Below are 57,671 nucleotides of genomic sequence, written 5' to 3'. Positions count from 1 at the left end.
GATGCGTGTGAGTTGGGCATCACCAGGATTATCCTCTACTAACAAAACCTCAATAGGCATAATCGCTGTTATGGTTCTCACCATTGCTTACCTGCTATATCTGGAATTGTGAAGTAGAAAGTCGAGCCTTGACCCGGTTTCGACTCAACCCAGATCCGGCCGCCGTGGCGTTCTATAATTTTCTTACAAATTGCCAGACCAATTCCAGTCCCTGGATACCTGTCTCTACCGTGCAAGCGCTGAAAAATTATAAAAATACGTTCAGCATACTGGGATTCTAAACCAATTCCATTATCGCGCACCCAAAATAAATATTCGTTTTGAGTGGCGACTGGGGACTGGCGACTGGCGACTGGGAGCGTTGAGGGAGATGAGGTAGTATTTTCTTCCCCTGCTCCCCCTGCTCCCCCTGCTCCCCCTGCTCCCCCTGCTTCCCCTACTCCCTTAGCTACCCCGATATGAATTCGTGGCTGCTGATTATGGCAAAATTTGATGGCGTTGGCGATGAGGTTTTGAAATAATTGTGTCAATTGGGTAGCATCAGCCATCACTTGAGGTAGTGTATCATAAGTGACAAATGCTCTACTATCTGCGATCGCTAGTTGAAGATTAGCGATCGCCTGCTCTAAGACAACACTACAATCAACTAGCATAAAAGGCTGTCCACGGGTGCTGACGCGAGAATAATTCAACAAATCGTTGATTAGGGTCTGCATCCGCCGGGCCCCATCTACTGCGTAGGTGATAAACTGATCGGCATTGGCATCCAATTGATGTTTATATCTTCGCTCTAGTAGTTGTAAATAACTGGTTACCATCCGCAACGGCTCTTGCAAGTCATGGGAAGCGACATAGGCAAATTGTTCCAATTCCGCATTGGAACGCGCAAGTTCCTGACTTTGCTGGGTTTGTTTTTCTAACAGTTGCGCTTGAGATAAAGCAATTCCAATTTGGTTAGCTAATTGCTGTAATAACTCCGTCTCAAAGTTATTCCACTGGCGAGGTGCGGCACACTGATGAGCCAACAATAAGCCCCAAATGCCATCCCTGACAAGAATCGGTACTACCAGATTAGCCCTGACAGCAAACTGCTGAAGAAATTCTCGATGGCATGGTTGGATGTGAGCAGCTTCAATGTCTTCAATAGCACTCACTCTGCCCTGACGATATCTTTCTAGATATTCTGCTTTAAAGCAGGGGTCAAAAATATTTTCTCCTAGAATTACTGGCCAACCTGGTAGCACTGCTTCTTGTACCACTGTTCCCGAACCATCTGGCCAGAGTTGAAAAATCAAAACTCGGTCAGCTTGGAGTAATTTTTGTACTTCTGTTACCGTAGTTTGGAGAATTTCGTCTATTTGTAAAGATTCTCGAATTTTCAGGGTGATTTCTGCAAATAGTTGCGATCGCAGATTTTGCCGCTTTAATTCTTCATCTGCCCGCTTGCGATCCGTGATATCAGTATAAGAACCCACCATCCGTACTATATCACCCAATGCGTCCCAAAGTGCCTGTCCTCGATCTAGAATCCATTTATAGCTGCCGTCTTGGCACTGGACTCGATATTCACAGACGTAAAATGGTGTTTTCTTGGCAAAGTGGTCTTGGAAGGCTTCAAGTACCCAATCTCGCTCATCGGGATGGATTCGTTTTGTCCATTCATCCCAACGGTTGGAAACTTCGTGGTCTTTATAGCCGAGCATTTCCTTCCATCGAGTTGAGAAGAACACTTCATTAGTCTTGAGGTTCCAATCCCAAATACCATCATTATTACCATGTAATGCTAATTGCCAACGTTCTTCACTTTCTCGTAGTGCTTCTGCTGTTCGCCGTCGTTCAGTAATATCTTGGAAATAAATAGATAAGCCATCTTTTGCCGGATAGGCGTGGACTTCAAGCCAGCAGTTTTGTGGCGGATAAAACTCCTCAAATTCCACGCTCGCCTGTTCTAAGATTGCCCTGTGATACTCACGATGGAATATTGTACCGATAATTTCTGGAAACACCTCCCAAATGTTTTTACCCAAAAGCTCATTCTGAGTTTTTTGTAAGAGCCGTTCTGCTTGACCATTAATGTAGGTGAATCGCCACTTTTTATCCAGGGCCAAAAAACCATCGGTGACGCTTTCGAGAAGATTGGCGATGCGGCTTCTGGCGGCTTCAGATTGGGCATGGGCTGCTTGCTCATGTGCCATTAGTTTCTCAGTAATTTGAGATACCTCAGCTACATGCAGCCTGAGTTCTAGTTGGTCGATTACCAGGCGACTCAAATCTACAAACGCCTCAACTTGTTTTTGGCTCAGTTGCCGTGGAACTTGGTCAATTACGCACAGAGTTCCTAGGATATCTCCTTTCTGAGTAATTAAGGGTACTCCGGCATAAAATCGTACGTATGGATAGCCAGTAACTACTGGATTATTTGCCAACTTTGCATCAGCTTGGGTATCAGGAACCACCACAACATGACGCTGCTCTTGGCAAAGATAAGATAATCCAACACTCCGAGGCATTTCTGATACATTTAAACCTACTTTTGCCTTAAACCATTGACGGTTTTCATCAATGAAATTTACCAACGATATGGGAGTGCCACAAATAAATGCCGCTAACTGAGCAATATTGTCGTAGGCTTCTTCAGGTTCCGTGTCAAGAATTTGATACTGGCGGAGGGCTTCTAACCTCGCCGCTTCTGTATCAATATGTCCAGCTTTCATTAGCTTTTCTTAATAAATCTTAATGTGATATCCAATCAGCAGTCTCGCTACTTGATGAATAGCTTAACCTTTTTTAATATTAGTTAATTATAATCAGCCTAATAAAAAGACCTCTAAAAGGTTTTACTACGCAAAACCTGTCCATCTCCGCATTAGAGATGGACAGGTTTGACCAAAAATTCAAATTAGGGAGGGGTTTGTCGAAGTCACCTTAGAAATCAAGTTGAGCGCAGATAAATTCGCTAACAACATCATAAATATAGGGAAGAGACATAGCAGTGCTTTTTCTCTCCCCTACTTTTAATTTATTCAACTGTTATCTCAGTCGCTAAAAATTTTGTAAGTACTTACTAGGCAAAAATTCAATCTAGTCTAGACCGCCATTAGCACCAGCTGCTCTGATAAGGGTTGCTAAATCTTCAACGGCAGAAAAAGAACCAGCAGCAATCTGTGCTGCAATAGCTCCTTCAATTGTGGTGGGAGGTGTTGTTGAAGCTGCTGCACTAGTTGGGGTTAATGTGAGACCTGTGACAACTTCTTGGTTTGTACCTATATCAGCACTACCATTAACGACAACATCTAATGCGGTAAAGTCTGTACCATCAGCTGCAACCAACTCACCACTAACGCTAAGAGAAGAACCTGATGGTCTAACTATTGTAACCGCACCGCGAGCAGAAGCTTGCCCTGCATTTGCTGGCGCAGCCAGGATATTACCAACACCAACTAAGCCTAACAGGCAGATGCTTCCTTTAACGATCGCAGAAATTTTCATAATTAACAAACTCCTTGTGTTGTTGCTCTTTGCGTTCTCAATATAACCATTAGCTTCCAGAATAATATCAGTAATAATACTTGATTTTTTCAAATAATCGGCGGTCATAAATTAAAAAAACTAATAGACTAAATTGTTAGTGTAGCTCTATAAGAAAACTGCAAAATAACGATAAAATTCAGTTCTAGTCAAACTTCTACCTGCTTAATACTTGGATGATAGTTGTGGCAATACTTACCAAAACAGGGATTTTGGAAAACCAAATTCTGAAAGCACTAAAGGTAAGGCTTTAGACTGCTTTCTACAGCATAATTCTCTGTAAACTCCGCTTAATAATTCGCCACACATTTTTAGAAATGCTCATATCATATCTTTGCTAAATCTTAAGTGCATCTTTATGGGTAATATGCTGTGAGCAACGATTTGAATCCCCAAACTTATTGCGGTTCTCATCTGGATGCAATATTTTATAGTGGCTTACAGTTGTGCAACCCGTACCATATTCCCCACAGTTGAAACCGGCTATAAAATCTAGTTATGGGTTGGGTAGAGTGATTATCTCAAAGGAACGCAATCGGATAGTGCCAAATCCCAAAAGTTTCTTGCTAATTTTGGCTTTCGTGCCTATGAGAGTTTACTTTTTAGTCTTAGGGCTGATCGAGAAGAAATTCCCCCTTTTTGAGGAGAGTTCGAGGCGATCGAGGTTTCAGATTTTGAGTGCGTAATTTCTGAGTCTTGAATAAAGTTATTTAGATACAAATATATTTTTAATTTCAGCATTAAGTTAATCGTCATTCAAATTGCATCACCGTGTCTTTGCATCTTTTTAGCGATTTGAATTATGCAACTTAAAAGCACATCAGCTTATGTTTATTCCTTACCAGTAGCGAGGTAGAGAATCAGTACAACCAAAAATAGCCTTAGCGTTATGCTTAAGCACCATTTAACTTACTATGTTTATTGTCCCCCAGTTCAATGGGCTACATCTGCCTGTCCTTAGGTCATTATGGCAAAATCTAAGAAAAGCGCTACCCCCATCAATCTCAGCGATCCACAATATTATCTTAACCGAGAGTTAAGCTGGTTAGAATTTAATGGTAGGGTGTTACATGAAGCCTGTGACGATCGCACGCCTCTTCTCGAACGCCTCAAGTTTTTGGCAATCTTTAACTCTAATTTAGATGAGTTTTTCATGGTGCGCGTTGCTGGTTTAAAGCAACAAGTAGAGGCGAAAGTCAGCCTATTAACTCCCGATGGTCGGACACCACAACAACAGTTAGACGATATTAGGTCTACCCTCACTCCCCACGTCAAGAAACAACACCAACATTTTGAGCAAATACTTCGTCCCCTACTAGCAAATCACGGTATCCATATTCTGGATTACATAGATTTGAATCAAAAACAACGAACTCATCTCAACAGCTATTTTGAGGAACAAGTCTTTCCAGTTTTGACTCCCCTAGCTGTTGATCCTAGTCATCCCTTTCCTTTTATTTCTAATCTCAGTCTGAATCTGGCTGTTGTGGTCAAAAACCCAGACACCGAAGAAGAATTCTTTGCCAGAGTTAAAGTCCCCAGCGTTCTACCACGATTTTTACCAATACCGCCTGAGTTGGGAGATCAGAATAACGAAAAACCTGCTCACTGGACTGGAGTCCCTTTAGAACAGGCGATCGCTCATAACTTAGAATCCCTATTTCCAGGGATGAACATTCAAGAATATCATCCCTTCCGCATTACCCGTGATGCCGATTTGGTTTTAGAAGAAGATGAAGCAGATGACTTATTGTTAGCGATCGAACAGGAATTGCGAAAACGGCGGCTAGGTGGGAGTCCAGTCCGGCTAGAAATTCAGTCCCAGACTCCTGAAATAGTGCGATCGCGATTATTGCATGATTTGGAATTAACAGAAAGCGATCTCTACGAAGTAGACGGTCTTTTAGGACTGCGGGATTTGATGTATTTTATGGCCTTACCACTGCCAGAACTCAAAGATCCGCCACGCCAATCTGTTGTACCATTACGCCTGCAACGACTGAGGGAACCAAGTTTAGACCCAGATACGCTGGAGACGGACGAAGGAAAAGACTTTTTTGCTGTGATTCGGGAAAAGGATTTGCTAGTACACCATCCCTATCAATCCTTTTCGGCTACAGTGGTGCGCTTTATCACCCATGCCGCCTACGACGCGAATGTGTTAGCCATCAAGATGACCCTTTACCGGACTTCTGGCGACTCGCCCATCGTCAACGCCTTAATTGCCGCTGCCGAAAATGGCAAGCAGGTATCTGTACTGGTGGAATTAAAGGCGCGATTTGATGAAGAGAATAATATTTACTGGGCAAAACGACTAGAAAGAGTTGGAGTTCATGTCGTCTATGGTTTAGTGGGGCTAAAAACCCATAGTAAAACCGTGATGGTGGTACGGCGGGAAAAAGACCGGATACGTCGCTACGTGCATATTGGGACTGGTAACTATAACCCCAAAACGGCACGGCTGTATACAGATTTGGGATTGTTTAGTTGCCGTGAAGAATTGGGTGCTGACATCACAGATTTATTTAATTTCTTGACAGGCTACTCACGACAAAAGTCTTATCGAGAGTTGCTGGTTGCGCCTGTGAATATGCGCGATCGCTTTTTGGCACTCATTCATCGCGAAATCGAAAATGTTCAAAATGGGTTTTCTGGACGGATTGTTGCCAAAATGAATTCCTTAGTCGATCCAGAAATTATCGCCACATTATATGAAGCTTCCCGCGCCGGAGTGCAAATTGACTTAATTATCAGGGGCGTTTGTTGTTTGCGTCCAGGAATCAAAGACATTAGTGAAAACATTCGCATCATCAGCATAGTCGGTCGCTTTTTAGAACACTCTCGGATTTATTATTTTCATAACAATACACAGGAGGAAATCTATATCGGCAGTGCCGACTGGATGCGCCGCAACTTAGATCGCCGAGTGGAAGTAATTACCCCAGTTAAAGACCCTGATATTGCTAAAGATTTGCAAGAAATTATGGGAATAATGCTCGCAGATAATCGCCAAGCTTGGGAATTACAAGCCGATGGCACTTACATTCAACGGCGTCCTTATGATGATTCTCCAGAAGCTAATTCACAAAAAATTCTTATGAGTATGGCATTACGCTCAACTGGTGTAGCATCAAATCTGATCGATTAAAAAATCAGTTACTTATATCTTGACAACTAGCTCAACCTAGGTTTTTTAGAAAACTTGAATTTTTTGAGCAGTTGTCTAAGTTGTTTGTAATGGGTTCACACAAGTTATTCAACCATAGGATAGAGTCAGGGCTGGCACTTGTTCCCATAAACTAGAGGGGTTATTCTGAATAATTTCGTCTTTCCCCTCAATGTTAATGTTATCCTGTGAGATTTCTACCTTGCGTGTTCTAGTAGTTGATGACCACGAACTGACTCGTTTAACCTTACAATTGGTTTTTTCTTGCCAGGAAAATATTCAAGTAGTAGGTTTAGCCAGTAATGGTGAAGAAGCTATAGAAATGGTTAAACGTTGCCATCCAGACGTAATTGTTCTAGATTTACAAATGCCAGTTATGGATGGTTGGAGTGCCTCTAGTCACATTAAAGCTATATCTCCGAATACCCAAATCCTTGCCTACTCTTCAGTGGAAGACGTAAATTTTCAGGGGACAAAGCCAATGTCTAGCTTTGATGACGTTTGCAAGAAAGATGTGTCTACAAGCGAACTTATTGCCTTAGTTAGGCAGTTAGGTCAGCGTGCAGGAGATAGTTCAGTGGCAGGATAAATGATACAGCAATATTGCTTCGCCAACTCAGGCTTAGTTAAATTCTGGGGATTTAAGACATGATAGTACTGAAAAGCGTCGGTATAGCCTGAAGTTGATGGTTAAACCGACGCAATTTTTGATAATTTCTACTCTACCGGAATGGTGCGTCTAAATTCATCAATTAATTCATCCAGTTCTTCCAAAGCCTGATTTACGTCAACTCTCAAAGTTCCCAGGTTTGGTTGCTCCAGTAAGTTTAACAAATACTCGCGTTTACTTTGAACTGTGACGATTCGTTCTTTTATAGTCTGTAAATCCATTATTCTTTTCCAATTTAACTACCTTTAAGTTTAAACTTAACTCAAAATCTAACATTGTGGGGCACTATCAGCACTTAGTAGTCCACTACACTAACTTTCTTTCCTGAGAAACTCTCTGTGTCTCCTATAATCTTACTCTTAAAGCAGTTTTCATTTATTTATTTGAACTAAATATGTTATGGAGAATATTGCTCATACATGTAAACTTAGAGCCAGGGTGAATGGAATTTGCGCCTACATAGGCAAAATCCGCCTTTCCTTCCCTACAAGAGGCTGCACGCGGACTAAGGAGGAAAATTTGAGTGTTTGAAACCCACGCAGGTAGGTAAAGCCTCGTGTAGACGCAGTTTATAACCGCTTTAACTTGGCAATTCTGGGTTAGTTGAATACTACTGAATGTGGACGATTTTCTTCCCTAATTTGTTACTTATAACCGATGATAATAAAACTGAGGTATTCAGACTTTATAATAATTTAAGCTCATGCTACGCCAAATTTCTTTGGGAACACTCGGTTTAACTATCGGTGGCATATTAACCATCATTGGCTTCGTCGCCTATGCTGATAACAATGCCACACTTAATTTAGTCGGATTTTTTTACGGGATTCCTCTATTGTTGGGAGGACTGGCGCTGAAAGCTAATGAACTCAAGCCAGTACCCTTTAGCCAAATTACGTCACCGTCAGCATTGGTACTACGCGAGCAGCAAGCAACTGAAACTCAAAATAAAATTCGCAAAGACATTACCCGATATTGCTACGGTCAAGATGCTCATTTAGATACAACACTTTCTTTTCTAGGTTTGAGTCCCACAGACCAGGAACGGCCAACAATCACAGGGTTACGAGAAATAGAAGTTAATGGCAGCTATGCCCTAATTTTAGAATTTGATTCACCGCTAATACCATTTGATGTGTGGCAAAAAAAGCAGGAAAAAATGACCAACTATTTTAGCCCTGGATTGGAGATTCAAATAACGCAGCCATCTGAAAATACAATTGAGCTAGCGCTGATCAATACTCAAAAAGAGTCACTAGTCACTAGTCACTAGTCAATAACAAAAATTATCGTTACCCAAACTCCATGCCTTTATCCACGATTTATATCCCTGACTTCTTGAAGAAGTCGGGGGATGTGGGCAGCAACTTTTGCTTAAGTTAAGTGGCATTCTCCCCTACTAACTGTTGGAGAATTTCTTATTTGGGATTCTCTTAACCACTGACGAAAAAGTTACTTTTCTAAACGAACTGCATACCACTGTAAATATTGCCCAGGGCCAACATCTAATTCACAGCTGGTGTCGAGTAAATATTGTGCTTGAGCTTCCACAGTATCAAGCTTTTGCAAGTCAGGCGGTAAATCTTGAATTATGAGTCGTTGGAGAGTTATTTTCAGCTTGTCTAATAACTCTGATAGCGTCAGAAATTGTTCTGGTTGATTTGTTTCTAGAACAACAAAATTATCCTGCTGATACATTAATGAGTCTGGCATTTTGAAGATTTAGTGAATGTAAATATATTTTGAGCTTTTTTTAAGAACTTCTGGTTGTTTATTTAGTAACAAATATGACAATTTAATGAGCTATCTATGAAGTAACTATAGTACTTATTTCTTCAAAATATTAATCTAAATTTAGAATATCTATATTTATATAATCTTAGCTCTTAAATTGCTCTTTTTCAAAATAAACAACGTACACTGTGGCCTCAGTTTGTCTACCTTGAACTAGCTGCTCTGAGCAATTTATTTAGTTGATTAGGATTGTAGCTAGATTTTTGCCAAGCTATACTAGATATACTGAATCGAATTCAATAAGAATTTTTACTTAATTTATTAACCTAGAGTAAATGGAGAACAAAGTTTTGCAGCAAGCTTAATCTTATGTAATTATACTAAAGCTTCGCAACCCTGGTCGAATAGACTAAATAAATTTCAGTCATGTGATATTAGCTTTTAGTATTAGCTATCTTCTGAGCGGACTTTGGCAATTGCTTTGCACTGTCTTACTAAGTTTCTAAACTAACTACAGAACTACATAATTAAGGTATGTATTTGCAATTCTCAAAAGAATTGTAATTTGACTTTAACAATGGGGAAATATAAAAGTAACATTTCTTCCCATAACCATAGCTGAACAAAAAGGCAAAAATTGCCTTCATGTTCCAATTATAGATTGTCTATGCAACTTAGTTATCTACCGCTTACTTGGCTCACGAACATTGAGCAGTCCATTGTCACAAAACAGTTGATTGTAAAGCTAGACACACCTTTGCCGCAAATTCTGGCATTGATGAAAAGAGCGATCGCCCCTATGCGATTGAGTTGCACAGCCTCTTTCAGGATAGTCCCGCAAGTGGAAGGCAACTCATGTCAGGCATAAGCCCATTTTCTGTTTCTAAGCAACCACCATTGATTCTAGTGGCTGATGATGACAAGACCATCCGAGTATTGTTGCGTAAAGCTATGGAACAAGAAGGTTATCGAGTGGTCGAGGTTAATGATGGCAAGCAATGTTTAGATGCTTACGAGACTATCAAACCGGATATAGTTTTGCTAGATGCTGTCATGCCTGTGATGGATGGCTTTACCTGCTGTAAGCACTTGCTCCAGATTGCCAGGAATAATTTAATATCAGCCCTTGCAAACTTTGATACTGACTCGACCCTTAACAATACAGTCATCTCCAAGATATGGGAGCGCACTCCCATATTGATGATCACATGCTTGGACGATGAGGAATCCGTAAACCGTGCTTTTGACGCAGGGGCGACTGATTACGTTACTAAACCAATTCACTGGCCTGTATTGCGCCAGCGGTTGCGTCGACTGCTACAGCAAGCGCAAGTATACAAACAATTAGAGGCGGCAAACCAAGCTTTGCATCACCTTGCCAATGTAGATGGCTTAACTGAGTTGGCTAATCGTCGCCGCTTTGACGATTATCTCAATACTCAGTGGATTAATCTCGCACAAGAGGGATCTCCTCTGTCAATGATTTTGTGTGACATCGACTTTTTTAAATTTTATAACGATAAATATGGCCATCCGGCTGGGGATGTCTGTTTACAAAAGGTGGGTGCTGTCTTAAGCCTTAAGGCACAAAAACATCAGGATTTAGTAGCGCGTTATGGTGGCGAAGAATTTGCTGTGATTATGCCATACACCCCTGCATCTGGTGCGGTTCACGTTGCTGAATCGATACAAGCGGGAGTCAAAGATTTGCAAATTGTTCATGACGGATCTGCGGTGAGTCAGCACGTCACCCTCAGTATGGGTGTGGCTACTGTTATCCCCACTTGGGAATCCTCACCTTCAGAGTTGATCGTGCTGGCAGATAAAGCACTCTATCAAGCAAAGGCCGGGGGGCGCGATCGCTTTATCTCAAGTACTTAATTGTCATTTGTCATTTGTGAAGACCAAGCCCTAATGCCCCATGCTTATTGCCTAAGAAGGATAAACTGGCAGCGTAAAGTGGAACCATGCTCCATTATTGGGGGCAGAGTCCACCCAAATTTGGCCATAATGTGCTAGAACTATCCGCTGGCATAGACAAAGACCAATGCCATAACCTTCTGTACCTTCATCCCGTTGCAGGCGGAAGTGGTTTTCAAAGATGCGATCGCGATTCTCTACAGGAATACCAGGCCCAGTATCACTAATACTAAACTGAACTTTTTGGGTAGTGCGGTGCAATCCGGCAACGCTAATCTTGCCACCTTCTGGGGTGTATTTGATGGCATTATCCAATAGATTCACTAATACTTGGCGGATGCGTTCTGGGTCAGCATATACATAAGGCAAGTCATTGGGAATATCCGTTTCTACTTCTTGGGATTTGGCAGTGTAGCGATCGCACAATTCTTCTAGTACATCTAAGCACAATTTACCTAGCTGTACTTTTTGTGGGAGAATCGGAAACTCTGTATCTTTGCCACGACCTACCTGCAAAAGGTCGGCAATCATCCGATCGATGATCTTAGTTTGATTACGGGCTTGTTTTAATAGATGCGCCGTCAAGGATGGTTTGAGGCGCTGGAATTGGCCTGTGTCTAAATTGTAATTAGATTGGAGAGTTTCTATAGCGATCGCAGCGGCAGTTAGCGGATTGCGGAGATCGTGCGCCAGCATCGCAATCACCCGATCTTTAAACTGTAGCTGCTCTTGGAGATTATCTTTTTCCTGTTTCAAGCGAAAAATTTCGTCTGAGAGTCGGATTAGTTCGGCAGAAACAGCAACTGAACGGATAGTGGATTTGGGTGATGTTGCCCTAACAGTATCGTCTATCCGTTCTTGTAAGTCTTCCTGTAATTTCAAATAGGCGTCTACAGCGGCTTGCCAGCGAGGCCACCAATTTTTCAATTGCGCTATGATATTACTCCCAGCCAAAACCTGTCGTGGTTCGGGATGGATTTTGATTAAAGCTGGCGTTGCTACCAATTTAAAGTGTTCTGCTAAGTAAGGTTGTTGTCCAACATCAATAGTTTGAAGTTCAAAACTATACTCAGCCTGCAATTCTTTTAAGTAAGCACGGATTCGCTGCACCTGTTGGCGGGACTTAGGGCGTCCATCGACAAACAGTAACAGCTGGAGTGGAGCCTCAGAATAAATAGGCTGATCCTGGGAAACTTGCATGTAATCGTGTTTCAGCACTGGTAACAACCCGGTGACGCTTTACAGAAAGTAAAATGGACTGACGGTTGTCGATGGTCGTTGTTTTTTCTTCAATTTAATATCTATTTTAGATTTTCATCCTCTTCTCCGATCTGCGTTTTTGACATCAGACGGATCTTTTTCAGTCTTTTGCCCCTTTTTGGCTAACTTTATCTCCAAGAAACACCCAAGCCCCTTGAATATAAGTCTTAATTTGCCCTGAATCAAAAATTTTCGCCAGAGTTAGCAGGTGAAAACGTTATTGCTATATCAAATCGGTTAGTGCAGCCCTATGTCAATTTGAGTACTCGCTTTGAATAAGCGATGTCTACGACGCGCTACGCCTACGCCCAACCAAACGTAGATGCTAATTGTATCTAATCTATCAGGAAGCTGTTAACTGTTCAGACCAACTTTGTAGAGGGTTTTCTCAACCGCCAGTGCATTCGATGAAGTGTCTTTTTTGCCTCTACCCAATCATTAGTCGGATTGGGACAACAGCCATAGCCGACTGTATACTGCCTCCATAATTTGCGAAGCGCACCCTGTGCCCAGCCTTGTCCTTTAAGAACCACTGCCCTATCCCAGAACAACAGGGGATGGGTTGCCTGAGATAAAGCTTTGGATAATATAGAGGCGATGCCTACGGCGGTAAACTACGCACTTTTAGAGGAAGCACTCACTGCTTTCGAGGCTGCCAAGAAAGAAACTATTGACTACAGCACAAGTAGCACTTTCCCCAGAAAATCAATTTAGAGATACTAGGGAAACTGCTGCGACACTTGGCTGTTTTGCCTATGACCTCAGTCGCCAAGAAACGAACTTACGCTAAGTTCCTGAATTGCTTAACACTGGCATTTTCCAGCTATTGCCTTACTCAGCTTACCATCGTCAGATGAATAATTTTCAAAATCGATTGGAAGGCAGTGTTAGCAAACTTTATCCATTCCCCCCTTGGGTGAGGCTAAGGGGGGCTTTAGTCCTAGTCTATCACTTCATTTGCTTGGCGTAGGCTTTGCATTAACTTAGTGCATCTGGAAGGAGATTAAAGCTTTTGATAGCTAAACAGTTCTTTGGCAAGTTCTCGAACAGTTATCCGCTCTACAACTTGGATATTTAGAGAACTATCTGAAAAATGGATTCTCAATCTAGTAGTCTGCCACATTAACTTTGATCAGTTCGTAGTCGGTGGCTTTAGCCCTCATTATTGAAGCACTTTAGTGCTTACTACGAACTCCTTTAATCTGTGATCATCCCTGTGATGGAGTACCAGCTTCAAGCATTAAAGCAATAAAACTGTTACATCACAAGTATTCCAGGTTTATTTGTGTTTTTTTTCCGAAAATGTTAGTTTTCCATAATTTTAGGGAATTCTATAAATAAGCATGGGAATTATCAAAACCTAATGGCTGTAAAACGAAGACAATACGGTAGCTTTTGCTACCGTTTACTCATTTTTGAAGATATCATCATCACCAACAGAGACATTTACGAAGAAGACGCAGTGAGTCGGTAGTGTCTTTTGGTGATATAAGAAGCAAACCAGCAGAGGTGACATTCGATTCTCCTCGGTTTCCCAGCTTTTACTTCCTAATCTCCAATCCCCAATCCCATTTAATGAACAGTCTGCGCTAGGGTAGGAATTGAAACTCAACTTGTGATTTCCTGTGCTTCCCTGTAAACGTCCAGCTGTATTTCTAATTTGGGCTGTTCTACTCACTTCCTTAACAGCCTGTGCTAACAGTCCAGTCGCCAAAAACCTTGAGCAATCTTTGGCGGCAGATCCGAAGCTGCAAAGCAATCCAGTTGTCTTTGGAGAATCTCAGGTTAACCAACCGCAAGCACAGCAAAACCAATCAACAGTTCAGTTACCAGCTGATTTTCCTAAAGATATTCCACTATATTCCAATGCCAAACTACAGGAAGTTACACCTGCTAGCGGTTCAGACAACAAAATCTCAACTCGTTGGTTGAGTTCTGATCCCAGCAACTTTATTGCTAGCTTTTATCGCACTCAGTTTCAAACAAATAACTGGCAGATTTTGCAACAGCCAACAGATGATGCGGGAGGTGCTTTTGAGGCCCGTCGTAACGATTTGCTGTTGAAGGTTTCTATTCAGCCTAAATCAGTTACTAACGCCACACCCAATCAACCTCAAACAGCCACTGAATTACTGATTGAGTCCGTACCGAATAGTACTACAACGGCACAACCTACTCCAACTACAAATCCTAACGAAACTACTAACGCGGTTCCTCAAACTGGAGATCCACAGTTCATTGGCCCGATACCACCTGCAAACTTGGCAGCACAGCCACCAAGCACGGCTAATAACCAAACAATCCCTACAGCCACAATTGAATCTCAGGTATTCAACGATCTTAACAAGGCACCGCAAGAATGGCGGCAACACATCCAAGACTTAGCTGCATTAGGTGTTTTGTCTATAGAACCAGAGGCAACTAAGAGCAACTCTACTACTAGAACTAACCAGTTTGAACCCAGTAAAATCGTCACACATCGGGAATATGCCCGTTGGCTAATTGCTGCTAACAATGCCATGCATGTCAGCAATCCAGCTAAACAAATTCGCTTGGCGTCAGAAAGTGCTCAACCAGCTTTTAGTGATGTGTCAGCAAAAGACCCTGATTTTCCAGCAATTCAGGGATTAGCGGAAGCTGGGTTAATTCCTAGTCCTTTGTCTGGAGATTCTACAGTAGTTTTATTTCGTCCTGATGCACCCTTAACGCGGGAACAGTTACTGCTGTGGAAATTACCCCTAGATACTCGCCAAGCTTTACCCTCTGCTAACTTAGATACGGTCAAACAAACCTGGGGTTTCCAAGATGCAGCGCGAATTGACCCCAAAGCTTTAAGAGCAGTGTTGGCTGATTACCAGAATAGCGAACAATCGAATATTCGGCGGGTGTTTGGTTATACGACTCTGTTTCAACCCAAAAAACCAGTAACTCGTGCTGAAGCTGCTATAGCTTTGTGGTATTTCGGCACTCAGGGTGAGGGTGTATCGGCTGCTGAGGCTTTGAAATTAAAGCGAAGTTAAAGGGATGTCTACGAAGGGTTACGCAATTCTCTTCCGGTTAGTTGATCGCTAGCTAGCATAAAAGTGGGTAATTCCATCTCTAGTATGGAAATTTTGCTATTTCTTTGTAATGCACCGATTTTTTATCAAGAAAATGTAAATTTAAGTATTTACAGCGTTTTTACTTATGTTTGATGAATTTTTGAGGCATAGTTAAGTACAATGACGTAAATTAACTCATTAAATATGCCTGGTTTTGAAGTAACTGAAGAAAAGACGAGTTGTAATATCGCCCTTTGCTTACTTTTAAACAGACTAAGAAATAACACAGATAAAGCAAATATGAAAAAACAAGCGATCGCAGTCGGATTTGTTCTATTTTCTTTCATGTTGCCGACCAAAGCCTCGGCTGCGAGTTTTGATCAGCTTTATGTATTTGGCGATAGTCTTTCTGATACAGGCAATATATACAATGCTACGAATAAAACATACCCTCAAAGCCCACCTTACTTTGAAGGACGTTTTTCCGATGGGCCGATCTGGGTAGATTATCTTGGAGATCAGCTAGGATTAAAGCCCACTTTATTGACTGATCTGAATTTTACTACTATTCCTACCCAAGGGATAAACTTCGCTTTCGGTGGTGCTAGCTCTGGTCTAGGTAATGCTGTCGTTCCCAATCCAAATTTGCCGGGAGTACTCAAACAAGTCCTTGGTTTTGCTGGAACTCTGCAAGCAAATAATCAAACTGCCGATCCAGATGCACTTTATACATTGTGGGGAGGTGCGAATGATTTCTTTTTTCTTAATCCTGAAGATTCGACTACGCCAATCAGTAATATATCTTTGGCGTTGAATACTTTGGTAGGAGTCGGTGCGAAAAATATTTTGGTATTTAACTTGCCAGATTTGGGACAGCTACCAGCAGCTAAAATTGATAATCGCAACCCTACAACCCTTAGTAAATCGAGTAGTGAGTTTAACTTAGGTTTAGCACAAACGGTAAACGCTTTGAATCAAAACCCAAATCTCAACATCATCTCTGTTGATACTTATTCTTTATTTAATCAAGCAAGCGCATTAGGTTTTACGAATGTAACCGAGTCTTGTCTATCTAGGCTAGATATATGTGATCCAGGTAACAACAAATTTCTCATCTGGGACAGCTTCCACCCAACAAGCGCTGTTCATCAGGTGATAGCAGATACTGCACTGGCGGCGATTGATGCTAAGTCTGTCCCTGAACCTACGATCAATTTGGGGATTTTAGCCCTTGGTGCTTTTGGTGCGGTAGCAGTGCTGAAGCGTCAACAAAAAAGGTCAGCACTCCTATCAGTAGGTCGGGTTGTTGATGCGCGATTGTCTCATACAACAGTTGAAAATTAAACGAACTGTATAGAATGGGTTTGGTAGTGATGCTTCAATTACCATGAAATTTGAGCATGTTGGGCGTGCTGGGTGTTTGGCATTTCCCACACAAAATACACATGCCTATGAAATTGCTCATTTAGAAGCGATCGCTAACTGTATCGATTTGTTAAAAACTTTCTGCGAAACTGAGTTTTTGTGATCTTTTTACAAGGATAAAATCATCATAGTCTTTGCTTCTCTCTCTATCCCCTACATGATATTTTAATTCAAAAAACTTGAATGAAGCATAAACTGACTACCTATATTTTAAAGCATTTTTTGAATTAAAAGTTCATTTGATGCTGCAATTTACAATTGAAAATTTTCCATTAAAGCAGATACGAATTCAAACCTCAGTTTTAGCTTAGAGAAAAGTTCAGTTAAGCTACCTGTTACTTAGCTAAATTTGTTTGCTAGCCGAAATCAAATGTGAAACATTTTGAGAAGCATATCCTTGAGACAATCCTTTATCTTCCAATAGTGACAAAACTTTTTTCAGTTGATTTTCAAGTTGCTGCTGACTACGAAAGTTAACCAATAGCATTTTTTCAATGGGTTTAACAATCCGCCTCATTTGTTCCTGATTAAGTTCTTCATCTTTTGGGTAGCCTGTAATGAAAGCATGAGTAATAAATAGTTCACAACCATTAATGATACTATTTTGAAAAACTTGGTCAATCTGTGCATAATTTTCTGCGATAAATCTATCATTACTATATTTTAAAATAACTGGTTCTAATATATAGATTACTGAAACTTCTTCTGTATTTTTAGTCATTAAAGAATGCTTTATAATTAAATTATTTCCAGTTTCAAATAACTGCTGATAAGTTAAAAATTGCTTACTATCTTGTACTAATTGATTCCATAAGGCTGTATTGCGTCTGATACCTACCCAATAGATCAGATTTATTTCTGCTTGTGAAAGTCTTTTAAATTGCTGATTTAAAAAACCAGTGGTTAATTCATCAATAACAGTTGTAACTTCACCATTATTTATAAATGGTGATATATCACCATTAAAGACATTATGAATGCTTTGTATAATTCTCTTAAGTATCCACGGATTGTTATAACGTTCACTAAATTTCTCTAGTTCAATATCTGTACCAAATAAACCTTCCGCACTTAAAAATTCTTTTACGTCTTTTTTGATGAGAGGTAACAATTTTTTAGATGAAACAAATTTTCCTTCTAATATTGCAATATTGTCAGGTTTTCTTCTACTAAGTAATAATAAACAGCTTTTGTGGGATTCTTTAGCAACTCTCTCTACTAAGAAATTATATTTTATATAATCTTCGCTATAATTTTCGATAATGTCTTCCCAAGCATCCAGCACTATTAAACATTTTTGATGTTGTAGATACTGCATGAGTTGGTAAATATCACCTTCTTCTTGTTCACCTTTAGATAAAAATTGTACCAGTTTGATCAATATTTTTTGAAATGGTGGCGATGATTCCAGAGAAAGCCAGATTAAACGCTCATATTTGTCAGCAACTCTATCTCCTAAATGGCGAGCTAAGGCACTTTTTCCAATTCCTCCCATCCCGTGAATAAGAATTAACCGACAACCTTTTTGGATAAGCAATTGCTGAAGTTCAGCTAACTCTTGGATACGTCCGTAAAAATTAATAGGAGGAGGTGCTTCGCTCAAATCCCTATTAGTATCTGCTTCATTTTCTGCTACATCTTCCCAGTTCAAGTTCAACACTTGACAAAAAATCTTAAAAGTAGAACCAGTAATACGCTCCTTTGCTTCCCGAAAGCGTTTCAAAGTAGCTTTAGATACAGCACAATGCTCTTCTGAAACATTATCCCAGTTTTTATCTGGTTGTAAAATCTTACTTGCTTCTCTAAGAAATATTTCATTCATATCTGAAGCACTTGCAATCGTCGTTCCGTGTGCCATAATTAACCTCTTCCATGCTTCCTTGACGAGTTTTTTTCCACGTTGAGAGGCTTTGAGAGAAAAGCGTTCAGGCATATATTTCAAGTTTTTGTAAAAATTTACATTGTTACATTGACAGTTTATACGTCTTTTTAGGGATTATTTCTTTCTGGTCTTTCCCAAAGAGTAAAACCATATTCATCTCTATTAGGATCACCTTGATTAAGTTGTACTAAAACGCCGACACCTTTGACTACTTTGCGATCGTGATTTTCATCAAATCTTACCTCTGTAGTAGCGCCTGGAGCAGAAAACTTAGGATCATTTAACTTAGCGTATATATTTTGACGAGTTGGATTACTATTTTCACCCAAAGCTTTCACAAATACCTGCGCTGCGTCATACGAAGTCATTGTTCTCCAACTAACTTTTTTTATTCCCCAAAGATTTATAGTTTGACTCTTGAAATTCTCTTTAACTTTATCTGCATGAGAAAAAACAGCAAGCATTATTTTGCTATTAGATATTTCAGGGCTATTTGATATTTGTCTTTTATATAGAACATCTCCTGTGAGGATTTGAAAATTTCTCTTTGCTCCTAATTGAGCAATATTAAGTATATTTTTTGAGGTTATATAACCAGGAGCTAACATTAAAGCGTTTTCTTCTGCTTCTGCATTTCTCACCGTGCTTATGCAATTGTTTTTATTAAAATTGGATGCTGATAAATCGCAGAGTTGGTAATTAACTTGAGTTGCATATTTATTTATTAATTGATTTTGAAATTCTTCGGTCAGAGATTTGCTATGAGGATCTGTAGATTCGTAAATAATCAGTACTTTCCTCAACTTAAGCTCGTCCCACATATATTCAGCTAAATTTTTAGCTGCAATTGAATCATTGGAAGCTGTGCGGAAAACATAATGATGCAAATCTTGTTGTAAGGTTATAGGAGAAAATTTTCTGATAGCGGTACTTGTGGGTGCAATCAGAACAAGTTGTTGTCCCCCAAAAATTCTTCCTGCTTCCCAAATATATCTGCTTGTATAGCGACCAATAACTCCTAAAATTTGACTATTCTTAAAATAATCAAATTCTTCTGGAATATTATTACTAGAGATATAGTTAGCTATCTTTGTTACGTTATTTATTAGGTTATTATTTTCCTTCACTAGTACTATTTGAAACAATGGTGTATTTGTATTTTGTTCTTTTAAAACTTGGGCTACACCACGTAGTATTTCTAGTGACATATCAACGTCTGACTCACTTGGAATAGCAACTGCAATTGTTGGCAGACTACCATTATGAGCTGATACAGTTTGAGCAACCTTAGAGTTGTATTGGTAAATAAATGTTTCCGGATCAACTATACAACGATTTGGGCTGGGTTCTACTACATTAGGATCTGGATTAGATTTATTTATAGATTGTGTGAAGAAATTATCAGCATTTTTGAAATCCTCTGTTTTACGGGATAAGCTAGCATTTTTAAAAGCATTGATTCCTTCTTGTTTCAAATTGTAAGCTTCTGTGCAAATTGGCTTATTAGAGTTTGCCTTGAGTTGAGTAATAAAAGATTCTTCTCCTCTACTAAAATAGTTAGCAAAAGGTGGTGGTGGCACTGTTTGTCTATAAATAAATATAAAATAGAAAGCAACTGCGATCGCTATTCCTAATAAAAACGAAAAGCCTAAGCTTATTATCAAACGCCAGCGTCTAGGAAGTTGCCTCACCCAATCAAGAAACTTGCTCAACATTCTTGGTTGAGGAGGCGGGTCTGAATCAGGTATTTGAGTAGCAAGCGAATCTGCATCAGGTTCACCAGACAGAATATTAAGAACCTCTTGAGCAGACTGAGGACGATCTATTGATCTGTGTTTGAGCATCATGTCTAAAGCTTTTGCAAAATTCTGATCACTCACTGTGACAATATCTCTCAAAGATGACTCTTCAAGAAGTTGATTAGGATTTTTATTTCCTGTTAGCAAACACAGACAAGTTGTGGCTGTGGCGTATAAATCTGATGCAGGAGATAATTTATGACCACGGAATTGCTCAGGCGGTGCAAAACGCGAATCTAGCACTATAGATGTTGTCTCAACCTCTAATCCTTGCAATATCTGTTTAACTGCACCAAAATCTATTAGATATAGCCTATTATTTGTACTAGAGCGCATGATATTAGCAGGCTTAATATCTCTATGGATATATATAACTCCGTTAGTATCGTCAGGATTATGGATATACTTAAGTATATTCAGAATTTCTTTTAGAATGTTTATAACTTCATGCTCTAAAAATTTTCTCGGCTCTGGACGACTTAATCGATAATTGAGTTCCTTATCTAAATTTTCTCCTTCGATATAATCCTGTACCAAGTAAAAAAAACTCTGCACATGGCCTGTTGTTGCCTCAACATCCTTAGTAAAAAAATCTAAAAGTCTGGGAATTCGTGCATGACAGAGATTTTCCAAAGTGATTGCTTCTTTCCTAAACATTTCTTCTCTCTGTTTGAGGTCTTTTGAAGTTAATATTTGTCCATGATTAGTTATGGGATGCAACTGTTTAATTACACGCTTTTTATATGGGAAGTGCAGATCCTGTGCTTTAAAAGTTCTACCAAATCCGCCGCTTCCTAAAAAACTTAGGGCTACAAAACGCTCCTGCAAAATCAATGGCATATTACAAATACAACAATATATTTCTTGTTTTGCATTGTTTGAATTTAAATATTCGCTTGAAATAGTATTTTCTGGGTTTGGGCAATTTGGACGAGTGCAGTAAACTTCCATTGGTTATAGCATTGATGAGTTTCAATAATTAGTTTATTAAATGCTAGATAACAAATAACAAAAACTTATTTGATTTATAAGAATCGATAGCTTAATATTGCCGACCTCTCTAATGAAGTCGGCAATATTAAATCCAAAAATTACATAGGTGAAAGCTTTGCCGTAGGCTATTACGAATTGGATTAAAGTTACGCTCACCTCTTCAGCAGTATTGCTTACGTAATAATTCTAGTACAGTCATGATTCTTGTAACATCCTGCAATTAATGTTTTTTGTAAAAAATAATAATTTTGCAACCCCGACTTTTTTAATAAAGTCAGGGTTCTGACACAATGTTCTTTATATCTTGAACGTAGTTCTAACTACTCCCACAAAAATGTCCCCATTCTGCTCGTTGTGATTTGGTGCTGTCAGCCAAATTAAACCAGGAGTAATACTGATATTGTCGTTGATTTGATACCGATAAAACCCTTCAATGTGAAATCCCGTATCGGGGTCACGACGAGGTAAGCCTGATAACTCTGCTGAAGAACCAGTCAATTTAGGCTGCATTCCAACGATAATCCCCCCCAAGTTACCCTTTTTGCCCAAATCAGGGAAGGCTAGAGTGACAGCCCAACTCCAGATATCAGCATCACCTTTGACTTCGCCAGTCAACGCTCGTGCATTGGTGTAAGTTAACCATCCACCAAGTTGAAAGCCATTACTAACTTTTACATTCGTTTCAATACCGTAGGAATTAGAAGAAACTTTTCTGCCGCCCAAGCTGGAGGCTAAACTGCCAGTATTATATCCTAAACCATTGTCGTTGTATGCATTGACGTAAGTGAAGGCAATTTTGGTATCTGTGTCTTTTTGATTTGGATAGAATACAATCTGTGCCAATGCACCATATTTACCATTAAACAAGCCGCTACCAGGGTTGTTGGTATTACCTGCTAAATAAAACATCTCTGCTTTTAAATTGCTATTCGGCTTAAAAGTCACACCTACACCCGTATCTCCACCTAAACGAAAAATTGGACTGTATCGACCGAAGCGAGAAATAGTGGCATCTGCATCGCTTTGTAGAGGATTAATCACATCCGCATCATCGAAGTAAGTATTAAAACCTGTACCTAACAGAAAACTTACTTTATCGCCTATGGAAAAACGATATTCCAGCTTACTGAGGAAAACATTATTATTTGTATCACTACCAGATTGGAAGCTTAAACGAGCTTCATTTCCGGGTGCAGTTGGGTTCACCACATTACTCGCCTGAAATCGTATCCGCAGCCGGTCTTTCCCAGTAAAGCTGGTATCAAAGTTGATACGCGCCCGACTAGAAAATGTGAGGTTGCTTTGATCCCCATTTCTACTAGGACTAGCATTTCCAAAAGCATCTGTGGCAGCAAATATCACTTGAGCATTAAGTTTTGTGGTGGTAGAAAACTGTTGTTGCTCTAGTTGTTCGGTATGTGCTTCCAAAACATCAACTCTACCCCGTAAGGTAGCAAATTCTGTTACAAATTCTTCTTGTAGCTTTTGCAAAGTCGCCAAATCTTCTTTGTTAACCATCTGTCTAATATCAGCATCAATTCTTTGGTTAACTTTGTCTAAGCAGACGTTTAATGCGGTAGCGAACTCAAAGCGAGTCATGGCGCGATTCCCTTTAAACTCGCCATCTGGATATCCAGCAATGCAGCTATAACGCTCAACTAAAGACTGCAATGCTTGAAATGCCCAGTCAGTTGGTTGCACATCAGAAAGCTGATTAACTGAAGTGACTTGTGCAGAATTAAGTTGAGCATATTGACTAATTTGCTGAAGAGAATCAGCACTTTTTTCAGTTGTCAAAACTCTTAGTGAATCTTCAGCATGAACCTTGGTAAAGGGAGCTAGCACCAAAATCAAGACAGCAGGAACTAAGCTCAGAGAAGCTCTGAAAAAACTAAGCATATTTTTCTCCTGACAATAATTATTTTTGCGATAACTGAAATTACTATTTTTTGTGATAGGCAATATCCTTAATATTGCAAAAACTTAAATTTATATACTTTTATCTTGAGGCTTTATTCATAAAGTATCAGAAGTTTCATTCATTTTTTAGCTTGAATTTCAACCATATATTCAATTCTTAAGTTCAAAATATTCAACATTTTCAGTTTGTTTGCTCAAGTTTTTAAAGGTTTAATTTATCTCTAAAATTAAGTTAAGCTCACTAAAAGAAATTATTTTTAGTGAACAGATGAGCACTGAAAAAATATCGGAACTCATAAAAATGGCAAATCTTCTAGTTCTCTCAAAAACAGGAATACCTTTGACAAATGTGCAAAAGTCTATCCTGGAGCAAGTTTTGGGAGGGAAGAAGCTTAAAGATATTCAGGTTTCTGGATATACCGACGGTACTGTGCAGCGAGCATCTTGTCCAAAACTTTGGGAGTTATTATCAGACGCTACAGGGCAGAAAGTACGTATTAATACAGTAATTTTAGTTTTAGAAAAATTACTAAAAGATTCTAAGTATAATAAAAGTAATGGTAGCGAAATTGTTATACCAATCGAACTGCCTTTAGTTCCGTCGCCTATTTCCCCCAAACAACTACGTCACAACTTACCTGCTCCTAGTTGCACTGCATTTGTTGGTCGAGAAGAGGAAATTGCAAGGCTTTTAGAGTTACTTTCACCCAGACATTCTGCACATTTGGTTAGCGTCGATGGTATTGGAGGTGTAGGTAAAACAACACTTGTCCTAGAAGCAGCCTATCGCTGTCTGCACGCCAGTTACAAGAATGAAGCTTGTTTGGGTGTGCCTACCTTCGATACTATTATTTTTACCTCAGCCAAACAGTCTTACCTCATGCCCTTTGGTTTATTGCCAAGTTTGGCTCCCAGAAGAACTTTGCACGATATTTTCCGTCAGATTGTGCGGATATTAGATGAATTAGATATTACAGGGGTGAGTTTTGAAGAGCAATTAGATTTAATTAAAGATATCCTCTCCTGTCAGCGCACATTGCTAATTGTCGATAATTTGGAGACTGTGGAAAATCAGCAGGATGTTTTGGCATTTTTGTATGAATTACCACCAACTGTGAAAGCGGTCATTACCACTCGCGAACAAATTTTGTTTGTACCCGTGCGGTTGACATCAATGCCAGAGTCAGACGGTCTTTGTTTAATTAAGCACGAAGCAAAAGAAAAGGGAGTTTCCCTCAGCAATAAAGATAGTCAAACACTTTATAAAGTCACAGGGGGTATTCCAGTAGCCATCAGCTACGCAATTGGTCAGCTAGCTAATGGCTACCCCATGAAGGAAGTATTGGGAGGGGTATCTCAGTCTACGGGAGATGTTGCCCGTTTTTGCTTTGAAACTTCCGTCAAACCACTCACAGGACAATCAGCCCATAAGTTACTTATGGCACTAGCGCTGTTTCCGATGCGAGCTTTGCAGAATGCTCTGGTACAAATTGCAATCCCAGAAGTGAATTTGAATACAACAAATGCAGACTTAGCTCGATTGCGAGGACTTTCCCTGGTCAGACAAGAGAATAATCGCTATAGTATGCTGCCACTAACCCGCGAGTATGCCCTAGCCGAACTAAAGGCTCACCCTGATTTTGAACAGCAAGCAAGGGAGAGATGGATTGCTTGGTACTCAAGCTTTTCCCAAAGGTACGCCGGACAAGATGCTAAAGGGTGGCAAGGACAGTTCGATGGCTTGGACGAGGAGTGGCAAAATTTACAAGCTGTCATTGAGTGGTGCATGGTTGAAAGTCGATACGCCGAGATGTTGAACTTCTGGCAAAATCTTGAGGCGTACACCCATATTATGGGTAGGCGAGAAAGTCGCTTGCGATACTGGGATGATCGCCTTACTTGGACAACATGGCTAATTCAAGCAGCAGAACAACGTGGGGACTGGCCAGTTACAGCAAAAGTTATGGTTGACCGTGCCTGGACTCTTACCTCGATGGGAAAGCAGAAGCAGTTAGAAGAAGCAGACGTACTATTTACTAAAGCTTGGGAACTACGTCACCATCAAAATGCTTCATTTATGTTGTGCTTGGCAAGAAATATAGCAGTTTTATACATTCAACAGCAAAGGTTTGATGAGGCGCAGGCTTGGCTGACACAAGCATTAGAGCTACTAGAACAAACACAACTAGATCAACAGCAGCGATCGCGGCAATTAGTGCAAATTCAATATTATCAAGGTGAAATTTTCTTTAAAAATGGAAAATATGAGCAAGCGCAAATAATTTTTCAAGAAACCCTAAAACTCGCACAAGCAATGGACTGGATACGTGCCATTTTTTGTACTCAAAATTGGCTAGCTGACATTGCCATCAAACAAGAAAGACTGGATGAAGCTGAACGACTTTTAACAGAAGGACTGCGGGTAGCTGAAGCTAACGAAGACAAGAGTCGCATTGGATTTTGTCAACGCTCTTTATGCTCTCTGGCAAAGGCAAAGGGCAATTTATTTGATGCTCATCATTGGGCTAGTAAAGCATTAGAAAATTTTGAGAAACTGGGGATGCTACTGGAAGCTGAGGAAACCCAAAATTTGCTGCAAATGCTAGATAAAGAAATGTCAGATACCCCACTTCTCTAATAAGTCGGGTATCTGATTATTCAGAATTATTTTAAACACAGCTAAATTATGTAAAACTCAAAAGAATTTCACAACAAGCGGCTGCGGAGCTACCCATAGTACCATGCCCAAAATTTAGCTCGAAGAGTTCCTGGGTTTGAGCAAAAGCTAATTGCCATTCTAAACGTTCAGCTTCTCCTCTAACTCCAAATTCTGGAAAATGTTTCAGAACAACAGTAAAGAGGTTTTGGCAGTCTTTTTCAAACTGATGAATATTAGCTTTATGTGCGTGTAAAACTGCATCAATTTCTTGATTAGGAACCATTCTGGCGTATGGGTATTTTTGGATTAAAAATAAGAACAAACCATACTGTCTAATTGCAAATAAGGCTTGGATTACACTCAAATTTTGACCTTGTTTAGATTTTACAAGGCTCAAAAATATTGCTTGCCATTCAATATTTTTGAGTTTTTCAAAGAAGCTTTGCTCTACAATATCTTCCCAAGAGATTATGGGTAATATCTGAATCATATTCAAATTAAAACTCCTGATATTTAATAAACCTATTTTCTAAGGATGATTCAAACTAATGATTGCCATTAGGTTGTGTAATGTTCAAGACAATTTCATTTATTACTAAGCTAATTACAAGATTGGTAGTTCTAATAACCTTGCCATAAAGCACTGGGCATAACTTGATCTCCTTATTTGTGTTAAATTGATATTTTTCTGTTGAGCTACTATTAAAGATTTACCATTAAAGCGAATATGAGTTCAAACCTCAGTTTTGGCTCAGATAAAAGTTCAGCTAAGCTACCGCCTTCCAGTAATGTCTGATACCTGAATTGCAGAGTTCTCAGTTACAGCAAAGAAAAATACATTGCAACTAGATTATTTCAATCAGTGTGTGAATTAAAATCTACTTTAAATAAACTCTTAAATGATAGAGAGCTTATTATTAAGTAGGGAAGAAAGATAAAAATAAGGAAAATGCTGTTTGTGCAAATTAAAAGCGCAGCAGTTTAGCAATCCGATTTGATTTTTGAAAAATTCTGTACACTTTCAGATCGACTTTATCCAAAATTAAGAACTTACTTCTTTTTATACGGCAAAGACCTAGCTTTTTAGCAAAACTTTTCCTATGTGACCGATTCTCGGTGAAATCAAAAAAGTAAAACGACAATCCCATAAAGGTTTCAGCGTTAGCGCAGACGCTTTTTAGTAGCTTGCCGCAGGCATCGCATTCAGAGAAAATGCATAAAATCGAGGCAAGAGGCAATTAATCTTTCTCTCTTGCCTGCCTCCACGAGTAAGTTCAAATATCAAATAAGAGTCCTATATCGACTATTTATTTTACAAGCATTTAGCAAGATGCTTGATTTATGTCAAACTTTAGTATTGAGTAATACTTTCATCAAAGCCGATGATGGGATTTGAACCCACGGCCTGCTGATTACGAATCAGCTGCTCTACCACTGAGCCACATCGGCGTACACAATCTAGAAGTATAACATGATTTAATTATGGTAGATCAAAATCCCAAAAATCGCCTTAACCCTGAACAATATGCCAGCCTCAAAGCAGAAATAGCCGCTCCTTATCGCGGCTTACGACAATTTATCTACATCGCTTTCGGTGCTTCTGGCTCACTCGGTGCATTCGTCTTTTTCTTCCAAGTACTTGCCGGACGCGATATTGAGAGTGCTTTGCCTAGTTTGGCTCTCCAAGTAGGAATCGTTGCCCTAATGATCTTCCTTTGGCGCTGGGAACAGCGTCGGCAACGACGCCCCCAGTCGGGTAAAAATCCTAATTTCTGAAGACAGAAATTTTACCTGTTAAATTTTTTGCTGCTTTCCTTTTATATATCTTTAATATTATTCAAATTTATTAATGCTTTTATGAAGATTAAAATTCTAATAGAGAAAAAATAAAAAAATTATTAGGAAATACCAAAAAGGAAAAATTTCTGAGAAACTAGAAATCGTTGAAACGGGGTCAGCTAATATAAAGACCCTGACCATAAAACCAATCACATTCAAATGGGATCAGATAAATTTTAAGACCCCAAACTTTATGTTTAAAAAACCTTAAAATTAATAAAATTCCCATTAATTGGAAGCGCCAGACTAACAAATTATTAGTCTGGCGCTTCCAATTTGCTAACTAGGCATTTACTGAACTGTTACCAAATAGGATGAAGGAATTGGTTGAGCACGTCCAGCATTAACGAGTGCCTGGTAAACAAAGGCAGCAACTTCGGCTCTAGTCGCCTGACGATTAGGATTGAGTTGCTTCGCTGTGGGATAATTGATCACTAGTTGCCGTGCAGTTGCCGCAGCTACAGGAGCGATCGCATAATTAGGAATCTGGGCAGCATCGGTGTAAAAGGAAAGGACATTCTGATTATTCGCAGTTAAGCCCAAACCATTAGCCAAAGCTACTAACGCCTGCACTCTGGGAATTTGCTGCTGTGGTTTAAAAGTGCCATCGGGATAACCAGAAACAAATTGACTCTGGTAAGCAGATTGAATTGCCGCGTAAGCCCAGAAATTGCTTGCTACATCCTTAAACTGAATGCCTGCACGTTTAACTGGTGGTGTTAGGGCTTTAGTGACAATAGTGGCAAATTGAGCGCGGGTTACAGGTTCATTGGGTTTAAAGCTGCCATCAGGAAAGCCAGCAATAATATTTTGGGAGGCTAAGGCTTCGATGTAGACTTTTGCCCAGTAATTTGCTGGTACATCTTTAAAGGCAACAGGCCCTCCAGGCGGTACATCAACACTTGCGGCAACAAAATCTACTGAGCCAAAAATCTTTTTCTGATCGATATCGTTGCCAACAGCGACAATTTTACTAGTTTTAGTGGCATTGTTCACGTCATAACGAGTGTTATTGCGGATAAGATTGCCACCAGGATTTTCATTGGTGCCAAGGTCGGGTGCAGCGTTGACAGTCGCTACTACTCCATCCCGCTTATTGTTCTGAATGACATTCTTACGCAATACAGGCTTCGCTGACTCTGAGATAAAAAGACCGTCTTGGTTTTCGATAATTTGGTTTTCTACAACTAGCGGTGTGGAAGTCCCACCGATCGCAAGACCAAAACCAGTATCCTGAAATAAGTTACTCCGAATTTCTCCTTGAGCAGTCTTAGCAATTGAAATCCCATTGCCTTTGTTTTGCACAAAGAGGTTACTTTCAATTTTGGGATTGCCTGTACCCGTGACAAAAACCCCCTCTCTGACACTGTTAGTAAAAGTACTGTTTTTGATAATCGGATTAGTTGACTCCACCCATACACCCGTACCCCGGCTATTTGGGTTGGTGACGGTAACACCTGCGATCGTGCTATCTTGTTCGGCAAGGATGGTAATATCTTGTCTGGCAAAGGTGCGACTAGTGTAGAAACCTCCACCTGTAATCAATATCGCCTGACCTTTAGTAGCTTCATCACCCCGTAGTGTAACTCCTGGTTTAAGCAAAAGTGGGAAGGTTTCGCCACTTTCTTGGTTATAGTTCCCAGGTGCTAATTGAATAACTGCACCTGCTTGGGCTTGACTGAGAGCAAAACTTATGCTTTTGTAGGGTGCAGTTGAGGTTGTACCACCGCCAGCCCTATCTGCACCAGTTGCTGGATTAACGTAAATCGCTGCGGCTGTTGCGGGGACTTGCGCTGTGCGAGTTGGGGCAATACTTTCTGGGTGAGTCGCACCAGCATTAACCTCACCTGGTAATAGTATTGACCCACTAGAAATAACAAGCATTGCCGTTAGTCCGGCTCCTACGCGCAAAGTATATCTGAGATGACTGCTAGAAAGAAGGCGAAAATTTTTCGCTAGAGAAATGTGAAAACCCCGATATTTCATTTTTTCCGTCTGTGATGTGCTGAATTACGGTATGTCGAACAAGGTTAAAGGTAGCAGCTTTGTAGCTGCTGTAAAACCCATGCAAAACTATACTGGATGATTAGCACTGATTCAGCTAAATTCCCTAGATAGATCACAGAACTTATACATTAGTTATATTGTGTTATTCAGAAAATTTTCTTAGAGGCACTATGAGGATGAGGCAATTTTTAGTATTCCCTAAAGCTAGATGCTGCAACTAATTCTGCTGGAATATGATCGCAGGAAAAGCAAACCTATTGGAAATCGGGAGAAATGCGTTTTAATTTTTTGCGGCTGCGTCGCGTCTTAGTTTTAGTGGGCAGTACCTGTCTTCTCTTTTTGTCTACTCCTGCCTTTGCTGCGGAACAAGTAGTGCTGAAGTATGGCATCTTCCGTGAATCACTTTCTGTAGAGGAACTATCCACTTTTGCCCAAACAGGTGAACTCTCACGTTCACTACGAGTTAATTTAGCTTTGGCGCGACAAGACCCCAAAGCCATTCGTCAGTATTTAACGGAGCCGGTGAAGGTAAACCCTGTATTTTTAGATAAAGTGCTAAATAGCCATATTGGTAATATTATTTTGGATCAAATTAGTCAAGTTATTTCTACACCGTCTCGGAGAGCAGATCGGCAGGCTTTACGAGCCGCTTTGGTACTTTCTGCGAGTCAAGATGGGCAAGTGTCGTTAATTGAAATTATTAAAAATTATCCCACAAATGAAGTGGAAGTTGATGGCGTAGTTTACCGCCCTAGGCATCGCTTGGAGAGTGCGTACCGTCAACTCCGCCGCTTACAAACAAGCTTACAAGATTTATTTGGTATTTAGTAAGCTAAAGTTTCTAAAGTTTCCCTTAAATAGCGTTGTACTTGCTGTTCCAGGCGAATCCCCTGTAATTGAGCATCGCGTTCTAGTTGCCAGCGCTGAAAACCGGAACTAGTGGAGATTGCACATTTGAGGCTATACCAAATTTCAGTATCAGCAGAAAATTGGCGATCGCTAGAAGCTGGAATTTGAGCCATAGTTCTTTATTCCTTTATTTTAAACTTCAATGCTAACTGGGCATTGGGCATTGGTTATCTATTCTCCTCTGCCCCCTGCCTCCCCTGTTCTTCTCTCTAGTCCTTTAAAGTGAAATACAGCAGAATTCAGAATTCAGAATTCAGGAGTAAAACACGCTTTATACCTGGGTAACAGATTTAGGTCGTGTACGTTACCAACTTGAAATCCGCTGTAATATACTTTAGGGGATACTACGAATCTGTATTTATCCTAAACAAGGATTGCAATAATCGGGGCACGATTTGATTAACCCGCACTCCTAAAATGGTGAAATCTTGCTTAATCTTTTCTAAAGATAATGGCTCGATGCCAGCGAATTCTGTCTCATTAATCACCAAAACTCGCATTACACTCACAGGTATTTGTAAAAATAGATTGCTGCCCAAAAAGGCTAATCCCGCAAGCACTAGTGCAAGGCTGCGCCATTGTGGAAGAAATTTAGCTGAATTGGCTACTAATGGGGCAATTTGGTAAAGATTCCACAGTATCCAAACCGATAATACTGCTGCCACTAATGCCAGGATACGATTTAATTTTGTATTAATTAAACAGAGAATTTTCCGCTGCCGTTCAGTCAGATTTTCTGGCTTTAGGGCTATTCCTAAAAGAGCAAATATATAAAAAGGGCGACGCAACTGCATCCATAGCAGGGGAAGAACACCAATGCCGGCAACTAAGCATAGCTCCATCCAGACCGGCAAAAATGGCTCGCCTACAGACAAAAACAATAAGCAGAGGACTAAAAAAACAGGCAAAGTCGCCAATCCAGCGACGTGAATCCACAAAATAGGTTCAGAGCGAAATGAATGCATATTATAAAAAGTTGTGAGTTAAGAGTTAGGAGTTAAGAATTAGCAGCCTTTAACTCCTAACTCCTAATTTATTACTCCTAACTTCTAACCATTTTACCCTCAACACTATCTCGTTAAGGTGAGAGTGCGGCGTTTTGTAACCATCTGATAGGATTCGATGATGTCACCTTCAACCCAATCATTGAATTTATCCATGCCGACACCGCATTCATAACCGGCGTTGACCTCACGAGCATCTTCTTTCATCCGTTTTAAGGAGTCAAGGACGCCTTCAAAGATCACCTTACCGCCGCGTCGCACCCTGACTTTACAGTTGCGAACTAGTTTGCCAGATTGAACGTAGCAACCCGCAACCGCACCACGACCGACTGGGAAGACGGCCCGGACTTCGGTTTGACCCAAGGGTTCTTCCACCAACTCTGGTTCCAAAAGACCTTCCAAGGCATCTTGGATATCTTCTAGGAGTTTGTAGATGACGTTATATTCCCGGACATCGACACCTGCTTCATCGGCGGCTTGTCTAGCGCCACTGGCAAAGGTGGTGTTAAAGCCGATAATTACAGCATTACTGGCAGCGGCTAAATCGATATCTGTCTCAGTGATTTCCCCAGCCGTAGCCAACAGCATCCGAATTTGGACTTCGTTTTGCGGGATTTGCTTGAGCGCTCCCACAATGGCTTCCACCGAACCTTGTACGTCTCCTTTCAAGATCAAGTTGAGTTCTTTCAACTCGCCTTCTTGTGCTTGAGCCGACAGGGTTGTGAGGGTAACACGTCCTTGTAACAGGCGGGAGAGGCGTTGTCTGTCCGCGCGATCGCTAGCGAGTGCTCTGGCTTCTTTTTCGTTCTGGAAGACCTCGAACTCGTCGCCTGCTGCTGGCACATCACTTAAACCTAGTACCTCGACAGCAAAGGAAGGAGAAGCAATGTCTACTCTCTTGCTTCTGTCATCCACCATCGCCCGGACTTTACCGAAAGCCGAACCAGCTACTAAGATATCTCCCACATGCAGAGTGCCATTCTGAATTAGCAGGGTAGCAACTGCTCCCTTGGCTTTATCCAGATGTGCTTCAATTACAGTTCCTTTGGCAGCACGATCTGGGTTAGCAGATAGTTCTCCAACCTCTGCTACTAAGAGAATCATCTCTAAGAGCGTATCCAGATTTTCACCTCTAATGGCGCTCACAGGAACCATGATTGTCTCACCGCCCCAGTCTTCTGCTGTTAGCCCATACTGGGTCAGTTCTTGTTTAACCCGTTCTGGCTGTGCCCCTTCTTTGTCAATTTTGTTGATGGCAACAACAATTGGCACTCCCGCAGCTTGGGCGTGACTAATGGCTTCAATGGTTTGGGGACGGACGCCATCATCAGCAGCCACTACCAACACGGCAATGTCTGTTACCCGCGCTCCTCGGGCCCGCATAGCTGTAAAGGCTTCGTGACCAGGAGTATCCAGGAAGACTATCTGCTGTGGTTTGCCCTCATGTTCCACATCCACATGGTATGCACCGATGTGTTGAGTGATACCGCCAGCTTCGCCAGCAGCCACTTTGGTTTTGCGGATTGAGTCGAGCAGGGTTGTTTTACCGTGGTCTACGTGACCCATAATTGTCACGACTGGCGGACGGCGGTGGAGATATTCTAGGTCTTCTGCACCAACCATTTCCGTAATTTTCCGAGCTTCTGCTTCTCGCTCGGCGGTTTCGACTTCTATTTCTAGTTCTTTTCCTACCAGGGTAATTGTGGGAATATCTAGATTTTGAGTGATACTCACCGCCATACCTTTCAGGAACAGGATTTTGACAATCTCTGTATCGGGAACGGCTAAAACGTCAGACAGTTCTTGCACAGTCAACGGCCCTGTGATCGTCACTTTTTCGGGGCGATCGCGCTTTGTCTCGGCTTCTTGGCGACGGTTTTGGTGATGATCGCGCCCAGAACCAGATTTGGAACCAGACCTGGAACCAGACTTTCTGGCTCTTGCAGTTGGGGCGCTAGCAAGGGTTGCACCTGGCATCTGTACAGGTCGAGTCGCTTTCGGTTTGGGAGGACGAGCGATAGAAAGGCTGACTTGGACTGTGGCTGGTGAGTCGATATCGTCATCATCGAGCAAATCTTCTTCAAACTCATCATCAAGGATGGGCTTGATCCGTTTGCCTTTGACGCCAGCTTTTGCCTTCTCTTTAACTTCGTCAATTATTTCCTCTTCTACCCACTTTTTGCCGCCTTTGGTTGGGCGAGGGGGACTTGGGCGTTTCAAGTCGAGGAGATCAGGTGTGACTGGTTCATCACCCAATCCTTGAGATTTGCCCGCTATTCCTGACATCTGTCTGGGTGGAGTAGCGATCGGCATTGCGGCTGCTACAGATTCACCTGGGCGTGCTGGTCTGGGTCGTTGCCCCTCTCCCAGTTGTGATGGTGCAGATGGTCTATTGCCCCTCGGCTCTGGTCTACTGGGTGCAGGGGTGGGACGACTTGTCCTTTGTGGCGCACCGACTGGGGACTGGTCTGTTGGCAGTTTAGCGACTCTTGGCTTAATTTGCTCGCGATCGCCTTCAACGGGTCGTAGTCGTTGGTCGCGTTTGAGGATCGGTTTATCTGCCTGAGATACCGGCTCATCTACAACCTCGGCTTCTTCCGCCGCCGGTCTGGCTGGAGGAGCAACTAGTTGTGGTTTGATCGGTTTTTCCGATTTCGGTCTGGGTGGAACTATTTTTTCCGGTTTTTGGGATGCTATTTTTTCCGGTGCCTGATTTGGATTAGGCGTTTGTTCCAAGTCTGTGATTGGAGGTTGCTCTTGAGTCTCAGATTGAGTCCGGGGTACAGGTCGAGTTGGTACCGTCGGCTTCATGGGTGAGACTGGTGTAGCGAAAGGCCGTGGAGGAGAGGGAGGATTAGCTTCAGACAAGGCAGCTTGGGTATTGTTAGCAAGTGACGCCTCTGGGGCGTTGGAGGTAGTATTTCTCAATATTTTGGGTTTGCGTATTTCCAAAATTTGCTGTTTGTGGGGTGCAGCAGGTCGCGCAGGTCTGCCGTTGGGTGGTGAATTTGGCTTATGGCTGGTTGTACCTAGTTCCTTTTTGGCTGACACATTCGTAGTTGCTAGCTTTTCTGCTGCCGCCCGGATGTTTTCTGCCTCGGATTCTGAAATCGTGCTGCTATGGCTTTTGACCGAGATGCTGAGCTGCTCGCAAATTGCTAATAGCTCTTTGTTATCCAAATTCAATTCCTTTGATAATTCATAGATTCTAACTTTGCCGTTGTTCATCCACTCTTCCCCTTTAATTTACAGTTTTAGCGGATGGTTGCCTGGTTTGCGACATCTCCATCCTTGGATTACTGTTTTTAGGTTGCCGTTCAGTTTTTGCCGGTGCCTCCAATCAGGAAAGAGAGATGTTTCGGTTTAATAATGGCATCCCCACCAGGAATGATGGTTGAAGGATACCCATAAAAATTTCTTAAATAAAAGATTTTTATAGGAACCCTTGACGCCGAACTGCGCCTGAGCGCTACCAGGTTGCCATTTTGTAGTTTCTTGTTTTGTTGATTCTGAGTCTTCCACAACACAATAGATTACATCTTGTTCTGGGAATGTTGCCTCGCCCCTCGTTATTGGAGAGCCGAATGCCTTTTACACCCATTTACTATTTTGGCACTAACCTTAACGATCAACAGAGGCTGTGATGAAAGCGCGACTTCGGCTTTCAACACAATTCCTCTGGTGATTACGTCACAAAGTAGTTCCAACTAAATTTGGTTTTGGGTATTACTGGGGGTTAGACGTTGCGACAAGCTTTGGTACAGTGTTTCTGGCACTGATGCATGTAGCGATCGCCCTAGTCGATTTTTTTTTTGAGCTGCTTGTAGGCAACTCGTTTGTGGACAAATATAGGCAGAACGCCCCATGCCCTGATCTAATTGTACCTTTCCCGATGGAAAGACGCGGACAATCCGCCAAAACTCATCTTTTGAGCCTACTTTACGGCAACTAATACAGCGCCGATAATTTGGTTTCATCGGTTTTCTGCGATCTCAGTCCAGGATAATGGAAGTAAAAAGAAGTTTATTATTACTATTTTTTACTTATACCAAGTAGCTTTTGAGAAAATAATCCTTGAGACTAAGACTAAAATCAACAGTATCAAAACTTTACAAAATTAATCAATTATTCGTCATCGTTATTGTCAAAATTATCCTCCTCTTCTAATTCGTCCTGATTTTCATCCTCGAATTCTTCCTCATATTCAAGATCGTCTTCCTCTGATTCCTCTGATTGATATTTTGTTCTAACGGCTGCAAATTTGGCATCTTCTCCTGCATAGTCATACTTAGCTTTGTCTTTGATGTCTATTTTCCAACCAGTCAGGCGGGCTGCTAAACGGACGTTTTGTCCTTCTTTGCCTATGGCCAAACTCAATTGATCTTCAGCCACGAGTACGTGAGTTTGCCGCGATTCTGGGTCCATTAGGCGGACTTCATCTACCCGTGCTGGACTTAAGGCATTAGCAATGTATGTTGCTGGGTCTGGCGACCAGCGAATTACATCTATTTTTTCACCGCGTAATTCATTGACTACCACTTGAATTCGCGATCCCCTGGCTCCAATACAAGCGCCTACTGGGTCTACATCGCGATCGAGAGTATCTACAGCTATTTTAGTCCGGGGGCCGACATAACGGGAGGGGGGGTTTGCCTCCCTAGCCACGGCAACAATCCGTACCACTTCATCTTCGATTTCTGGGACTTCGTTGGCGAAAAGATAAACGACCAAACCAGCATCAGCCCGAGATACAAGCAATTGTGGCCCTCGTTGTTGACCTTGGGAGACTTTTTTCAGATATACCTTGAAGGTAGCATTTGCCCGATAATTATCATTGGGTAGCTGTTCCCGCTTCGGTAATTCGGCTTCTACTTCTGGCTGACCAAAATTACTGGTGACTGCCAAAACTACTGATTGCCGTTCAAACCGTAGGACTCTTGCTTGGAGAACAGTTCCTTCTAAATCTTGGAACTCTTCTTGCACCATCTGGCGCTGTTGATCGCGTAATTTTTGCGCCAATACCTGCTTAGTTTGCATCGCCGCCATCCGACCAAATTCTCCTTGGTCGGGGGTAACATCCAGTACCACTGAGTCGCCTAACTGTGCTTCAGGAGCTACTTGTTGAACTTCTTCTAGGGAAATTTGGTGATCTGTGTTATTGACTTCTTCGACAATGGTCTTGGTGGAAAGAACGCGAAATCCTTCTCCTTCAATATCGAGTTCTACTTCAAAATTCTCAAAATAATCTTCGTCAAACTGTTTACGCTCTAGATTTTGGGCGCGACGATAACGTTCGTAGCCTTTGAGTAGAGCTTCTCTAATAGCTGATTGAACTGCAAGTCTGGGTAAATTGCGATCGCGACTTATACTTTCAATTAATTCTTTTAATCCAGGTAAAGTAACCATTGACATAAGCAATCTCCTTTAAAAATTAGGGACTGGGGACTGGGGACTGGGGACTCAAAACTACGCATTAGAGCCAGGGATTAGAGAATAAGTTTTACACTAATCTCTAACCTCTAGCCCCTAGCCTCTAACCTTTAGCCCTTAGTTCCTAATCTCTAGCCTTGAGCTAAGGTGCTCTAGTCTCTAAGTCCTAAGCCCTAGCCCTTTGTTTATCGGCGCTCGTCTAGCTGCACCTTAGTAATTAGGGAGCGGGGAATTTCGACTACACGACCTTTTTGGTTTAAGTAAAGTGCTGTCTCATCCCGGCGAATCAACTGGCCATTCCACTCTTGTTGTCCGTCGTAGGGGGGCGTTGTGGAGATCATGACAGGAAATCCTTTAAAGGAAATAAACTCCCTGTCTGTTACCAGTTGCCGCGAAATACCAGGACTAGACACTTCCAAGACATAGGCATCTGGAACGATTTCCGCAGCATCTAAGGAGGCTTCTAAAGCACGGCTCATCCTCTCACAATCGTTCAACCCGGTGTCTTGTTGAGGATTGCGAATGTCTACCCGCAACACTGGTGGACTTTGGTTAGTATGAAAAACCACGCCAACCACTTCTAATCCCAGTTCTTCTGCCACTGGTGTCGCCAAATCAATAATTTGTGGAACTAAAGGATGAGCCATGAGAGAATTCAATAAAAAAAGTGGGCTTCGACCCACTTCCTGCGATAGGTATATCTTCCAAGAAGTCTTGTGACGAACCAATAATGATTCGCCTAATTCGAGTTTAGCGCATTTATTGGATAGTCGGGTAGAGGGATTGGGGGTTGGGGATTGGGGACTGGGGATAATTGAGTTCCTACTCCTTAGTAGAGTTTTGCGTAAAATCATAGGAATTGAGGGTTAAAATTTAAACGCATAGGCGCTTCGCCTTCTCACAAGGTAGGAGCGCAGAGGTACACAGAAAATTAGCTACGAATTAATTGTACTTAGTTCCCCAATCCTCAATCTCTCTACCCTTCCCGTATTTTTGGCAGAGTAGTGCCTTTATCAACTACTGCTGGAACTGATATTTGTGTGCGTAGCTGCCTGGTTTGCTCGATAATTTGGTCTATGTCTTCTTGGGACAAACGCTGGACGTAGTTGAGTTTGATTTCCTCCAAGAAGTCAAAAAGTAAACTCTGAATTTCTGAAAGTACGTGTTTTTCCTTGATTTCAGATCCCAAGGCTTCGCTGAAGCTTTCTAATAGTTGACTGGTGAGTTTTGCGCCAACAGGATCTTCAACAGCACTAACTAAAGTTTTGTAAAGATTAGTTGTGATTTGGGTCGCTAGTTGTTCGCTTAACTGGGTTTGAGCTTGTCCTACGCCAGGGAGGTTCTGGAGGCTGCGGTAGACGGGGACTTGATGCAGGACGGTTTCGATGTTGTGGCGCAGAATGGCAACGATCGCAGGTTGGATATCGGGTAGCACTCGGTAGACAATCGTTTTTACCAAAAGACCTGCGATCGCTTCCACTTCATTCACATTATTAATATCTATGTAGGGACGTAAATTTTCCTTTTGCGAAAGCCAGCTCGTTAACTCACCCCGCTGAATTGAACCCTGAACCTGATTAATCACCCTCACCACTACAATTTCTGTCAGTTCTTCGGCAAAATTGGCGACAATCCCTTGATTAATTTGCTTTCGCACTGGATTCAAATTCAATAACCGCGCTTGATCGAGGCGAATTAATACAGGTATGATTCGCAACCCCCGCCAAAATGGCAGTAGTAAAAATAAATCGTACCAACGCCACAAGAGTGCTTCCAACCAGCTAAAACCAGGATGTTGGCGTCTGAGAAAGAAGGTGCGCCCCAGCAATTCTACGCCAAATAAAATCATAAAGGGTAAGTCAATAATCCAGAAATTATCAACAAATTCGCCATTTTCACCGATTTGGCGGTAGTAGTTAGAGGCAATCAAAGGGCGAATGTTCTGGTTAAAAAAATTAATTTCTTTAACCCAGCCATTTTGTGATAGGTATGGCTGACTCCAAAAAGTGGCAAAGGACTGTTTTGCAGATTCGTTACCGAGGTGATCGCGCATCCGCTTTTTGATTTTTTCCAGAGTCCCACTCTTGTTCACTCCTGCAAACGGGTTGCTGTCAATCATGTCGCTGCTAAGACGACTTATTTGTATTAGCCTGCTCTTTACCTGAGGCGACTCTAAACCTGTTTGGCTGACTTGTTCTTCTAATGCGTCTACTGTTTCTAGATAACTTTTTGTGTCTCTATGAGGTTCAATACCTTTTATTGGGTCATAAATCTCAATAATTTGGGGAAGTTTTCGCAAGTAAAAATCTCGCCAAGGTACGTAACTCAAATCAAACACAACTAAACCTAAATTTACGGTAGCAGCAATTGCCATAAATCTTTCAAACCAAACATTCCCCTGCTTAGAAGATTTTATATTTTTCATTTTTTGTTATGTATTATACATATTTTGGATATTTTAAACATAAGCTCTTTCATTTATTAATTTTCGGCTATTTCCAAGCAATTGCAGTTGACTAGATCCCAGTAGGGGCGCACATATGTGCGCCCCTACTGGGATCTACTCTTCTAAGGGTGTATTCAATTCAAATGATAACCGCTGTATCTCTGCTAAAACAAGATACTTCTTTTGGTGGATGACACAAATTAGTTTTTGTAGACATGGCTAAATTTGACAAAAATAAATCAAAAATTATTCAAAAATCGCGAAAAAAGTTATTAAACAAACTTAAAATGCAGCTGTTAATGTTTATAATCCTGCTGATTTAATCCAAAGGAGTTTTAAGTATGTGGTGTGGGTTTGGAAAATCAAGCGCAACCTTTGCTGTTACTTGCCTAGTAACTGCTAGTTTGGTAATTGCAGACACTGGTTTCGCAGCTCGTCAACGTAGCTATACGCCCGAGCAATTCCGTGCTGTGTTGCACGGGTTAGGCTATAACGTCAAGGTAACAAATGGTGCTTTGACGGATGAGGAAACTAAAAAGGCAATTCGTGAATTTCAGACAGGTTATAAGCTAAAACCAGTTGATGGGATAGCAGGGCCAAAAACCCAAGATTTTGCTGCTAATATCGTTCAAATTCTGCAAAAAAATTTGAATGCAGTGGTGAAGCCAAATCCTCCTCTCCCGCGCGATCATTTTTATGGTTCCCGCACGGAAGCAGTAGTGAAGGAGTATCAGAAGAAATATCAGTTGCAAGAAACTGGAATTGCTAATTTAGCACTCCGCCAAAAGCTGAATGAAGAAGCAAAGACACTCTTCAGTCAGCCAACGGCTAAACCAACAGCGACACCAACGGCGACACCAACCGCTAAACCGACGGCTAAACCGACGGCTAAACCGACGGCTAAACCGACGGCAACACCAACAGCTACACCAACGGCAACACCAACAGCTACACCAACGGCAACACCAACAGCTACACCAACAGCTACACCAACGGCAACACCAACAGCTACACCAACGGCTACACCCTAGTCGCCACAAAAAGCTCCTATCCCAAAGCCCCTCAAGTCATCTGATTTGGTTCTTCTAAGGGTCTGCCTTTGGGTGTAGGTAGAATTGGACGGCGGTCATTGTAAGGCATAGGAATGTACTGCACGCTGGGTCGTCCTCCTTGTGGCTGTGGGTACAGATCCATGAGATCATAAATAGAATGGGGCAGTCCGACAGTTACGGGCAGCCCCATTTCTGTTGCTTCTTCAATAGTGATGGGATAGTCGTGGGTGACGCGCCCAGTTGTCAAGGCTTCAATAATCGATTCAATATTTTCTGGCAGAACTTTTTGTTTAGGTATACTGTCTTTAAGCAGAGTTCGTACAAACCGCTGTACCTGCTGAATTGCTTTGCGTGAAAGATCAGCCATAATTAGAGTTTGGTCATCAATCTCACTGATGGGTTTATCTTCAACTACTTTCAGGATGCTAGCTGCGGGGTAATTACCCAGTTGGGGATCAACTGGCCCTAAGACAGCGTTAGCATCCATAATAATTTCATCAGAGGCGAGGGCAAGCATAGTACCGCCACTCATGGCGTAGTGAGGTACAAAGACTGTGACTTTTGCTTGGTGGCGAATTAATGCTCTGGCGATTTGTTCTGTAGCCAAAACCAAACCACCAGGAGTGTGCAAAATTAAGTCAATGGGCACATCTGGGGGTGTGAGGCGAATTGCTCGCAATATTTGTTCTGAGTCTTCGATAGTAATGTAGCGAGATATGGGAATTCCCAGGAAGCTAAGGGACTCTTGGCGGTGAATTAGCAAAATCACCCGACTTTTGCGTTCCTTCTGGAATTCTTCTAAAGTACGCAAGCGCCGATATTCTATTTGACGTTTTTGCCAAAGGGGTTGCAAAGAAGTCAAAAGCAGGAAAATCCAGAATAAATCACCAACACCAAAGCTCATAATAATAATTTACTGTTCAAAAATTACGGTTGCCGTCATTATTGTCACAAATTTGGGGCGATCGCAGTTTTATCTGTAGGTTTAAAAGTCACTAACCACACTCAGCACAGAGAGATGTCAATTCAAAATTACGAATTACGTTAGCGGTAGCGAGGACTCGAGCATCCGCAGGAGCGTCATTACGAATTATTTACCACCTCGTCGCCAAATCTTGATCGTGTCGTCATCACCACCGCTAACTAGGGTTTGGCCATCGGGACTGAAAGCGACGCATCTAACATAGCTAGAATGCCCTGTCAGTATGCTAATTTCTCTGCCACTGTGTACGTGCCACAATTTGATAGTGTTGTCCCAACTGCCACTAGCGAGAAATTGCCCATCTTGGCTAAAGGCGACTGACCAAACTGAATCAGAATGACCAATGAGAGTACGAATTTCTCTGCCTGTATTTACATGCCACAGTTTAATCGTATTGTCACCACTGCCACTGGCAATAATTTCCCCATCCTTACTGAAGGCGATACAGTTGACGAAGAAGGAATGGCCTAATAATGTGCAAACGTTTCTACCTGTGTATACTTGCCACAGTTTGATAGTGTAATCATTACTGCCACTAGCCACCAGTTGTCTATCCTGACTAGTGGTTGCAGGCGTTCTCGGAGAGTAGGCGACTGACGAAACTGAGTCGGAATGACCAGTGAGAGTTTGGATTTCAATGCCAGTGTGTACCTGCCACAGTTTGATTGTGCAGTCAGCACTGCCACTAGCTAGAAACTTGCCATCTGGACTAAAGGCAACGGAATTCACCCAATTGGCATGACCCGTAAGAGTACGAATTTCTTTGCCTGTGTTGACATCCCACAATTTGATTGTGTTATCCCAACTACCGCTAGCTAAGATTCCCCGATTCAGGTCTGCAACTCCCGCAGATTTACCGGAATCCCCTTGAGAAGAAAGGTTTGAAGAGATTGGGCTAAAGGCGACAGAATCAATCATACTGGAATGACTAGAAGACCAACGACCTAGTTGACGTACTAGCTTGCCAGTACCCACTTGCCAAAGTTTGATAGTCTTGTCATTACTGCCACTAGCAATAAATTGCCCGTCTGGGCTAATAGCGATCGCATGAACCATACTAGAATGACCTTTGAGGGTCTGTACGCATTGCCAGTTCTGCTGATCTAATACAACAAGTGGAGCTAGTTTCAGTTTAGGCATTACCACTAATGTAGATGATGTTTTTACTACATTTTCTCCAGTATCAGTCCCCAATAAATCCAACCACTCCTGCACAGACTGAGGACGATAGGTTGACTCCAAATCCATACCGCACATAATAGCCTGATTTACTCTGTTGCTGATGTTGGGATTAAAATATTGTGGTGGTTCTAAATTAATATTGTGACGTCTATCATCTGCACTTGTTGGGACAACTGCGGTAAGCAAATTATACAAAGTAGCGGCTAAGGCATAGATGTCAATGTATTCTCCTCGTGGCGCTTCTGATTCATACTGCTCAGGTGGGGCAAAACCAGGAGTGCGATACACAGTATGCCTTTGAATCATATTAGGAATAAATTCTCTAGCGATGCCAAAGTCTATCAGCACTGCTTCTGATTTATCAATGCGGATCATGATGTTGCGTGGCTTGAGATCCCGATGCAGCAATCCTTTAGAATGGATTACGGTCAAAGCGTCGCCAATTTGCCTGATGTACAGCAGCGCTTCTGGTTCTGACAGCACTCCTATGCGCCTCAAGCGCTGTCCTAAGTCTTCACCTTCGATGTACTCCATTACCATGCAGGGAAAATTTCCCTCATCAAAGATGGTTTCTATCTGTACTATATGAGGATGGTGACACACAGCCAGCCGAACGGCTTCATCACGGAAGTCTTGCCGTAACTTGTTTCGGTGGAGTATCCAGGCGGGGTGATTCAGGATTTCTTCTTTGAGGGTTTTAATCACTCGCTGTTGATTTCGTTGATTTCTGGCAAGATAAGTAATGCCAATTCCACCTTCACCTAGTTGGCTTTCGATAATGTAGCGTCCCCCGAATAAAGACTTTCCTGCATTCCACACCATTAGTAATATTTGACAATTGCTGGTATTGATTTTGGCACGGTATCAGAACAGCCAACACGAATTTTTGGGAATTCCGTTTGAATTGCTGTTGTACATTTTTGGAACTTAGTTACTTAGAGAACATTTTCATTAACCTCAATATTACTAATAGTATAAAGTTGGATATAGCCTAATACTTTTAGCTAAACTATGCCTTTACACCAAAATATGAAAGTTGATTACTCATGCTAGAGTAAACGGTGACTTTCGTCATATTTGTTCATAATAATTTGACTTGTAGGTAATCTAAAATTATGCTAAAGAATCTAAATCTGAAACAAAAGTTTACAATTCTGCTACTGGTGATTCTGACATTCGGTCTGAGCTTGAGTGGATTTGCTCTCTCTTCTCTACTCAGGGAAAATGCTAAACAAGATATTAGCTCAACTGGTCTCATGCTCATCCAAACCATGAGTTCTGTTCGTAAATACACCAGTACTCAAGTGAATCCAGAGCTAGTTGATAAATTGGCTACTGAATTTTTGCCGCAAACTGTGCCTGGATATTCAGCACGAGAGGTATTTGAGATTTTACGGAAGACAACAGACTACCGTGATTTCTTTTATAAAGAAGCAACTCTCAATCCCACAAATCTTCGGGATAAGGCTGACGGTTTTGAGACGGAAATTGTAGAAAGGTTCAGAAATAAATCAGACCTTAAAGAAGTCAGTGGATTTCGCTCAATTCCTGGTGGGGATATCTTTTATATTGCTCGTCCCTTAGCAGTTTCTGAAGGAAGCTGTCTGAAGTGTCATAGTATACCAGAAGTTGCACCTCAAAGTATGATTACTCTTTATGGTACAGCTAATGGATTTGGGTGGAAGCTTAATGAAATTGTCGGCGCTCAGATTGTATCAGTACCTGCAAATAATGTCATTAGCAAAGCCAATCAGTCTTCCTTACTAATTATCCTGATTGTATCAGCTATATTTATAGTGACTATCCTATTAGTGAACTTGTTCTTGAATAGACAAGTTGTTATGCCTCTCAAACGCATGACTCGCATAGCTGAAGAAGTTAGTACCGGACATATGGATGTTGAGTTTGAGCAGATGTCTAATGATGAAATTGGTAATTTAGCTAAAGCCTTTAAACGGATGCAATTAAGTTTAGAAATGGCAATGAAAAGAATCAAACGGACTCAGGGAGGTACAGGGGAGTAAACAATGCAAAATTAAATATTATCTCTAAATTCGTGGTGTTTAAATCTCTATGAAAATAAGCTTTTTTTGAATTCCAAAGCTGCTTGAAAGTTAGGAATTTCCCTAGCTATGAGTTCAACAAATTGGTCAGGTGAAATATATGGATTTTGATCTAGTATTTCTTCTATGATCAGATTTGCCATTGGGCCGATGTGGTAGGCTAATCCTTGCTGACAACTTTTGATAAATGCTGGTTGGAGAGAAGGTGGTTGCTGTTGTTCAATTCGCTCAGTTTGGGGACTAGCAGGTGAACTAAGTGAACTAAAAATTGTTTCTCCAGCTTGGTTGTATGACTGCGATATTGCCGACATAGCTTGAAATTCAGGATTAAATACCGTCGCAGGCAAATCATCAAGCATGATTGCAGGAGAAATTGCCACTTCTGGTTCTTCAAGCCGCTGTAAATCTGTGATAACTTCCCTGGCTGTTTGGTATCGTTTGTTAGGTCTATCTGCCAACATGCAATCAAGTACTTGAGCAAACCTATCAGTTACATAGGTATAATAACGCCAGTTCCATTCAAGTGAGTACTGATCCATTAGTAAAGATGGATCTCTACCTGTGAGTAGTACAATAGCTGTTACACCCAAAGCATAAAGGTCACTAGAGGGAGAACATAAACCCAAGCTAATTTGTTCGCGGGGAGCATATCCCACTTTGCCTACGAGAGACATTTTGCCGACAAAAGTCACTTGGTGGTTAGAACTTCTCCCTTCGTTCATGTCAGCAATTTGCTTACCGACACCGAAATCAATCAGCACTGGCAAATTTTTGCCATCGGGTAACATGATATTGTCAGGAGAAATGTCTCGATGGATAATGTTGTGCTGGTGGACATATTCCAAAACAGGTAGCAGATTCTTTAGCCACTGTATAACTTCGTCTTCAGAGAAATTTCTTCCTTGACGTTGAAGTTCTCCCAGGAGTCTAGAATATGTTTTACCGTCAACATACTCTTGTACTAGAAATAACCGACCATCTCCTTCAAAGCAAGCCAAAAACTTGGGAATTTGAGGATGTTGCAATTGATGAAGAATTTTTGCCTCTCTTTTAAATAAGTTGCGATATTGTTCTAGTCCACTCTCCCCTGTACTAATGGGTGCAAATTCTTTGAGAACACAAGGTTCATCAAACCGACGAGTGTCAAAGGCCAAGTAAGTTCGTCCCAATCCTCCCTGTCCTAGAAGTTTTTGGATAATATAGCGGTTATCGATTAGAGTTCCAGCAGCTATTTCTGGCCTTGTCATAGGGGACTGTGACATCATCATCGCACTCCTAGCGATTTTATTATTGATAAATTATCTAGTTTGCTGAAAGTCAGAAACTCTAGCAGATAAAGGCTGATAACATCCTTAAAATTGAGGTTAGCACCACTATCGAGACAAGGAAATACACTTTTCTACAATCTTTTGATGGTCTTGTGTGACCAAAGAGACAACTTTTACCTGAGTCGTTTAATCATACTACTTATACTTAGGTATTTTAGCAGCCGCAACATAACCAGTGTCTGCGGTAATATCTGCGAATGTTCAGGGCATCGCCTTTGGGATTTGCTGCTGAACTTTATCTTACGCCTAGTAACCCAATTGACCTGAGTTTAGGAACAGTAAGGATATAACGTGACATCATAGTTTTTCTGAAAAACTGAGGTTGCTATAGACTTCCTGAAGAAAATATTATATGTATTTCAAGTGCTGAATATGCGATCGCTCTCAAAAATTAATCTTTCTGAGAACCTATATCATTATGAGATAGCGACTTCGACATCGACTATCAAAGTTTTCAGTACAGGTGATTCCTCAAAAGCAGAAAATAATGCTGCGTATCAAAAAAGACTCCTGAAGCTACAATAATTCATTTAGTTCATCAGGATTCACGCCTAACTGACGCAAACGTTCTGCTAATTGTTCTACTTTTCGTTTGGCTTGAGCAGCTTCTAGTTCTGCAACGATAGCTCGTTCAGTTGCAGCAGCAGCTTCCTCTGTGGGTGCAGGAATTAATTCTCCCGCCAAAGTGAACCACCTTAACCACAACCTTTCAATATCTCGAAATGAACCTTGCCATAAGCCTAAACTTAGATCTATCTCTAACATTAGTAAGCGCCCTTCAGTCAAATTCATCGGTTCATAGTGACCCCTGACTTCTTACCTCGTTCTTTTGACTTGAATGAAATGCGCCAAGATATCGAATTATTTGAAGCCCTGTATCTCATTTTGCTGTCGTTGACGCAATCGCAAGAACTGGTGGATGATACATCTGTGACTGTTGGTAGCGAAGCTTATGCGGCGGGTTTGATGATATATAACTATGCGAAAGTCAGTGGTAAAGGCTCTGGTTTAGATTCAATGGTTGATGATTTAGGACGCAGATTTGCCCGGTGAGTAACACTCTCTGTATGCTGTAAAGCTGCACCTGAAATAAATTGTCTCGCAAGACCAAAGTCAATTAGCACGGCTTCTGGTTTACCCGCACGCATCATAATATTACTCGGCTTCAAATCCCGATGCAGCAAGCCTTTCTCATGAACCAATATCAAAGCTTCGCCAATTTTCCTAATATATTGCAGTACTTCCCCTTCCGGTAACGCCCCTTTGTTGGTGATTCGCTTCCCCAAATCTTCGCCTTCGATATACTCCATCGCCATACATGGCAAATTATCTTCATCAAAGACATTTTCTATCTGCACAATATGAGGATGGCGACACAAAGCCAGTCGCAAAGCTTCATCTCGAAAGTCATGCCGTAATTTATTTTGATGTGGTATTCAGTCAGGATGATTCAGGATTTGTTCTCTGAGGGTTTTGATAACTCGCAATTCTCCGCGTCGATTTTTTGCAAGATAGGTAATCCCAACTCCACCTTCGCCTAATTTTCTCTCGATAATGTAGCGATCGCCAAATAACTCCTGCCCTGGATTCCACGCCATTGGTCAAAACCGTAGTTTTACTGATATTTTATTTTTGCAAACCATAAATCTCAGTTTTTGGCAAAGGATATTTAAGGCAATTTTGATGCAGCCGACAATAGCAGTATATTCAATCGTAATCAACCTATGGCGATCGCAGTTGTTAAACCCTCATCTTGTCTAACAACTGGTATTCAGCTTTACTTAATGATTTGTGAGAAATAAGATCCCCGACTTGTCAAACAAGCCGGGGATCAGTAGCTTTCAATTTTTCCTAAAACATTTCATCAGACTTCTGGCTCAATGCCCGCCGCCCGCAATTGTGCTGCTAGTCGTTCAGCGCGTTGGCGTTCCTGTTCGGCGCGTTGGCGTTCCTGTTGGGCTAACTCGGAACCCCAAGGCAAAACGTTTCCTTGTTCATCCCACCAGCGTAACCACTTTCCTGTGCGATTTTCACGAGTACCTTGCCACACCCCAAGGTAAAGATTCATTTCTGCTATCCAGTAGAGTTGATTTTCATCAGGCTCTTGCAAAATATACTGTTCTGTGTTTTGTAAGCGATACATCTCAAAACTGCCGCTGTCTGGCTCAAAAATAATGTAGTTTGGTACTTTTAAGATGTGCTCGTAGAAAAACCATTTTCCTGGGGGATATGTCGCTTTGATAGAATATTCTGTTTCCTGTGTATCCGAAATAAATTCCATCACAATTACGGGAATGTCACCTTGTAATTGAGGTGTGTAACTGCGTATTACTTCTTCTCTACTAACATTAATTTTGGCAATGAAAGCCCAATCAGGAGCTTTAATGACCATTTTGTTGTTTAGAGTAGCACAAATGCCGTAATTAGTTGTTGTCAGAGCGTTAGCTGAAATTTTTCCAGCTAATTGTAGGCTTTCCGTGAGTGCAGCAGCTAATGCTGGTTGATTGATGTTATCCACTGGATCGTCTGGGAGTTTGTAATCATCGGGTAGTTTTTCCCAAGTGATTTGGTAGTCTTGGGTGAGGGCTGTCATGATGGGTTTTCCTTTGGTGCGTAAAAGGGATTGGTTACTGGATTTTCACTTGTAAAAATTATGGAATTTACTTTGACCCTTCCCAAATTTTGGAACAATTTTCTAGTTCCCAGTAATTACTCATCTTCATCAGGTTCTAAATCGTCTGCTGTCAATTCCTGATGCGGGATGGCGGCGATAATCGCATCTATGACTTTAGATACTGGTAATATCTCAATATTCAAGTCGGGAAATTTTGTCCCTTTGGGCACGATCGCTCTTTTAAATCCCAACTTAGCTGCTTCTTTTAACCGCAGTTCCATTTGAGAAACCGATCGCACTTGTCCACCTAACCCAACTTCACCAATTAATACTGTACCGGGATCGACGATGCGATCGCGGAAACTAGCTACAATTGCGATCGCAATTCCTAAATCTACTGCTGGTTCTTCCACATTCAACCCACCCGCAGAAGCAACGTAGGAATCTAACTTTGACATGGGAATTCCCACTCGTTTTTCTAAGACGGCGAGAATTTGCACTAGGCGGTTGTAGTCTACGCCAGTTCCAGCCCGCCGAGGAGAAGGGTAGCTGGTGGGACTCACCAAAGCTTGCAATTCCACAACTATCGGGCGAGTACCTTCGCAAGCAACCACAATTGCCGTACCTGGCGCTGGATCGTCACGGTTGCCTAAAAATAGCTCTGAAGGGTTGGAAACTTCCCTTAATCCCTCCGCTACCATTTCAAAGATGCCGATTTCATGAGTTGCACCAAAGCGGTTTTTGACTGTGCGTAATAACCGATGGGAGGCAAAGCGATCGCCTTCAAAATACAACACTGTATCAACTAAATGTTCTAAAACTTTTGGCCCCGCGATCGCTCCTTCTTTGGTAACGTGTCCCACAATCAGCATGGTGACATCTTCGTGCTTCGCCACCTTCATCAGTGCTGCGGTACATTCCCGTACCTGAGCTACTGAACCTGGCGCAGAAGTCAGCGCCGGAAAAAACACCGTTTGGATACTATCAATCACCGCCACGTTTGGTTTGAGAGAGTCTATTTCCCGTAAAATTTCTTCTAAATCTGTTTCTGGCAGTACATATAAATCTGCACCTATACTGTCAGGGTCTATGGGAAGTGTAGGATCTACTACTACCTTAACATTCTCCTCATTCACCACACTTAGGGGTTTTGATACTCCCAAGCGTGAAGCTCGTAATTTTACCTGCTGTCCTGATTCTTCACCAGTTACGTAAAGGATGCGATATTTCTGTGCTAATTGATTAGATACTTGCAGTAATAAAGTTGATTTACCAATACCCGGATCGCCACCAATCAGCACCATAGAGCCAGGGACAACCCCACCTCCAAGTACCCGATCTAATTCTCCATAACCAGACTCCCAGCGGGCAATTTGGCGATCAGTAATTTGGTCAAATGTTAAAGAGGCTCGCGCTTTAGCTGGTTTAGCGTGAGATTTGCCATTGCCTTGAGTTGATTGCCAACTGCTCACTCCCCCCCGACTGGGTACATCTACTGAGGATTGAATCGAAATTTGTTCTTCTAGAGAGTTGTAAGTGCCGCAAGCTGGACACTTACCAAACCACTGGGGCGATTCTGCTCCACATTCATTACAAGTGAAAAAGGTTTTTGGCTTTGCCATTCTTAAATCTTATTAAATAATCTTAATATTTACTTAATTCTTGAAAAAAACTAAAAACCAATAATAGTAGTATTTAGAGCTTTTTCCAAATCAATTGATGGAATGATATCTTAATATTATGGTATTAAAAATTAATCATGTAAATTTTTAGTCAAGGAGCGTTGAGAAACTTTGGAAAGCCATAAAGAAAAAATCTTGGTGGTAGACGACGAAGCCAGCATTCGCCGGATTTTGGAAACGCGCCTTTCCATGATTGGCTACGATGTAGTGACGGCTGGCGACGGGGAAGAAGCTTTGGAAACTTTTCGCAAAACTGAGCCTGACCTGGTAGTTTTAGATGTAATGATGCCAAAGCTAGACGGCTATGGTGTATGTCAAGAATTACGAAAAGAATCAGATGTCCCCATTATTATGCTAACAGCCTTGGGTGATGTAGCCGATCGCATCACTGGGTTAGAATTGGGTGCTGATGACTATGTAGTTAAACCATTTTCCCCCAAGGAGCTAGAAGCCCGGATTCGCTCGGTGCTGCGGCGGGTAGACAAAACCAGTGCTTCTGGCATTCCTAGTTCTGGGGTGATCCATGTCGCTAATATAAAAATCGATACGAATAAGCGACAAGTCTACAAAGGCGATGAGCGAATTCGATTGACTGGTATGGAGTTCAGCTTGTTAGAGTTGTTAGTCAGTCGTTCTGGAGAAGCTTTTTCTCGTTCGGAAATTTTGCAGGAAGTTTGGGGTTATACACCAGAACGTCATGTAGATACCCGCGTAGTAGATGTGCATATATCACGTTTGCGGGCAAAGTTAGAAGATGATCCTAGCAACCCAGAATTGATTCTCACAGCGCGGGGTACTGGTTATCTTTTTCAGCGGATTATTGAACCAGGGGAAGAGTGAGGAGATGAGGCAGGGGGGCAAGGGACAGGGGGAGAAGAACTATTAATTATTGTCTAATGCCCAATTCCCAATGCCCAATGCCCAATAACTAACTAATGACTAAACCTGATGATCCTAATCGAGTTTTGCGGCGTCTACCCATTGTCGTGGGTGGGCTAGGCGCTGTGCTTTTGCTGATTAACCGTTTATTAACACCGGAATTAACCCAGTCTCAATCGCGTGGTGATGTGGTGGGCGTGATTTTGAGTGCGGTGTTAATTTTGACGGGTTTAATTTGGCAGCAAGTTCAGCCGCGATCGCCTGATATTGTAGAACTAATTGGAGAAGAAGGTTTTGTACTTGCAGCTGATTTACCCGAAGCCGTGAAAACAGAGCTAGCCTGGGCATCTCATTTATTGTTGACTAATACAGTAACGCGATCGCTGGTGGTTTTTTATCAAGGTAAAGTTTTGTTGCGTCGCGGTATTCTGGGTACTAAATCTGAAGTTGTACCAGGAGTAATCTTAAAACAGGTACTCGAAAAACAAAAACCGATTTATCTAGTTGCTCTAAAAATATATCCAGGTAGAGTTGAATTTGATTATTTACCAGAAAATACTCAAGGTGTAATTTGTCAACCGATTGGCAACCAAGGGGCGCTAATTTTGGCAGCAAATGCTCCTCGCAGTTATACCAAACAAGATGAAAACTGGATTGCAGGAATTGCTGATAAATTAGCCGTTACTCTTCGCTCAAATTTATCCAACCAAGCGACTTAACCTAAATTTAGGTTTGTCATCTGTGAGAATAACTCGTAATTTGTAATTACTACGTCAAATTGACTTGCTCGTATCTATAACTTAATTACGAATTACGAATTATTAACTCACCAAGAAGTCAAAAAATTCCACCCTTCTTTTTCTTCCGGTGTCTTTCCTTCTTTTTCTTCTGGTTCTTCCGATGTCTTTAAATTTGTCTGTTGAATTAAATTATCATATTCTCCTGAATCAACCCATTTCAATAACTCTCCAGCCCGCATAACTACCCAAGAAAGCCCGGATTCTGTATAGCTTAATATTTTAGTGACTTTATCCACACTGTCAAAGTTATTGGATGCAAACTCACGGGCTTGGACGAGGAAATCTTCAATTACAGCAGTAGTCAAGTACTCATCTGGTAAACCTGCGAGCTTCATCAGTGTAGTGGTTGCTACCTCAATATCCTGGCAAGCAAGCATTGCAGCCCGATCGGCAGTGAACCTAGCCATCATCCGCCAATTATACAAACCTAGTTCCATTCCACCAGCTACCAATCCACCGACTCCCAGCGTTGTACTGCTCAACAAATTTTTCAAGGTTGGCATAACAATTGCCATTTGGTGATAAACCATGTGCTGACTCTTGATGCGAGCGACTTCGTGTCCGAAAATGTAAAGCAACTCATCTGCATCAAGCCACTCCATTGCATCTAAATTGATCCCAACAAGGGGTTTTTCCACGCCAACAATGTAGGTTTGAATGTTACCTGTGCCTCGAAATAGATATAATTCAGGAAGTGGAGCAACATCAAGAATTTGGCAAGTTTCTACAAATGCTTGATGTAATTGGGGAAAATTACGGGGTGAAATTCTGATTTCACTACCAAGGCTTTGCAATCTGAGTAAGCGATCGATGCCGTACTCGTTAATTTTTTTGAGTAGCAGCGAGACACCGGGCATATTTTGCAAAGAAGCCAAGGCTTTGCGATCAAAGGGGTGTTCGTAGGCTTGAGAACTTAGTCCAGTTAATAGTTTTCTCGTCATTAGTTTTGAGCTTTTAAATAGCAGTTTAGAAGCATTAGGCAAACTTGCACCACAGTGTACTAGGCATTTGTCGCTATCTTGCCCAGATAGAATATACAGTAGAGGCGCACAGATGTGTGCCCCTACTGGGAAATTTGGAAATTTACAATTGATCTATGCAAATTATTTATTGGCTATTAGTTGCTGTAATGGTTGTGGGTATTATTGGTGCTGTAGTTCCAGCTATTCCTGGTAGCAGCTTAATTTTAATTGCAATTATTGTCTGGGGAATCGTTAGTAGTTCCTTTGCAGCTATCAAAATTCCACTAATTGTGACAATTATAGTTTTACTGCTCAGTGTCGGAGTGGATTTTTTAGCTAGCTATGTGGGAGCAAGACAAGCTGGAGCTAGCAAGTGGGGGCAAATTGGCGCAATTGTCGGCTTGGTGGTGGGATTTTTCGGATTATTGCCAACGTTACCTTTTGGAGGCCCATTGTTAGGAATTTTACTAGGGCCGCTTTTGGGAGCAATTATTGGTGAGTACCTTTACCGACGTGAATTTGGGTTGGCGGTTAAAGCAGGGATAGGAATTGTAGTCGGATCTTTGATTGGAAATTTGATTCAAGGGTTATTAGCGATCGCAGCGGTTGTAGTTTTTGTTGTGACAACTTGGCCACAGGTATTTGGCTCTTAGCATTTCAATGCTCTGACACATTTGAAAACAGCGGTAATAACTAGCAGTCAGGCTATTTATTACAGACATTCAATTAGTTGACAAAAATTTTCCACCTGACAGCAAGACAGCGGTTTCTCCCATTTCATCTATGGACAGGAGGAACCGCTACTTAGTGTATTACGTTTTGGATAAATTTCCTTTGTTTCAATACTTCTTGAATAAGCATTCCTCATCTCCCTTGTAGTCTGGCTAAAGGGTACAGTGACACCTTCAAAAAGTTTTCTAAATATCTAAGGATTGTATATAGATATATTGCTTACTCTATTTATATAAAAAATGGTTGAGTAATCTGCAAGAAGAAAAAATACTAATTGTGTTCAGTGTACGGAAGTTAAACAGATTAAATTCAAAGCCATTGCCTACAATTTCACCCCGATTAAATGACAAATATACGAAGACAAGCTATACAAAAAATTAAAATTTTATGAAGACTACTCATTGATTGAAGATGTAATGAAGACCACTAAGTAAATCTTGCATACCTCGGATCTATGTGATTTTATGGAAATAAGAAATACGTCACGCAAGTGTCGCTTTCACTGACAGTATTTTAAATAAATTACTGATAGTAGTAGTAACGCAATCACATTCTCTGTTCAAGATTATTATTAGGACTCTTAAATGATCATGATTGGTTTAAAATCTAAATTGTTAAACGCTACCCTGGCTGCCACCACTGCACTTCCCTTAGCTGCTGCTGGGTTGTTTACCTCTGCTGGATCTGCTCAAGCTGCTGCACTCACAGGTGAATTCAGCTTTAACGGTGGTGTAACTGTGAATCCATTTGCCTACAGCTTAGTAACATTGAAAAAAGATTCACTAACGTTTACTCCAGATAGCATTATTGCAGATTCCAATGGAGTAAAGAGTACCCCCGTTGGTGTTGCCGCTCAGACAGGAAGCTTCTTAGGTTTCAATTCAGCCAGTATCCGTGATATCATCTCGTTTGCAAGCGATACTGTGCAAAATCCATTTCTAGACCTTGGTAATCTTACAATTCCTGGTACTATTTTACCTGGGGAAAGTACAGCTTCTCTAGCCGATGGCAGTAATATCTTTACTTTGACATCTTCTGGTTATCAAATAACCCAGACTGGTGCAAACATTACTATAGCTGTTGATCTATTCGGTTACTTTACCAGCGCTACTGGGGAGATAACTAATGGAGCCGGAAGCTTATCTTTCCAAAGAAATAATACTACTGTTGCTCAGGCAAATTCAATTCTCAATACTGCTAATGGCTCATTGAATAATTTGACTTTTTCTGGTTCTACCTTCACCACTTCTGTTCCTGAACCAGCTGCATTACTAGGCTTGGGTGCAGTAAGTGCGGTAATGGTGATGTCTCGCCGCCGTAAAAGTGCTGCTCAATAGACCTATTCTAAATATAAAAAAGTTACTTTTAGTTGCTAAAAGTAACTCTAATTTATCTATTCGATCTGGCTGGAATGCAAAATTTTACCAACCAGGTCGATTTTTTTTCTCCTGTCAAACAAATCTATATTAAAGGTGAATTTTCTTAACCTTATACCAATTTGAACAATGATTGCGATAGATGGAGCGCTAAAAGCAATTACCAGTAACTCTTTCTTTATAAGATGCAGTTGCATTCACAATCCCAAATCTAAAATTCAAAATGGTATTAGATAGACTTAAACTGACTGCAAAGATTGTTTCGCTTCGTTTGCGATCGCATCTACTTCATCATTAGCCAGAGTTTCTAATATAGATTTGGCTTCTGGATTACCCAAACGAGCCAAGGCTTGTACAAGTCTGTAACGAATTTGCCAATCTGGGTTGGTAGCATAGGGAGCCAACAGGGGAACTGCTTGTACATCTCCCAAGTCACCCAAAGAACTAATAGCAGCAGTTTGGACTAATTCATTTTCTGATGAGAGTGCCTCTTTAAGTAGTTCAAAGGCTCGTGGATCGCCTAACTCTCCTAATGTAGCAATAATACTGAATTGTATGAGCCATTCACCAGTTGTATGATAAAGCTGCTGCAAATCTTCAAAAGCTTCACGTAACTTCAGAGCGCCCAAACAGTCTGCTGCTGCTGCTTGTACATCTACTTCGGAGTCATTAAGTAAGCGATCGCGCAAAATATCCAAGGATAACTGTAAATCCTGCGTCCCCAGTGTATCCATTTGACTCACCGCTGAGTAACGGACACGGGAATTGCGATCGCCAATAGCGCTTTGAATTAATTCAAAGCCGATTGCAGGTTCCAGTTGGCGGATTTGATTTACTGCACGTAAGCGATCGCCTAAATCCTCAGAACTGAGCAATTGCTTAACAGACTCCGGAGTAATACTCATTTAGTTATCCTTTATTTTCAAATGTATAAAAAAGACAGACGCGATTAATCGCGTCTCTACTTTTGACTTTTGTACAGACACGATTAATCGCATCTCTATTTTTGACTAATCTTGACTAGCTGCCATTGCCCGAATAATATCACCACGAGTGAGGATACCAATTACTTGACCCGTGCTGTCAAGTACTGGTAAGCGATGAACGCTGCGATCGTGCATGATTGTAGCTGCTTCTCTTAAAGTTTTATCAGGGGAAATAGCGATCGGGTTTTTACTCATCACCTCCCCAACGGTTTGCCCTAGAGCTTTATGCAAATCACGATCATAAGTAGCAGGATTTTTTAAATAGATAACGCTATCAAGAAACATAATGTACGCAGGTGGAGTAACACCAGTTTCTTGCCACATCAAATCGGTTTCCGAGATAATGCCCACCAATTTACCGAGATCATCCACAACAGGTAGTCCGCTGATGTGGCGTTCTGCGAGAATTTGGATAGCTTCCTTCAATGGAGTTTCCTCCCGGACAACAATAGGATCGCGGCTCATCACATCGGCAACGGTTTTAGGCATTTATTTGCTGACACCTTAAATCAAAGTCCCTGCGCCTATTGTAGAAAATTGCGGGACTTAACCTGATGCAATTAATAGATTGTTACGGGATTGGTATTGGTTATTCTCTTTGTTCCTTCCCTAGTCCCTAGTCCCTAGTCCCTAGTCCCTTTTAATGCAGCAATAATTTGAGTATTTGCTTTAGGAAAAGTAAACTGCTCCAGTTCTGCCAAACTTACCCAGCGAATTTCATCGGATTCTAAAGGTTGGGGGACGCCTGTAAGATGGCGGCAGTGATGTACTGTCAGGGTAACGCGCAAGTTTATATAACTGTGGTCAATAGTAATCAGATGCTCTCCCACTTCAATTACTATTCCCAGTTCTTCAGAAATTTCTCGTTGAATACATTCTTGGATAGTTTCACCAGGCTCTATTTTACCACCAGGAAATTCCCACAAACCACCCATTGCTCCTTCTTTCCGACGGCGATCAATTAAAATTTGCTTTTGGTCATTCCAAATTACTGCAACACCAATGATTTTATGGGGTGGGAAAGAACTGGTTTCACTCATAGTTGAATAGGGAGTGGGGAGTAGGGGAAGAATTCCTGAATTTTGACTCTTGACTAATAACAAAACTCGGCAGATTAGTTGTAACTCTGCCGAGTTGAGATTTATTGCCAAGGTTATCTACCGCTGTTAGTTTATCCACAAATGTGTATTGATCATTTTAGAAATACGCCTCTAAATTGAACTAATCACCAAATTATAGAAGTTCACAGACAACCGCAACCAAAAACTCCGTGTTACTTTGCGCTTCTAGCCAGAAGGAAGGGGAAGCGCATCTGCGTTTAAATTTCGACCTTAATTCGTCACTATCAGGACTTACGCAACTGGCACAGTGCGATCGCTCTATATAGTATTTTTGTACTAT

At 41.4% G+C, this 57,671-nt stretch carries 43 protein-coding genes, 1 tRNA gene and 4 pseudogenes (1 of these 48 running past the window's edge); 18 read left to right on the top strand and 30 right to left on the bottom strand.

All coding sequences use genetic code 11. The features are described from left to right. From HWQ44_RS08430 to HWQ44_RS08420, 3 genes are all read right to left on the bottom strand, one after another. A protein-coding gene (locus tag HWQ44_RS08430) for a response regulator (RefSeq protein WP_292717838.1) crosses the window boundary here: on the bottom strand, positions 1-81 show its 5' portion. The gene continues 366 nt to the left of window position 1, outside the view; the window shows 81 of its 447 coding nt (coding positions 1-81); the start codon lies at positions 79-81; its stop codon lies off the left edge, out of view. Beyond that, positions 78-2,714, bottom strand: a complete 2,637-nt coding sequence (locus HWQ44_RS08425; RefSeq protein ID WP_292717452.1) for a GAF domain-containing protein — start codon at positions 2,712-2,714, stop codon at positions 78-80. Before HWQ44_RS08425 ends, HWQ44_RS08430 begins: the two co-directional genes overlap by 4 nt. Positions 2,715-3,081: 367 nt before the next feature. Then, positions 3,082-3,597: a hypothetical protein gene (locus HWQ44_RS08420; RefSeq protein WP_292717449.1), complete on the bottom strand. Its 516-nt coding sequence runs from the start codon at positions 3,595-3,597 to the stop codon at positions 3,082-3,084. Positions 3,598-4,495: 898 nt separating this feature from the next. Here HWQ44_RS08420 and ppk1 point away from each other — a divergent pair. Both ppk1 and HWQ44_RS08410 read left to right on the top strand, forming a co-directional pair. Further along, positions 4,496-6,676 carry a polyphosphate kinase 1 gene (ppk1, locus tag HWQ44_RS08415; protein WP_292717447.1) on the top strand — a complete coding sequence of 727 codons (2,181 nt, stop codon included), beginning with the start codon at positions 4,496-4,498 and terminating at the stop codon, positions 6,674-6,676. A gap of 190 nt (positions 6,677-6,866) precedes the next feature. Continuing rightward, on the top strand, positions 6,867-7,283 hold the full coding sequence (locus tag HWQ44_RS08410) for a response regulator transcription factor (RefSeq protein ID WP_292717445.1): 417 nt from the start codon (positions 6,867-6,869) through the stop codon (positions 7,281-7,283). Between the two features lie 128 nt (positions 7,284-7,411). Here the strand turns inward: HWQ44_RS08410 and HWQ44_RS08405 are convergent, their stop codons facing one another. Then, positions 7,412-7,585 (bottom strand): hypothetical protein, encoded by a 174-nt coding sequence (locus HWQ44_RS08405; protein ID WP_292717442.1) that lies wholly within the window; start codon positions 7,583-7,585, stop codon positions 7,412-7,414. 482 nt (positions 7,586-8,067) lie between these two features. Between HWQ44_RS08405 and HWQ44_RS08400 the strand changes: the two genes are divergently transcribed. Further along, on the top strand, positions 8,068-8,637 hold the full coding sequence (locus HWQ44_RS08400) for a DUF2854 domain-containing protein (protein ID WP_292717439.1): 570 nt from the start codon (positions 8,068-8,070) through the stop codon (positions 8,635-8,637). 179 nt (positions 8,638-8,816) lie between these two features. On the opposite strand, the gene HWQ44_RS08395 is transcribed toward HWQ44_RS08400, so the two are convergent. Further along, positions 8,817-9,077 carry a chlororespiratory reduction protein 7 gene (locus HWQ44_RS08395; RefSeq protein WP_292717436.1) on the bottom strand — a complete coding sequence of 87 codons (261 nt, stop codon included), beginning with the start codon at positions 9,075-9,077 and terminating at the stop codon, positions 8,817-8,819. 688 nt (positions 9,078-9,765) lie between these two features. Between HWQ44_RS08395 and HWQ44_RS08390 the strand changes: the two genes are divergently transcribed. Continuing rightward, positions 9,766-9,966, top strand: coding sequence for a hypothetical protein (locus tag HWQ44_RS08390; protein WP_292717433.1), 201 nt, complete (start codon positions 9,766-9,768; stop codon positions 9,964-9,966). After that, positions 9,954-10,979, top strand: a complete 1,026-nt coding sequence (locus tag HWQ44_RS08385) for a PleD family two-component system response regulator (protein ID WP_292717430.1) — start codon at positions 9,954-9,956, stop codon at positions 10,977-10,979. Before HWQ44_RS08390 ends, HWQ44_RS08385 begins: the two co-directional genes overlap by 13 nt. 51 nt (positions 10,980-11,030) lie before the next feature. Here the strand turns inward: HWQ44_RS08385 and HWQ44_RS08380 are convergent, their stop codons facing one another. Next, positions 11,031-12,236: a histidine kinase gene (locus HWQ44_RS08380; RefSeq protein WP_292717427.1), complete on the bottom strand. Its 1,206-nt coding sequence runs from the start codon at positions 12,234-12,236 to the stop codon at positions 11,031-11,033. Between the two features lie 1,667 nt (positions 12,237-13,903). On the opposite strand from HWQ44_RS08380, the gene HWQ44_RS08375 reads away from it, so the two are divergent. The 3 genes and pseudogenes from HWQ44_RS08375 to HWQ44_RS08365 form a co-directional block, all read left to right on the top strand. Further along, a complete protein-coding gene (locus tag HWQ44_RS08375; protein WP_292717424.1) occupies positions 13,904-15,298 on the top strand; it encodes an S-layer homology domain-containing protein in 1,395 nt (464 codons plus the stop codon). A gap of 225 nt (positions 15,299-15,523) precedes the next feature. Then, entirely contained in the window at positions 15,524-16,663 is a 1,140-nt protein-coding gene (locus HWQ44_RS08370; RefSeq protein WP_335203040.1) for an SGNH/GDSL hydrolase family protein, read from the top strand. Next, positions 16,653-16,847 (top strand): annotated as a pseudogene (locus HWQ44_RS08365) (M42 family peptidase); the annotation flags it as partial. The gene HWQ44_RS08370 and the pseudogene HWQ44_RS08365, both read left to right, overlap by 11 nt. 240 nt (positions 16,848-17,087) lie before the next feature. Here the strand turns inward: HWQ44_RS08365 and HWQ44_RS08360 are convergent. From HWQ44_RS08360 to HWQ44_RS08350, 3 genes are all read right to left on the bottom strand, one after another. After that, positions 17,088-18,677: an NB-ARC domain-containing protein gene (locus HWQ44_RS08360; protein WP_292717421.1), complete on the bottom strand. Its 1,590-nt coding sequence runs from the start codon at positions 18,675-18,677 to the stop codon at positions 17,088-17,090. A 56-nt stretch (positions 18,678-18,733) separates the two neighbouring features. Beyond that, positions 18,734-21,376, bottom strand: coding sequence for a bifunctional serine/threonine-protein kinase/ABC transporter substrate-binding protein (locus HWQ44_RS08355; protein ID WP_292717418.1), 2,643 nt, complete (start codon positions 21,374-21,376; stop codon positions 18,734-18,736). 339 nt (positions 21,377-21,715) lie between these two features. After that, positions 21,716-23,317: an iron uptake porin gene (locus tag HWQ44_RS08350; RefSeq protein ID WP_292717415.1), complete on the bottom strand. Its 1,602-nt coding sequence runs from the start codon at positions 23,315-23,317 to the stop codon at positions 21,716-21,718. Between the two features lie 322 nt (positions 23,318-23,639). Here HWQ44_RS08350 and HWQ44_RS08345 point away from each other — a divergent pair, with 322 nt between their 5' ends. Beyond that, positions 23,640-25,976, top strand: coding sequence for a tetratricopeptide repeat protein (locus tag HWQ44_RS08345; RefSeq protein WP_292717412.1), 2,337 nt, complete (start codon positions 23,640-23,642; stop codon positions 25,974-25,976). Positions 25,977-26,022: 46 nt separating this feature from the next. Here HWQ44_RS08345 and HWQ44_RS08340 read toward each other — a convergent pair whose 3' ends face one another. Together HWQ44_RS08340 and HWQ44_RS08335 are read right to left on the bottom strand one after the other, a co-directional pair. After that, positions 26,023-26,487, bottom strand: coding sequence for a hypothetical protein (locus HWQ44_RS08340; RefSeq protein WP_292717410.1), 465 nt, complete (start codon positions 26,485-26,487; stop codon positions 26,023-26,025). 887 nt (positions 26,488-27,374) lie between these two features. Next, positions 27,375-27,446: transfer RNA gene (locus HWQ44_RS08335), tRNA-Thr, on the bottom strand. A gap of 33 nt (positions 27,447-27,479) precedes the next feature. On the opposite strand from HWQ44_RS08335, the gene HWQ44_RS08330 reads away from it, so the two are divergent. Then, positions 27,480-27,773: a DUF3493 domain-containing protein gene (locus tag HWQ44_RS08330; protein ID WP_292717408.1), complete on the top strand. Its 294-nt coding sequence runs from the start codon at positions 27,480-27,482 to the stop codon at positions 27,771-27,773. Positions 27,774-28,127: 354 nt separating this feature from the next. Here the strand turns inward: HWQ44_RS08330 and HWQ44_RS08325 are convergent, their stop codons facing one another. Then, positions 28,128-29,822, bottom strand: coding sequence for a DUF1565 domain-containing protein (locus tag HWQ44_RS08325; RefSeq protein WP_292717405.1), 1,695 nt, complete (start codon positions 29,820-29,822; stop codon positions 28,128-28,130). A gap of 294 nt (positions 29,823-30,116) precedes the next feature. Between HWQ44_RS08325 and HWQ44_RS08320 the strand changes: the two genes are divergently transcribed. Beyond that, positions 30,117-30,671 carry an alpha/beta hydrolase gene (locus HWQ44_RS08320; RefSeq protein WP_292717402.1) on the top strand — a complete coding sequence of 185 codons (555 nt, stop codon included), beginning with the start codon at positions 30,117-30,119 and terminating at the stop codon, positions 30,669-30,671. Here the strand turns inward: HWQ44_RS08320 and HWQ44_RS08315 are convergent. The 7 genes from HWQ44_RS08315 to HWQ44_RS08285 all read right to left on the bottom strand — a co-directional run bounded on the left by HWQ44_RS08315 (position 30,668) and on the right by HWQ44_RS08285 (position 39,611). Further along, a complete protein-coding gene (locus HWQ44_RS08315; RefSeq protein WP_069073454.1) occupies positions 30,668-30,865 on the bottom strand; it encodes a hypothetical protein in 198 nt (65 codons plus the stop codon). The genes HWQ44_RS08320 and HWQ44_RS08315 overlap by 4 nt on opposite strands. A 231-nt stretch (positions 30,866-31,096) precedes the next feature. Continuing rightward, positions 31,097-31,717, bottom strand: coding sequence for a low-complexity tail membrane protein (locus HWQ44_RS08310; protein ID WP_292717397.1), 621 nt, complete (start codon positions 31,715-31,717; stop codon positions 31,097-31,099). A 105-nt stretch (positions 31,718-31,822) separates the two neighbouring features. Next, positions 31,823-34,984, bottom strand: coding sequence for a translation initiation factor IF-2 (gene infB, locus HWQ44_RS08305; RefSeq protein WP_292717394.1), 3,162 nt, complete (start codon positions 34,982-34,984; stop codon positions 31,823-31,825). 479 nt (positions 34,985-35,463) lie between these two features. Further along, positions 35,464-35,733 carry a YlxR family protein gene (locus HWQ44_RS08300; protein WP_292717392.1) on the bottom strand — a complete coding sequence of 90 codons (270 nt, stop codon included), beginning with the start codon at positions 35,731-35,733 and terminating at the stop codon, positions 35,464-35,466. 148 nt (positions 35,734-35,881) lie between these two features. Next, positions 35,882-37,168: a transcription termination factor NusA gene (gene nusA, locus HWQ44_RS08295; protein ID WP_292717389.1), complete on the bottom strand. Its 1,287-nt coding sequence runs from the start codon at positions 37,166-37,168 to the stop codon at positions 35,882-35,884. Positions 37,169-37,371: 203 nt separating this feature from the next. After that, positions 37,372-37,833, bottom strand: a complete 462-nt coding sequence (rimP, locus tag HWQ44_RS08290; protein WP_292717386.1) for a ribosome maturation factor RimP — start codon at positions 37,831-37,833, stop codon at positions 37,372-37,374. Between the two features lie 329 nt (positions 37,834-38,162). Beyond that, complete coding sequence (locus HWQ44_RS08285; RefSeq protein WP_292717383.1) at positions 38,163-39,611, bottom strand: hypothetical protein; 1,449 nt, start codon at positions 39,609-39,611, stop codon at positions 38,163-38,165. Between the two features lie 362 nt (positions 39,612-39,973). On the opposite strand from HWQ44_RS08285, the gene HWQ44_RS08280 reads away from it, so the two are divergent. Further along, positions 39,974-40,663 (top strand): peptidoglycan-binding protein, encoded by a 690-nt coding sequence (locus HWQ44_RS08280; protein ID WP_292717381.1) that lies wholly within the window; start codon positions 39,974-39,976, stop codon positions 40,661-40,663. Between the two features lie 31 nt (positions 40,664-40,694). On the opposite strand, the gene HWQ44_RS08275 is transcribed toward HWQ44_RS08280, so the two are convergent. Together HWQ44_RS08275 and HWQ44_RS08270 are read right to left on the bottom strand one after the other, a co-directional pair. Next, a complete protein-coding gene (locus HWQ44_RS08275; RefSeq protein ID WP_292717378.1) occupies positions 40,695-41,588 on the bottom strand; it encodes a hypothetical protein in 894 nt (297 codons plus the stop codon). 186 nt (positions 41,589-41,774) lie between these two features. Further along, complete coding sequence (locus HWQ44_RS08270; protein WP_292717375.1) at positions 41,775-43,670, bottom strand: serine/threonine-protein kinase; 1,896 nt, start codon at positions 43,668-43,670, stop codon at positions 41,775-41,777. Between the two features lie 293 nt (positions 43,671-43,963). Here HWQ44_RS08270 and HWQ44_RS08265 point away from each other — a divergent pair, with 293 nt between their 5' ends. After that, a complete protein-coding gene (locus HWQ44_RS08265; protein ID WP_292717373.1) occupies positions 43,964-44,872 on the top strand; it encodes a DUF3365 domain-containing protein in 909 nt (302 codons plus the stop codon). Between the two features lie 47 nt (positions 44,873-44,919). Here HWQ44_RS08265 and HWQ44_RS08260 read toward each other — a convergent pair whose 3' ends face one another. Both HWQ44_RS08260 and HWQ44_RS08255 read right to left on the bottom strand, forming a co-directional pair. Next, entirely contained in the window at positions 44,920-46,173 is a 1,254-nt protein-coding gene (locus HWQ44_RS08260; protein WP_292717370.1) for a serine/threonine-protein kinase, read from the bottom strand. A gap of 582 nt (positions 46,174-46,755) precedes the next feature. Next, positions 46,756-47,052, bottom strand: a pseudogene (locus HWQ44_RS08255) (Uma2 family endonuclease); the annotation flags it as partial. Between HWQ44_RS08255 and HWQ44_RS08250 the strand changes: the two are divergent. Then, positions 47,047-47,292: pseudogene (locus HWQ44_RS08250) on the top strand (hypothetical protein); the annotation flags it as partial. The pseudogenes HWQ44_RS08255 and HWQ44_RS08250 overlap by 6 nt on opposite strands. Positions 47,293-47,303: 11 nt before the next feature. Here the strand turns inward: HWQ44_RS08250 and HWQ44_RS08245 are convergent. The 3 genes and pseudogenes from HWQ44_RS08245 to radA form a co-directional block, all read right to left on the bottom strand. Beyond that, positions 47,304-47,837: pseudogene (locus tag HWQ44_RS08245) on the bottom strand (serine/threonine-protein kinase); the annotation flags it as partial. A 266-nt stretch (positions 47,838-48,103) separates the two neighbouring features. Continuing rightward, positions 48,104-48,832, bottom strand: coding sequence for a Uma2 family endonuclease (locus HWQ44_RS08240; protein ID WP_292717367.1), 729 nt, complete (start codon positions 48,830-48,832; stop codon positions 48,104-48,106). A gap of 116 nt (positions 48,833-48,948) precedes the next feature. Then, positions 48,949-50,475: a DNA repair protein RadA gene (gene radA / locus HWQ44_RS08235; RefSeq protein ID WP_292717364.1), complete on the bottom strand. Its 1,527-nt coding sequence runs from the start codon at positions 50,473-50,475 to the stop codon at positions 48,949-48,951. A 171-nt stretch (positions 50,476-50,646) separates the two neighbouring features. Between radA and rpaB the strand changes: the two genes are divergently transcribed. Together rpaB and HWQ44_RS08225 are read left to right on the top strand one after the other, a co-directional pair. Further along, positions 50,647-51,375, top strand: a complete 729-nt coding sequence (rpaB, locus tag HWQ44_RS08230; protein ID WP_292717362.1) for a response regulator transcription factor RpaB — start codon at positions 50,647-50,649, stop codon at positions 51,373-51,375. Positions 51,376-51,470: 95 nt separating this feature from the next. After that, complete coding sequence (locus tag HWQ44_RS08225; RefSeq protein WP_292717359.1) at positions 51,471-52,133, top strand: cofactor assembly of complex C subunit B; 663 nt, start codon at positions 51,471-51,473, stop codon at positions 52,131-52,133. Positions 52,134-52,240: 107 nt separating this feature from the next. Here the strand turns inward: HWQ44_RS08225 and HWQ44_RS08220 are convergent, their stop codons facing one another. After that, the gene (locus tag HWQ44_RS08220; protein ID WP_292717357.1) at positions 52,241-53,155 is read right to left on the bottom strand and encodes a M48 family metallopeptidase; all 915 of its coding nucleotides are present in this window, start codon (positions 53,153-53,155) and stop codon (positions 52,241-52,243) included. A gap of 155 nt (positions 53,156-53,310) precedes the next feature. Here HWQ44_RS08220 and HWQ44_RS08215 point away from each other — a divergent pair, with 155 nt between their 5' ends. Together HWQ44_RS08215 and HWQ44_RS08210 are read left to right on the top strand one after the other, a co-directional pair. After that, positions 53,311-53,829 carry a DUF456 domain-containing protein gene (locus HWQ44_RS08215; protein ID WP_292717354.1) on the top strand — a complete coding sequence of 173 codons (519 nt, stop codon included), beginning with the start codon at positions 53,311-53,313 and terminating at the stop codon, positions 53,827-53,829. A 669-nt stretch (positions 53,830-54,498) separates the two neighbouring features. After that, complete coding sequence (locus HWQ44_RS08210) at positions 54,499-55,245, top strand: PEP-CTERM sorting domain-containing protein (protein WP_292717351.1); 747 nt, start codon at positions 54,499-54,501, stop codon at positions 55,243-55,245. A gap of 278 nt (positions 55,246-55,523) precedes the next feature. Here HWQ44_RS08210 and nblB read toward each other — a convergent pair whose 3' ends face one another. The 3 genes from nblB to mutT all read right to left on the bottom strand — a co-directional run bounded on the left by nblB (position 55,524) and on the right by mutT (position 57,310). After that, a complete protein-coding gene (nblB, locus tag HWQ44_RS08205) occupies positions 55,524-56,189 on the bottom strand; it encodes a phycobilisome degradation protein NblB (protein WP_292717349.1) in 666 nt (221 codons plus the stop codon). Between the two features lie 105 nt (positions 56,190-56,294). After that, on the bottom strand, positions 56,295-56,759 hold the full coding sequence (locus HWQ44_RS08200) for a CBS domain-containing protein (RefSeq protein WP_292717347.1): 465 nt from the start codon (positions 56,757-56,759) through the stop codon (positions 56,295-56,297). 134 nt (positions 56,760-56,893) lie between these two features. After that, complete coding sequence (mutT, locus tag HWQ44_RS08195; protein WP_292717344.1) at positions 56,894-57,310, bottom strand: 8-oxo-dGTP diphosphatase MutT; 417 nt, start codon at positions 57,308-57,310, stop codon at positions 56,894-56,896. Positions 57,311-57,671 lie beyond the last annotated feature (361 nt).

It is taken from the genome of Nostoc sp. JL34 (assembly GCF_017114945.1).
In the GTDB taxonomy this organism is placed as follows: Bacteria; Cyanobacteriota; Cyanobacteriia; order Cyanobacteriales; family Nostocaceae; genus Nostoc.
Note: the sequence above shows the minus strand (reverse complement) of the source record. Positions and strands in the feature narration are given on the sequence as shown.

Excerpts from the sequence above, each read along its gene's own strand:
- HWQ44_RS08300 (WP_292717392.1), bottom strand. The coding sequence starts at position 35,733 with ATGAAACCAAATTATCGGCGCTGTATTAGTTGCCGTAAAGTAGGCTCA.
- HWQ44_RS08265 (WP_292717373.1), top strand. The coding sequence starts at position 43,964 with ATGCTAAAGAATCTAAATCTGAAACAAAAGTTTACAATTCTGCTACTG.
- HWQ44_RS08400 (WP_292717439.1), top strand. The coding sequence starts at position 8,068 with ATGCTACGCCAAATTTCTTTGGGAACACTCGGTTTAACTATCGGTGGC.
- HWQ44_RS08385 (WP_292717430.1), top strand. The coding sequence starts at position 9,954 with ATGTCAGGCATAAGCCCATTTTCTGTTTCTAAGCAACCACCATTGATT.
- HWQ44_RS08320 (WP_292717402.1), top strand. The coding sequence starts at position 30,117 with ATGCGTTTTAATTTTTTGCGGCTGCGTCGCGTCTTAGTTTTAGTGGGC.
- HWQ44_RS08350 (WP_292717415.1), bottom strand. The coding sequence starts at position 23,317 with ATGCTTAGTTTTTTCAGAGCTTCTCTGAGCTTAGTTCCTGCTGTCTTG.
- HWQ44_RS08340 (WP_292717410.1), bottom strand. The coding sequence starts at position 26,487 with ATGATTCAGATATTACCCATAATCTCTTGGGAAGATATTGTAGAGCAA.
- radA (WP_292717364.1), bottom strand. The coding sequence starts at position 50,475 with ATGGCAAAGCCAAAAACCTTTTTCACTTGTAATGAATGTGGAGCAGAA.
- HWQ44_RS08345 (WP_292717412.1), top strand. The coding sequence starts at position 23,640 with ATGGCAAATCTTCTAGTTCTCTCAAAAACAGGAATACCTTTGACAAAT.
- nusA (WP_292717389.1), bottom strand. The coding sequence starts at position 37,168 with ATGTCAATGGTTACTTTACCTGGATTAAAAGAATTAATTGAAAGTATA.
- HWQ44_RS08370 (WP_335203040.1), top strand. The coding sequence starts at position 15,524 with ATGCCTGGTTTTGAAGTAACTGAAGAAAAGACGAGTTGTAATATCGCC.
- HWQ44_RS08215 (WP_292717354.1), top strand. The coding sequence starts at position 53,311 with ATGCAAATTATTTATTGGCTATTAGTTGCTGTAATGGTTGTGGGTATT.
- HWQ44_RS08405 (WP_292717442.1), bottom strand. The coding sequence starts at position 7,585 with ATGGATTTACAGACTATAAAAGAACGAATCGTCACAGTTCAAAGTAAA.
- HWQ44_RS08220 (WP_292717357.1), bottom strand. The coding sequence starts at position 53,155 with ATGACGAGAAAACTATTAACTGGACTAAGTTCTCAAGCCTACGAACAC.
- HWQ44_RS08280 (WP_292717381.1), top strand. The coding sequence starts at position 39,974 with ATGTGGTGTGGGTTTGGAAAATCAAGCGCAACCTTTGCTGTTACTTGC.
- HWQ44_RS08310 (WP_292717397.1), bottom strand. The coding sequence starts at position 31,717 with ATGCATTCATTTCGCTCTGAACCTATTTTGTGGATTCACGTCGCTGGA.
- HWQ44_RS08420 (WP_292717449.1), bottom strand. The coding sequence starts at position 3,597 with ATGACCGCCGATTATTTGAAAAAATCAAGTATTATTACTGATATTATT.
- HWQ44_RS08240 (WP_292717367.1), bottom strand. The coding sequence starts at position 48,832 with ATGACAGCCCTCACCCAAGACTACCAAATCACTTGGGAAAAACTACCC.
- mutT (WP_292717344.1), bottom strand. The coding sequence starts at position 57,310 with ATGAGTGAAACCAGTTCTTTCCCACCCCATAAAATCATTGGTGTTGCA.
- HWQ44_RS08390 (WP_292717433.1), top strand. The coding sequence starts at position 9,766 with ATGCAACTTAGTTATCTACCGCTTACTTGGCTCACGAACATTGAGCAG.
- HWQ44_RS08425 (WP_292717452.1), bottom strand. The coding sequence starts at position 2,714 with ATGAAAGCTGGACATATTGATACAGAAGCGGCGAGGTTAGAAGCCCTC.
- HWQ44_RS08275 (WP_292717378.1), bottom strand. The coding sequence starts at position 41,588 with ATGAGCTTTGGTGTTGGTGATTTATTCTGGATTTTCCTGCTTTTGACT.
- HWQ44_RS08285 (WP_292717383.1), bottom strand. The coding sequence starts at position 39,611 with ATGAAAAATATAAAATCTTCTAAGCAGGGGAATGTTTGGTTTGAAAGA.
- ppk1 (WP_292717447.1), top strand. The coding sequence starts at position 4,496 with ATGGCAAAATCTAAGAAAAGCGCTACCCCCATCAATCTCAGCGATCCA.
- infB (WP_292717394.1), bottom strand. The coding sequence starts at position 34,984 with ATGAACAACGGCAAAGTTAGAATCTATGAATTATCAAAGGAATTGAAT.
- HWQ44_RS08355 (WP_292717418.1), bottom strand. The coding sequence starts at position 21,376 with ATGGAAGTTTACTGCACTCGTCCAAATTGCCCAAACCCAGAAAATACT.
- HWQ44_RS08225 (WP_292717359.1), top strand. The coding sequence starts at position 51,471 with ATGACTAAACCTGATGATCCTAATCGAGTTTTGCGGCGTCTACCCATT.
- HWQ44_RS08270 (WP_292717375.1), bottom strand. The coding sequence starts at position 43,670 with ATGGTGTGGAATGCAGGAAAGTCTTTATTCGGGGGACGCTACATTATC.
- HWQ44_RS08210 (WP_292717351.1), top strand. The coding sequence starts at position 54,499 with ATGATTGGTTTAAAATCTAAATTGTTAAACGCTACCCTGGCTGCCACC.
- HWQ44_RS08410 (WP_292717445.1), top strand. The coding sequence starts at position 6,867 with ATGTTAATGTTATCCTGTGAGATTTCTACCTTGCGTGTTCTAGTAGTT.
- HWQ44_RS08260 (WP_292717370.1), bottom strand. The coding sequence starts at position 46,173 with ATGTCACAGTCCCCTATGACAAGGCCAGAAATAGCTGCTGGAACTCTA.
- nblB (WP_292717349.1), bottom strand. The coding sequence starts at position 56,189 with ATGAGTATTACTCCGGAGTCTGTTAAGCAATTGCTCAGTTCTGAGGAT.
- HWQ44_RS08330 (WP_292717408.1), top strand. The coding sequence starts at position 27,480 with ATGGTAGATCAAAATCCCAAAAATCGCCTTAACCCTGAACAATATGCC.
- HWQ44_RS08315 (WP_069073454.1), bottom strand. The coding sequence starts at position 30,865 with ATGGCTCAAATTCCAGCTTCTAGCGATCGCCAATTTTCTGCTGATACT.
- HWQ44_RS08200 (WP_292717347.1), bottom strand. The coding sequence starts at position 56,759 with ATGCCTAAAACCGTTGCCGATGTGATGAGCCGCGATCCTATTGTTGTC.
- HWQ44_RS08325 (WP_292717405.1), bottom strand. The coding sequence starts at position 29,822 with ATGAAATATCGGGGTTTTCACATTTCTCTAGCGAAAAATTTTCGCCTT.
- HWQ44_RS08360 (WP_292717421.1), bottom strand. The coding sequence starts at position 18,677 with ATGCCTGAACGCTTTTCTCTCAAAGCCTCTCAACGTGGAAAAAAACTC.
- rimP (WP_292717386.1), bottom strand. The coding sequence starts at position 37,833 with ATGGCTCATCCTTTAGTTCCACAAATTATTGATTTGGCGACACCAGTG.
- HWQ44_RS08395 (WP_292717436.1), bottom strand. The coding sequence starts at position 9,077 with ATGCCAGACTCATTAATGTATCAGCAGGATAATTTTGTTGTTCTAGAA.